Origin of the sequence: Pontibacter liquoris, from assembly GCF_022758235.1 — a bacterium.
Classification (GTDB): Bacteria; Bacteroidota; Bacteroidia; order Cytophagales; family Hymenobacteraceae; genus Pontibacter; species Pontibacter liquoris.
The window spans coordinates 1,900,830-1,958,500 of sequence record NZ_JALEBG010000001.1; the positions used below are offsets into that span (position 1 = coordinate 1,900,830).

Consider the following 57,671-nt stretch of genomic DNA (forward strand, 5'->3'; position numbering starts at 1 on the left):
AAGCGGCTTGCTCTGGGGCCTTTTTACGGAGCTGCCCGAGATATATGCTGGTTTAGTTAAGGCAGGTATGCATCAGCCAACTTATGCGACGGGTTTTCCGCTGGCTGTGCCCGATATGCAGAAAGGCTGGACAGACCTGCTACGTCATCCTGACCGGGATGCCTACCAGGTAGCTGTGGCCACGAGCGAGGGGGGAAGTTATACCCTGGAACTCATAAAAGTGGATGGTGCCCTGGCAGAAATCATCTGGGACAAGCAGGTGCAGCCAAATGGCTTGCAGCAGGTGGAGTTTGGCAAAGAAGTAATACCGGGCAAGTATAAACTGGTGCTAAGCACGGCTGCTGTTGCAAAAGAACTTGTGGTTTACCTGCACTAGTATGGCTGTAAATACGTAATTTTTAAATTGATCCTGTAACTTCATTTTAATCTGGTAACTAGTGATTTACAAGCCTGTACGCTGGCTATACTTTAAAGAAGCTCGAACTATGAGAAAACCGTTATACTTACTCCTCTCACTGCCTCTGTGGCTGTATAGCTGTCATAACAAGAGTGCTGATACTTCAGCCACAGCAACCACTGATATAGTTGCAAGCGATACAACCACATCAGCACCTGACACCGCCAGGCTCAGCGACGAAGAACTCCTCACCAAAGTGCAGCAAAACACTTTTCAGTACTTCTGGGATGGTGCCGAGCCAAACTCCGGCGCTGCCCCTGAGCGCATTCACCTCGACAATGAGTACCCGCAGAACGATCAACGTGTGGTGGCTATCGGGGCAACAGGCTTTGGCATGATGGGCATTCTGGTAGGTATAGAGCGCGGCTTCATTACCCGTGAGCAGGGTTTCCGGCGCCTGCAGCAGATCACGAATTTCCTGGAGAAAGCTGACCGCTTTCATGGTGCCTGGCCGCATTGGTTGGAAGGAGAAACGGGCAAAGTAAAGCCTTTCAGTAAGAACGATGACGGTGGCGATCTGGTGGAAACAGCTTTTCTAGTCCAGGGCATGTTGTGTGTGCGGCAGTATTTTGCCCAGGGCAATGCCGAAGAGAAAGCGCTGGCAGCGCAGCTCGATAAGCTCTGGCGCGGGGTGGAATGGGACTGGTACCGTAATGGTCAAAATGTGCTCTACTGGCATTGGTCTCCGGATAAGGCCTGGGTGATGAATTTCCCCGTGAAGGGGTATAACGAGTGCCTTGTGATGTATGTGCTGGCAGCGGCCTCGCCTACGCACACCGTGCCTGCCGAAGTATACCACGAAGGCTGGGCCCGCAACGGCGCCATCCGCGCCAATGCTACCCCTTACGGCTATAAGATCGCGCTGGCACATAATGATCATCCCGGCAGTGTCGGGCCACTGTTCTGGGCGCATTATTCTTATCTTGGCCTCGATCCGCTAGGTCTCAAAGACCGCTATGCCGATTACTGGGAGCATAATAAGAATCATACCTTGGTGAATGTGGCTTATGCAAAAGACAACCCGAAACATTTTAAAGGGTATGGCGAAAATTGCTGGGGCCTCACCTCCAGCTACTCCGTAGATGGGTACGCCGGCCACAGTCCCACCAATGATCTGGGTGTGATTTCTCCGACGGCTGCCATTTCCTCTTATCCTTACACGCCCGGGGAGTCCATGAAAGTGATCCGGCATCTGTATGAAGACCTGGGAAAAAAAGTATGGGGCAAGTATGGCTTTTATGATGCCTTCAGCGAGGAAAAGAATTGGTTTCCGCAGCGCTACCTCGGCATCGACCAGGGACCGGAAGTGGTAATGCTGGAAAATGCCCGCAGCGGCCTGCTCTGGGATTTGTTTATGAGCTGCCCTGAAGTACAAACTGGCCTCCGGAAGCTGGATTTTGAAAGCCCAAAATTAAAGTGATAAATTAATTCCTATGAAGAAACAGCTTTACCTTTTATACTTTGTTTTTGCTTTTTGGCCTGTTGTAAGCGCCTTCGGGCAGGCACCGCCACAGCAGATGCGTACGTATTGCAATCCGCTGAACATAGATTATACATACGCTATTTATAATTCGAATCAGGATATCTCATACCGTTCGGGTGCTGATCCTGCCGTGGTGAAATTCCGGGACGAATATTACATGTTTGTTACCCGTTCCATGGGCTACTGGCATTCCACGGACCTGCTGCACTGGAACTTTATCACGCCCGAAAAATGGTATTTCCAGGGCTCCAACGCCCCAGCCGCGCATAACTACAAAGATTCCGTGCTGTATGTGGCCGGTGACCCATCAGGTTCCATGAGCATTCTGTATACGGATAATCCGAAAAAAGGCGACTGGAAAGGCGTGCCTTCCATCCTGAACGATCTGCAGGACCCTGACCTGTTTATAGATGATGACGGGCAGGCGTATATGTACTGGGGATCATCCAATGTTTTCCCGATCCGGGCTAAGACGCTGGAGCGAAACCACCGTTTCCGGCCTTCTGAGAAAACTTATGAACTGTTTAAGCTTGATCCCGCCAAACATGGTTGGGATCGGTTCGGCGAAAACCACGCCGATACGGCCCGCGGCTACATCGAAGGCCCCTGGATGACAAAGCACAATGGCAAATACTACCTGCAGTATGCAGCGCCGGGCACGGAATTTAACGTGTATGGCGATGGCGTATACATCAGCGAGCATCCGCTGGGGCCTTTTACCTACGCACCCAACAACCCGATATCCTATAAGCCGGGCGGCTTTGCCAACGGGGCAGGCCACGGCAGCACGGTGGTAGGTCCGAACGGCCATTATTGGCATTTCGCTTCTGCCTCCATCTCGGTTAATGTGAACTGGGAGCGGCGCATCAACATGTTCCCGGCGTATTTCGATAAAGACGATCTGATGTACGTCAACACCTATTTTGGCGACTACCCGCATTTTGCGCCGGATGCATCGGAAAAGCCGGGGCAGTTTGCGGGCTGGATGGTGCTCTCTTATAACAAACCGGTTAAAGTGTCGTCTACCCTTGAAAAATTCGGAGCCGAAAACCTGGTGGACGAGAACATCCGAACTTTCTGGGTAGCCGAAAAGAACGATGACCAGCAGTGGATAGAGATCGATCTGCAGAAACCTGCTAAAGTATACGCCGTGCAGGTAAACTACCATGACTATAAATCGGATATCTATGGTAAAGTGCCCGGGCTGTATCACCAGTATGTAATCGAAGGGTCCAAAGACGGCAAAAGCTGGATAACGTTGGTGGACCGGAAAGAAAACAAAAAAGATGTACCCAATGATTATGTGGAGCTGCCAACCCCAGCCACAGTAAGGTATGTACGCTACCGAAATCGCAATGTTCCTACTCCTAATCTGGCTATTTCGGGCCTACGCGTGTTTGGTATCGGGCAAGGCAAAGTGCCTTCGCAGGTAAAAAAGTTCGCCGTTAAGCGGGAACAGGACCGCCGTAATGCGCGCATCTCCTGGGAAAAACAACCCGGCAGCCAAGGCTATAACGTGCTCTGGGGCATTGCGCCGGACAAACTCTATAGCTCCTGGATGGTGTATGGCGACAATTCACTCTACCTGCGAAGCCTGAACGTAGAGCAGCAGTATTATTTTGCTGTGGAGTCATTTAATGAGAATGGCGTGTCCAAAAGAACGAAAGTGATGAAGGTAGAATAGGTTCGTTCTCCTGGTGTATAGGAAGCGTTTCCCTTAGAAGTGGTTGCCTACAGATAAAGACGGAAGTGTTTTGAGGGCGTGCAATCTCGTAAGCGGTTATACTTCGGGCGGTTACCCCAATCGAATTATACATCCGACTGGATACGTAAGACACGGGTTACAAACCCGCGTCAGCAAATCAGGAGCTATTTAAAAGGGCAGGAGTGAAGCTGTTGGAAAGCAGTTACGCTACTGGCTTAGGCAAAATAAACTTTAGCACGCATTACAGCTATATGGCTTCACAACGTATGAAGTATACCGCATTTGTAATTTTGGCCCTCTGTTTGCGGCTGCCGGCACTGGCGCAGGAAACGCCTTATACCCGGGTTTTTTTTGATAACAGCCTGATGCCGGAGAATTACTTTTACTCCTCAGCCAGCTATACTTCGCCCAGTTGGGTGAAGAACAGCACCGGCAAACTGCCCGTTTCAGAAGACCTGTTTTTTACCCCTGGCAATGCCCTGGAACTGCAGTACACCTCGGCAAAAGGCGGCAAATGGCAGGCGCAGGTGCTCTACCATCCGCTGCGTGGCGTGGACTTTTTCAGGCCGCAGGAAAAGCTCGTGTTTTACCTTTTGGTGAAGTCGCAAACGGTTGTGTCGGAATTGCCTGCTATTGCTATAGGTATGCGGGAAGCTAAAAAGCTGTCGGAAGCCGTGTCGTTGCAACCCTACATCAGCAAGTATAAAACAGGGGAGTGGCTGCGGGTAGAGGTGCCACTCAGCGCGTTTAAAGGGCTCTCGTTCGGGAAGCCGGACGAGGTGGATGTGGTAGCTTATCAGCAACAATCCGATGATGGCAAACACCATGAATTATACCTGGATCAGCTGGAATTGCAGCCGCAGCATCCGGAAACAAGTATTAAAGCAATTCCAAAATTACTGCAGGCAAAAGGGTATGAAAAGCACGTGGATCTGGCTTGGGAAAAGATCTCCGATCCGGCCGTGCGCTACGTGCAGGTATACTGCTCTTCGGATAACAAAACATTTAAGCCTGTAGCCATGCAGCTGCCCCTGTACCAGCGCTATGCCGATTATGTGGACACCGTGGGGCAAACGTTTTACTACCGGATCAGCTTATTAGATGATACTTTTGCGGCCACCAAGCCCTCCGAAAGTATAAAAGCTTCCACCCGGCCCATGACCAACGAGGAACTGCTGGCAATGGTGCAGGAAGCAAATTTTCGTTATTATTGGGAAGGCGCAGAACCCAACAGCGGACTGGCGCTCGAGAACATTCCGGGCCGGCGCACCATGATCGCTTCCGGCGCTTCAGGGTTTGGTTTGATGGCCATCCTGGTTGGCATGGAGCGGGGCTGGATCACGCGGGAGCAAGGCGTGGCCAGGTTTAGCCAGATTGTGCAGTTCCTGGACAAAGCAGAAAAATTCCACGGTGCCTTTTCGCACTTTATCAGCGGTGAGACAGGCAAAGTGGTGCCTTTCTTCGGACCAAAAGACAATGGCGCCGACCTGGTGGAAACCGCTTTCCTGATGCAGGGGTTGCTGGCCGCAAAAGCCTACTTTTCTCATAATGATCCGCAGGAGAAAGCGATCCGCGATACGATAACTAAACTATGGCGTGGCGTGGAATGGGACTGGTTCCGGAAAAAGCCTGAAACTGATTACCTGACCTGGCATTGGTCGCCGGACCAGGCCTGGGTGCTGAGCCACCAGCTGATCGGCTGGAACGAAACGATGATCGTGTACCTGCTTGCCATCGCTTCGCCCACGCACAGCGTCCCGGCCAGTATGTACTACAGCGGATGGGCCAGCCAGAGCCCAAAAGCGCAGCAGTACCGCACCGACTGGGGCCAGACGAAGGAAGGAGCCATGTATACGAACGGCAATACGTATTTTGGTGTGAAATTACCGGTAGGTGTATCCAACGGCGGCCCGCTCTTTTTTGTGCACTACTCGTTTATGGGCGCAGACCCGCACCAGCTTACCGACAAGTATACCAACTACTTTGAGAACAACCGCGCCATTGCCCGCATAAATTATAGATACTGTATTGAGAACCCGGCACATCACCAGGGCTACGGCGAAAACAGCTGGGGCTTAACGGCCAGTGATGGTCCCTGGGGTTATGCTGCCAACGAGCCCGTGCCACATGCCGATTCGGGCAAAATGACGCCCACTGGCGCCCTGGCTTCCTTTCCGTATACTCCAGAAGAGTCGAGGCAGGCACTTGCGCATTATTACCGTAATTATGGTAAATTTCTGTGGGGCAGCTATGGCTTTCGCGACGCTTTTAATTTGGACGAGAACTGGGTGTCGCCCTTGTTCATGGGCCTGAACCAGGCGCCTGTAACGGTCATGATCGAAAATTACCGCAGCGGGCTGATTTGGAAGCTTTTTATGAGTAATCCCGAAATAACAAAAGCAGTAAATAAAATAAAAAAAGGAAAATAGATGACACGAAAATTACTTTTACACCTGGTGTGGCTCTTGGTAGCCGGCTTTATACTTCCTCAGGCAAATGCGCAGGAGCAAAAACCGGCCTATTGGGACGAGATACAGGCTTTTAAGCAGCAGGACAGCCTGCAGATGCCCCCGCAGCAAGCCATACTTTTTACAGGCAGCTCCTCCATCCGGATGTGGCAGGACATGCAGCAGATGCTGCCGGACTATACGGTGATTAACCGGGGTTTTGGCGGCTCCACCCTGGCCGACCTGCAGCGCTACCTGCCCGATATCGTGTTCCCCTATAAGCCAAAACAGATCGTGATGTACTCCGGCGAGAACGACATTGCAACCGACGCTATTAAAGCCCCGGAGGTGCTGGCGCGTTTTAAACAGGTGTTTACCGGCATACGCAAGCAACTGCCGCAAGTGCCCATTGTGTATATTTCGATCAAGCCAAGCCCCTCGCGCATGGCGTTTAAACCGGAGGTGCTAGAAGCGAACAAGCTGATCCGGCAGTACCTGGCCCGGCAAACCAACGCCCGGTTTGTGGATGTCTACACGCCTATGCTGAACAAGAACGGAAAGCCCAAACCCGAGATCTTCCTGGAAGACAGTCTGCACATGAACAACAAAGGCTACCAAATCTGGAAAAAAGCTTTGACGCCATACTTACTTAAATAATTGCCATACCTATGAAGCGAACCATACTTACAGCTTTCGTTTTGGCCTACTGCCTGGCAAGTTGCCAGACGCAGAAAGAAGCCCCGGAGCAGACACAAGCACAAACGCAAAACCAGACGCCGCAGCAAGCCCAGCAACAGCCTACGTCCGCTGATCCTGAAATGACACGGTTTATAGATGAGCTGATGTCCAAAATGACGCTGGACGAGAAGATCGGGCAGCTGAACCTGCTGGCAGTTGGCTTTGATGTAACAGGACCGGTTGTAAGCCAAAACGTGGATGAGAACATCCGCAAGGGCAACGTGGGCGGGGTATTTAATACCTATACGCCAGTGGCTGCCCGTAAACTGCAGGAGTTTGCAGTAAACAACACGCGCCTTAAAATTCCGCTTATTTTCGGCTACGACGTCATTCACGGGCACCGCACCATATTCCCGATCCCTTTGGGGCTATCCACCAGCTGGGATATGGCCGCGGTGGAGAGCAGTGCCCGCATTGCCGCCGAAGAAGCGAGCGCCGATGGTCTGAACTGGGTCTACTCGCCTATGGTGGATATAGCCCGGGATCCGCGTTGGGGCCGCATTGCCGAAGGCGCCGGGGAAGATCCTTACCTGGGTTCGGAAGTGGCCAAAGCGATGGTGCATGGCTACCAGGGCCAGGACCTGGCTGCCAGCAATACAGTGATGGCCTGCGTGAAACACTTTGCCCTGTATGGTGCGGGCGAAGCCGGTCGTGATTACAACAGCGTGGACATGAGCCTTAACCGCATGTTCAACGAGTACCTGCCTCCTTACAAAGCGGCCATCGATGCCGGCGTGGGCAGTGTGATGTCTTCGTTTAACGACATAAACGGCGTACCGGCTACGGCAAACAAATGGCTGATGACGGACCTGCTGCGCGGCAAGTGGGGCTTCGATGGGTTTGTGGTAACAGATTATACGGCGATAAATGAGCTGATGGCCCACGGCCTGGGAGATGAAGCGACCGTAGGCGCGCTTGCCCTGAAAGCCGGCATCGACATGGACATGGTAGGCGAGGTGTTCCTCAAGCATTTGCCGCAGCTCATTCAAGAAGGCAAGGTTACGGAGGAGGATGTAAACAAAGCCTGCCGCCGCATTCTGGAGGCCAAGTATAAACTGGGCTTGTTTGAAGATCCGTACCGGTATACGGATGAGAACCGCGCCAAAGCAACCCTGATGAAGCCCGAGTACCGGCAGGCAGCCCGCCAGATCGCTGCTAAAGGTATGGTCCTGCTCAAAAACGAAAAGCAGACACTGCCGCTCAAAAAGTCCGGAACCATTGCCCTGATTGGCCCGCTGGCAAAAAACCAGCGCGATATGATCGGTAACTGGAGTGGCGCCGGCGACTGGAAACAGGCCGTGTCGCTGGAGCAGGGTATCCGGAATGTGGCAGGCAATAATGTCAAGATTGTGTATGCCAAAGGCGCTAATTTTACAGATGATCAGCAAATGATCGCGCGCCTGAATGCCCATGGCGGTGAACTCGACATCGACAAGCGATCTGCCACAGCCATGATCGATGAAGCTGTGAAAGCCGCTCAAAAAGCCGATGTGATCGTAGCAGCAGTAGGAGAGTCGCAGGGCATGACGGGAGAAGCAGCCAGCCGCTCTGATATTGGTCTGCCGGGCCAGCAACTGGCCCTGCTCAAAGCGCTGAAGAAAACAGGGAAGCCGCTTGTGATCGTGCTCATGAACGGCCGCCCGCTCACACTTACCTGGGAAGATCAGAATGCCAGCGCCATGCTGGAAACCTGGTTTGCCGGTACCGAAGCAGGCAATGCCATTGCCGACGTGCTGTTTGGCAACTACAATCCTTCGGGCAAGCTTACTACAACATTCCCGCAGGTGGTGGGGCAGATACCACTCTTTTACAACCACAAAAGCACAGGCCGCCCCTTTGCCGGCGACCCGCTCGACAAGTATAAATCCCGCTACATGGATGTGTCCAATGATCCGCTATATCCCTTTGGCTATGGGCTGAGCTATACTTCCTTCAGTTATGCTGCGCCCCAACTCAGCAAAACTGCCATTAACCCTTCCGAAACGCTGCAGGTGAGTGTGGTCGTGAGGAACACCGGTAACTACGATGGCGAAGAAGTGGTGCAGCTGTATGTGCAGGATGTGGTAGGCTCCATCACACGCCCGGTTAAAGAACTGAAAGGCTTTCAGAAGATCGCACTAAAGAAAGGGGAAACCAAAACCATTACGTTCAATATCTCGCCGGATGATCTGAAGTTCTATAACAATGACTTAGAGTATGTGCTGGAGCCCGGCGATTTTAAAGTGTTTGTAGGCACCAACTCCCGCGATGTAAAGGAAGCCGCCTTTAAAGTAGTGGAGTAAGAATAACAGCTAAAAACAATTCTGGCAAGTATAAAACACGGTTTGACCATTGCAAGTTGTTGTGCGGTTTCAAAAAAGCGAAGACAAGTATAGCCTACCTGTCTTCGCTTTTTTATGTTAAATAAACAATATCTACTGCTTTGAATAAATTGCACCATATTTCACCTTACGCATGGATTTGGCACTATAGTTGAACTTAATGCTACCACCGATGTTTATGCAAAAGATACTACCGGCATAACGGCTAACCAGTATGAAAAACAACCGAAACATGAAAAAACGATCCACTTTTCTTTCCCTGCTGATGGGAGTATTGCTGTTAACTTTTAGCAACACCTACGCTGCCGGCACCGGCGACGAGGCACCTGCCACCTGGACGCATACGTATGCCGAGGCATCTAAACTGTCTAAAGAAACGCACAAGCCAATTATGATGGTGTTTGCTGGTTCAGACTGGTGCAAGCCCTGCATTATGCTCCGGAAAGAAGTATGGGATACGGAAGCCTTTAAGGCCTATGCCAAAGATAACCTGGTGTTGCTGGAGCTCGATTTTCCGCGATTCAAGAAAAACCAATTGCCGGCAGAGCAGATGAAGCAGAACGAAGAACTGGCGGCCAAATACGATAAGGAAGGTATTTTTCCGCTGGTGGTATTAACCGATGCTGATGGTAAGGTACTGGCTAAAACCGGCTACCAGCCAGGCGGCGCTGAAAAGTATGTTACGCACCTGCAGTCGCTTTTGAAGTAAGTAGTTTATAGCATATTTTAAAACGGAAGCCCATGTTGCAACTATTGCAGCATGGGCTTCGTGTTTATACTATATTTACGCTCAAATGCTCAAAAGATATTTCCTCTTTCTCCTTTGCCTTTTTCTCCTGACCAATTTTGCGCAGGCACAGCGTCTGCCCACCAAAACGCCACAGCAATATAAAAAGGTTTTATTGCTGATGGGGACCCGTTTTGAACTTGCTGCGGTTACCACCGACGAGCAGCTGGCTTGGGAAGCCATCGCTGCCGGCGTGAAAGAGATACAGCGCATCGAAGCGCTTATTTCCGAATGGCAACCCACTTCCCAGACCAGCGAAATCAACCGCAACGCCGGCATTAAACCGGTAGTGGTCGACGAGGAACTCTACGAGCTAATCAGTCGCAGCAATCGCATCTCCCGCATCACGGGCGGCGCATTCGATATTTCGTTTGCAGCCATCGACAAAGTATGGCACTTTGACGGAAGTATGACAAAGCTTCCGAGCTCGGAAGAAGTGGCCGCCTCCGTTAAAAAGATCGGTTATCAAAACATCATCCTCAACCCTGCGGACCACAGCGTATTTCTCAAAAATAAAGGCATGAAGATCGGATTTGGTGCCATCGGCAAAGGCTATGCGGCCAACCGCGCCCGCGATGTGATGCGCGAAATGGGCATACCCGGCGGCGTGGTAAATGCGGCCGGCGATCTGACCACCTGGGGCCGGCAGGCTACCGGCGAATCGTGGTATGTGGGCATTGCCGACCCGGCCGAAAAAGACAAGGTCTTCTCATGGCTGACAGCTGATGACATTGCCGTGGTGACCTCGGGCAATTATGAAAAGTATGTGGAGCTGGCTGGTAAAAGATATTCCCACATCATCGACCCGCGCACAGGCTATCCCGTATCAGGACTCAAGAGTGTGACCGTGGTTTGCGCCAATGCCGAGCTGGCCGACGCGCTTGCCACTGCTGTATCGGTGCTGGGCGCCGATGAAGGGTTGCGGCTGGTAAACCAACTCAAGGGAGTGGAGTGCCTGTTGATCACAGAAAATAACGAACTGCTGACCTCTGAGAACCTGCAGCTCCATTACTATAAAAACAAACCGTTAACGAGCGGAGCAGTCCGTGAAGAAAACACCCAAAACAGATGAAGCGATCTTATCCACCTTTAAAATGTCTACTCGGCAGCCTCTGCCTGCTAGGGCTGATGAGCAGTTGCGAAGCGGTCAAACCTTTCCAGAAAGCCTACCTCAACGAAGAGGAAATGCAACTGAGCATGCACAAGTCCGAATCTTTTGAAGTGAATTTTGAATCATACCGCGAGGGAGGCTCCGGCGCCAATGGCGGCAAAGTAGGAGGAGGGTGCGGATGCAACTAAAGTATGCAGTGCTGCTGCTGGCCTGTGGCATAGCAACAGCAGCAAGAGCGCAAAGCGCAAAAGACCAACGCGTGCAGCAGTTGCCACCGGCCGACGTGAACATTTTAGCCAGTTATTACACCCAGGACGGCAACCACTCGCCGGTGACGGGCGGTGTGGGTACCGAAGAGCTGACCGACGTTACGCCTACCATCATCGTCAATGTGCCACTGGATACGGTCACGAATCTGAACGTAAATTTCGGGATGGACTTTTACTCATCCGCCTCCACCGATAAAATAGATCCTTACACGGTTTCGTCGGCTTCCAGTTCCGATACCCGCACGCACATAAATATCGGCTTTAGCCGGAACAACAGCCTGCACCGGGTGATCAAAAGTATTCATGTGGGCGCATCAAAAGAGTATGATTATACTTCTTTCTCGCTGGGTGCGGGTTGGTCGAAAGGCTCATTGGATGGCAACCGGGAACTGAGTTTAGGAGCTGAGGTTTTCTTTGATACCTGGAAAATTATTTACCCCATTGAGCTACGCGGCCAGGGCGACCTGGTGCCGACTAAAAACCGGCAATCCTATAATTTCTCGGGGACGCTCTCGCAGGTCATTAACCGCCGCTTGCAGGCCTCCGTTTCCACGGACCTGGTATACCAGGCTGGTTTGCTTTCAACGCCGTTTCACCGGGTATACTTCCGCGATGATGCTGCCCATACGGTGGAGCAGCTGCCAGATAGCCGCTTTAAGTTTCCGGTGGGCATCCGCCTGAACTACTTTGCCAGCGATTATGTGACCACCCGCCTGTTTTACCGGTTTTATAATGATGATTGGGGCATTGTATCGCATACCTTGGAAGTGGAAGCACCAGTTAAAATCGGGCCGTTCTTTTCTTTTTACCCCTTCTATCGCTTTTACACGCAAACCGCCGCCGATTATTTTGCTCCCTATGCCGAACACAGTATAGCTGACGCCTTTTATACATCGGACTATGACCTGTCTGACTTTCAAAGTAACAAGTTAGGGATGGGGGTGCGGTATTCGCCGCTTTTTGGAATATCAAAATTCAACCTGCCATTCTCGGGCAACAACTCCCTGTTTAAAAGCATCGAGTTGCGCGCTGCCCAGTACTGGCGCAGCGATGGCCTGCACGCCTTTATCATCAGCACCGATTTGGGCTTTACCATCCCGGCCGCACAGTAAAACAACAAAGCCGCTCCAATTATAGAGCGGCTTTGTTGTTTTAATAAGTATGGCAAGTGATTTATAAGTATAACACTTGAAGTATATTATGCCTCTTTTGCCGGAATATGCTTGAGGGTTTCGAGCAGGAAACCCCAGTATTTCTGCACAGAGCTGATCTGCACTTTCTCATCAGGCGAGTGCGCTCCGCGAATATTAGGGCCGAAAGAGATCATTTCCATGTCGGGGTAGTTGGCGCCAAGTATGCCGCATTCCAGGCCGGCATGGCAGGCGTTCACGTCGGGCTCGCTTTGGAACATGTCGCGGTATAGCTTGGTCATGATCTGCACAATAGCTGCCTCCGGCCGAGGCGTCCAGCCCGGGTATGAACCCGTCAGCTTTACCTCAGCACCGGCCAATTCCAGCGCACTCCGGATCGCAGTAGCCAGGTCCAGCTTCTCTGAATTTACAGCACTTCGTGTCAGGCACATGATGGTATAGCCGCCTTCCTGCACCAGCACCCGTGCCAGATTATTGCTGGTCTGTACCAGGTTCTCGATGTCGGGGCTGAGGCGGTAAATACCATTTGGGCAGGTATACAGCACGCGCAGCAACTTGTGCTGAAAGTCGGCCGGTAATACCATTGCGGGAACGGTTGTTGGTTCCAGCACCACTTCCAGTGCAGGGTCTGTGGTGGCGTATTCGGCCTTCAGCACCTGGGTTTGCTGCACTATCAAATTTTTAAATGCTTCTTCCTGGCCGGCAGCAACCGCTAGTATGGCAAAAGACTCCCGCGGAATAGCGTTGCGTAAGCCACCGCCATCCAGGGCGCTCACCTTTACAGCTGTTTCTTCGGTAGCCTGAAATAGCAACCGGTTCATGAGCTTGTTAGCATTGCCACGTCCCAGGTGAATGTCCATGCCGGAGTGGCCACCGGTTAAGCCTCTAACTGTTAGTTTGTAGCCTTTGCTGCCCGCCGGAGCCTGCTCGGGCGTATAGTGGCCGGTTGCGGTTACATCTATACCGCCGGCACACCCAATGGTCAACTCCCGGTCGTCTTCAGTGTCCAGGTTCAGCATAATGGGAGCGTCCAGCAAGCCGCCCTTCAGGTTCATGGCCCCGGTCATACCTGTTTCCTCATCTATGGTAAACAAGGCCTCCAGCGCAGGATGTGGGATATCGGTAGAAGAGAGCAAAGCCATAATGCTGGCCACCCCAATGCCATTATCGGCACCCAGGGTGGTGCCATCTGCTTTTACCCAATCACCGTCCACATACATGCGGATGCCTTCGGTATTGAAATCAAAGGTGGTGCTTGCATTTTTCTGGTGCACCATATCCAGGTGGCTTTGCAGCGCTACCGTCTGGCGGTCTTCCATACCGGGTGTTGCCGGTTTTTTGATGATCACATTCCCCGTTTCATCAACCAATGTGGGCAGGCCCAACTGCTCGCCAAAGTTTCTGATGAACTGGATCACACGCTCTTCTTTCTTTGATGGCCTGGGAACGGCATTCAGGTCAGCAAAATGATTCCACATAGCCTTTGGTTCCAGGCTTCGTATGTCAGTGCTCATAGTTTGATGTTATGTTAGCAAGTATAAATTAGAGTATCTATGGCCGAGAAGAGACAAAACAGGCACTTTCTCCGCCTAAATACAGGGCTTAAAGTTACGGATTTATATGGCTTTTAGCGCACTGCAGATTCTTATTCCAGGTTAATAGGGATTCCATTTGCGAGCTGGCTGGCCGGTAAACTCGGGTGTAACAGTCAAAATCTGCCTGAGTGGCTATCTTTCGGATGCGGGCTTTCGTAAGTACGTTGAAAAACTTTATGCAGCAGATTTATAGCTGGCTCGAAGAAACAACAGGGATCAGCATCGCTTTTCAGGAACAGGTACTGCTCACGGCCCTCGTCCTGCTGGCGCTTTGGCTGCTGAGCAGGGCGCTGCTGCGCTTCATCTACAAGCGCCAGCCCGATCTCCGAAAACAATACCAATGGCGCAAAACCACAAATTACATTACTACGGCAGTAGGCATTATGCTGCTGGCTAATATCTGGTTTAACGGGTTCCGCTCTATTGCTACTTTCCTGGGTTTGCTTTCCGCCGGCCTGGTAGTAGCCCTGCGCGAGCCCTTACTTAGTATGGCGGGCTGGTTATACCTGATCTGGAAACGCCCGTTTCACATCGGGGACCGCATCCAAATAGGAGACCATGTGGGGGATGTGATCGATATCCGGTTGTTCCAGTTTACGCTGAACGAAGTACGGGAATGGGTACAGGGAGATCAGCCGACCGGCCGGGTGGTTCATATACCTAACGGGCGCCTTTTTCTGGTAGCGCAGTCCAACTACAACTATGGCTTCCCTTATATCTGGCATGAAGTGCCCGTGCATCTGACCTTTGAAAGTAACTGGCAGAAGGCAAAAGGCATTTTGCTTGAATCCGCTGCCCGCAACTGTGAGAAGCTCTCGGAACAAACGATGTTGCAGGTGAAGAGGCGCTCTCAGCGGCACCTGATCTTTTTTGATGACCTGGACCCGAAGATCTATACTAAGGTAATAGATAACGGCATTCAGCTTACGGTGCGCTACCTGAGCAGAATTGCCGGCAGAAGGAAAAGCGAGCACCAGATCTGGGAAGAAGTGCTGCCGCAGTTTTTAGCAGCACCGGATATACAGTTTGCCTATCCTACCACCCGTTTTTACCAGACGCCGCCCGGCACCCAATCGCCCATGTACCCGCAGGTTGGGGATTGAAGTCCGGCAAACGAATGCCATCTCTTAACTCCTGCCCCGGTTATCACTTGTCATGAAACAGGTATTATACCTGGTCTTGATAGCGGGTAAAGTTGGAATTACATTCAGCAAGTATGGCCCTTAAAAGGGGTAACCAATGGCAATATTCAGCGTCATGCCGGTTTCCCCCTTAAACGAAGGAGTGAAGTCGCTGAGCACGTTGCGTTCTCCTTTGGGTAAGTAGGGGACCTGCACCGGTATGCCCAGGTCAAATCGGATCACAAAGAATTCGATGTCCACGCGTACGCCAAAACCGGTTCCGATCGCCAGCTGATCCATTAAATTGCTGGCCTTGAAAGCAGCGCCAGGCTTCTCGGCTGTCTCACGGAGCAGCCAGATATTACCGGCATCCACAAACAGGGCTCCTTTAAAAAAGCCCGTGATAGGGAAGCGGTATTCCACGTTTGCTTCGAGCCGGATATCACCGGTTTGGTCAAAATAGGATGTCTGGATGCTATCCGGAACATTGTATGATCCAGGCCCGATACTGCGGGGCTGAAAGGCCCGGATGCTGTTGGGGCCGCCAATGGTAAACTGCTTGACATAGGGCATGGTGTTCGAATTGCCATACGCGAAACCCACTCCAGCTAAAAGGCGTGTAACAAGTTGGCTTTCTTTTCCGAAGTTGAAGTAGTACCTGAAATCGTTTTCAACCCGCGTGTACTGCGAATAAGCCTTGCCAAAGAGCGTGCGACCTACCGAATCGGTTGGGCTGGACTGCCCGGTCAGGCTTTGCAAAGCATTGATGGCATTTCCTGATAGATCGATATTGACATTGTTAAAGAACTGATGCGTGCGCTGCTCATAGATCTGCGTATTCCAGGTTAGGTTATACATGGTTCCGATGATGAATTGCTCCTCGAAGCTGCGCTGTAAAAACTCACTTGAATCGAGCAGCGCTTTAAATTTGTCGGACGTATTAGCCAGCTGCACAAACTGCAGGTTAATCGGCGTTACTTCGTGCGTGATTGTTGGCCTTGGACGCCAGTTGTAGCCATAGGTGGCATGAAAGGAATTTAACTGAAAAAAGTTAACCCTGTTCTGGTAATCGAACCCCAGGGTCATGGTGGTATGCGGTGCAAACTGCGAGCGAAGGTTATGAATCTTGAAGGGCGCCACAAACCGCGGAAAGGTCAGGGCGGCTTCGGCACCAAGCTCCACTGAGTTCAGGCTGGTACCCGAATTTCCGCCAGACAAAAAGCTGCCCGTCAGGCTGAGGGTTAGCAATTCTGAACCTTTCAGGGCATTCCGGTTCCGGAACGAGGCCGTGATACCCGGGCCGGCAAAGCCGTTTGTCTTGGATACGCCCTGTGCTTCGGCCTGCAGCGATTTCTTAAACGATTGTGTCAGGTATATATGGGCATCAAGCTTATCGGGGTTGAGCGTATCCACATCGTAATCAATGTTGGCATACTTGAAAGCACTCAGGCCCATCAGGCGCTGCAGCGAAAGCAACTGCTCCTGCCGCGAATAGAGGCTGTCTTTTTCAAGAAAGATATTCGGCATCAGCCGCTTGGCCTTGATGTAATTCTCATTCGGGATATAATCGTAGCCTTTAAAATGGATGGTGTCGTTTGCATACAGGCTGTCGGCCAGCGAATAACCCGTAAACACATAAATATCATCCATGGTATAAGGATGTAAAGCCGCGGCGGGAGCGGTCTTTTTCAGGCGCAGCAGCACGTCCAGCTGATGGTTACCCACCGTAGAATCTACCTGGAAGATCATCAGGTCGGGGCTGAAGTTAAAATAACCTTTGTTTTTGAGGAGGTCATCAATGCGCTCGCGCTCAGCCGTTAAGGTCTGCAGGTTATAAATATCGCCAACTTTCAGCAGGGAGCCGTCTTGTGTTTTCCGGATCGCTGTCGCTGCCTGCACAGAGTCTGTGGCAGGAAACTCGATGCGCCGGATGCGGTAAGGCTCTCCGACATTGACATGCCAGTTCACGGCCATTTTCTTCGTCGCCACGGTATCGAAGGTACTCGCTACCGCTTTGTTAAAGTATCCATTATTGTCCAGTCTCCCCCGCATGATGCTGTTGACGGTACCGGTATCGAGTTGCGAGAGCAGCACCGGCGGCTCGCCCATTTTGGTCTGTACCCAATGCTTGATCCCTTTTTCTTTTTCTGTATAAAAGGCGTTATATATCCATAATTTAAACGGAATACCCAGCAGCTTCGCATTCGGTTTTGGCCGCACCACCCCGTCAAGGTCGGTGCTTAATTTGCTAATTTCATCTTTCGACGTATTGCCGTCCACCTTCACCTCATACTTCCAGAATAGGGCCTCGCCTTCGGGTACATGTTTGGTACTGCTGCAGGCGCTGAGCAGCCCCAGCAGGCAAAGCAAGAAGAGCGCGTGGCGTAACGGGAAGTGGCGCACGTGTATGAATTTCATAGTTCTAGATTAGTTGGTGCCTGCGGGGCTGTTCTTTTTCTGCTTTTCCTCCGCCTTGGCCAGGTTCTTTTCTGCGCTGCTAAACAGCTCGGAGAAATTATTGTAATCGCGCACAAAGATCAGGGCGACACCAGTGGTGAGCACGTCGCCGCCATCCAGTATGCCGCCATACTCATTCTGGCGGAAAGCTTTTACGCGCAGTTTGCCGGATGGCGTAATACTATACTCCACGGATATATCGTTGCCAAAACCGCCTAAAGAACTTTGCTGGCTGTTATTCCCTTCCAGGCCTATATCCCCTCCAACCCGGATCGTCAGGCGGTCGTTAAGGAACTGGTGACGCAAGGCCACGTTCAGGTCTGTTTGCCCCTGGGCCGTGCCTGAAGAGTAATCTTCGTAGGAATTAACGCCCAGTTCCAGGCCTATGCCGCCCAGGTATTTGCCCGTGAGATTATTCAGCTGATCCGACATCACCTGGCTGAGGCTGTTTCGGGCAGTAGCCTGTAAACCGCCACCAGAGCTTTGCAGCGGGTCTGGCGCCATAAACCGGCCTAATACCAGCAAGGCAAACACCTGCTTGTTCATGTCCGATTCGTTTTGCCGCAGGTTATCCAGCTGGGGTTCTATCTGGCTGCGCAAGGCACCGCCAGCGTCTTCATCCAACCGGATATCAAAGCTGATAGTGGGCTTCATGAGTTGGCCGCTCAGGTTCACCAGCACCTCGAATGGCTGTTGGTTTCGGAATACATCCGGAATGGGGCCGGCAGTTTCGTTTGCGATTAGCTCACGTGGGGCCGTTTTAATGTTGTAAACGGCTGTTATCTGCATGTCGGCCTGGAAAGGATCGCCCGACCAGGCAATGTAGCTGCCCTTGGTTAACTGCAGTTCGCGTTGTGCCAGGTCATAGAACGACATATCGTATTTACCCTCTGTCACTTCGTAGCGGCCCGACAGGTTGATCTCGCCGGTAGGCGTGATGCCGGTAACAATGGTGCCGTTTCCTTTCACATTCAGATGGTCGCCGGTGAGCGGGTCGATCACGATCGTCACAGGGGTCGCATCCGTCACCGTGATCGTTGCCTCCACATCCATACCGGTCAGCGAGTTCGTGTCAGCTGAATCTAGCCGGGCCATGGCGGTAGTATCGCTCAGGTCCACAAATTCGACTATGCCTTCGCGGCTGGTGGCAGTCGCCTGATCGGCCGGAATCACCGAGGTGATATCAGAGCCATCCAGTACCGTTACATTAGCGCGCACCACCGGCAAGTCTATATTGCCTTTGATGGTGGCATCGGAATCTATCCAAAGCGTGCCATAGTATAGCGCATTGTCGTTGGCATCCGAGTTCATGGCCAGGAAGCGGTCAGTATTAGCTTTCAGGTCAAACTGGTAATCTACGTAATCTTTCGTCAGCACATTGCCATTGATCACCAGGTCATTGCCGGTTGAGTCGGTGAGGGTGAAGTCAGGGAAGTTGATACCTTGCTCGTTAAAAACCAGTCGTTCGTTTTCCAGTGTAAACAAGGAGTTAAGCATACTGACATTAAACTGAGCACGATCAAAGTTTAACTCGCCCAGTATAGTAGGATCATCGAGCGTACCGGTTATATGCAACCTGCCCTTGGCACTACCCGCCATGTCTTCTACCATACCCTGCGTAAAGCCCTGCAGCGAAGCCATGTTCAGGTTCGGTATGGTCGCATCGAAATTGAGGAGGCTGGCGTTGGGCTGCGCCTCATAAAAGCCATTCACCAGGACCTGGTTGCCGTTGCCCGTCAGGGAAGCATCCACGTTGTAGCGGTTGGTACCCTGGCTCTGGGCTTTCAGGGCAATATCACCTACTGGCACTCCCTGGAAAGCAAATTTGCTCACGCTAATATCAGATACAAAGCTCATGGTGCCTGCCATCAGGTTGTTGATGGTAGCGGAGCCGTTAATAGTGCCCGCCACCAGGCTATCATTCCGCTGGAAAGACTCCATCAGGTAGCCGATCTCGAAGTTATTGAATTTAACATTCAGCGGGGCATTAGGCGCTACAGGTCCTGTGCTGTTGAGGGCTATGTAACTGTTGCCCATCTGCAGCTGAATATTATGCGCATACAAGAAATCAGTATTAAACTGCAGGTAGTTGTCCGGCGAGACAGTCCACTTGTCATAATTGACCACCAACTGCTCCGGGTTAAAGGAGAAGCGGTAGCCACGGCCTAAACTATTGAGCAAGCCACCCACCACAAAGCGTTCTTTCCCGTCTTTCTCGGCTATGGCCAGTTTAGTGGTCAGGTCATTGTCGCGGGCTGCGCCAGTCAAGAATACATTATTCACGTTCAGGGAAGACGATAAAAGCTGCGCCAGCGTGATGTTATAATTCAGCGCATTGCGGTCGCCGCGTACCTGCAGGCCCAGGTCCTTTAAAGTATAACCGGTATAAGCAATAGTATTCACTGTGCCATCCAGCTGCAGCGTCTGGTTATCGCCGTTATAGCTCGCCGTGATCGGGTTTGCAGCCGACAGTTTTTCCAGGCCCGGCACAAAGGCCAGCAGCAGATCGGTTTTTTTGAGTTGCAGCTGCACTTTAAAATCATCCAGGCTCAGGTCGGCCGGATAGGGGGGATCAGGTTGCAGGTCCAGGTAATTTGAAAAATGCTTTTGCAGGGCAGTCGGGAGGGTTGCCAGCGTATTGGCAAACTGCATATCGGCATCCATCAAATCCGATTGCAGTTTGATCGTGGCTTCCCTGCCATTCTGCTGCAAGGTCATATCCAGCGAATCCAGCGGGTATACTTTCTTATTATGCGTTACCACCAGTTGCTGCGCCAGCAGCCTGCCGCTGATGGTACTGGCCTCGGCTCCGGTAAAGCGCCCCTGCATTTGGCCCTGTATACTGAGCGGCTCTGTGTAGAGGTTCAGCGCCATCAAGTTGGCTTTGTCCAGGTCCAGGTCAAAGTTATAGGCGGGCTGCTTGCTGTTGCGCATGTTAAAGTCGCCTTTCAGGTCAAGTGCCAGGTTCTGGTCTTTGGCAGTGGCTGCTACGGTATACAGGTTGCGGTTGATGGTGGCATTTACAGCCAGGTTGTTGTAAGTATACTTGTTATACTCCAATTTATTAACAGCGGCGTTTACCTGTGCCTGCATGGATTCCGGAGTCAGGCCGGTACCTTTGGCCGTGGCATCCAGGGCAATCACCCCAACGCCTAGGCTGTCAGTCAAGAGCTGGCTCATGTTAAAGCCATCGGTGCTGAGATGGGCTGTAAACGGCTCGGCACCTGCCGGGCCTGTTGCCATATCAATCACGGCCTTTGCATTGCCAAATGAGCTTTTCAGGTTGGCATTGGCGTCAAAGTTGGTGAGGCTGCCTTTGTAAGTGCCGGTCATACTTACCTGGTTTGGTATCCGGATATTGGACGGGATTGTGCCTGCCGGCGCTAGGGCTTTGATATCGGTGCGCGTCGTAGCAAAGCGGTTAATGCGCAAATTCATGTACAAGTGATCCGGGTCCATCACGTTCTGCAGGTTGCCAGTTACATCTACCCGGGTGCCGTTCAGGCCTGAAAGCTGAAACTTACTTACCTGCAGGTCATTCAGGCTGCCATCCACTTTGCCATCCAGCTGCAGCGTAGCCCCGGCTATACTTTTAAAGGATGGGTTCTGCGCCAGGTCCGGTGCCAGATACTGCACATCTTTCATGCCGATGCGGCTGTTCTGGATATCCAAATCTACCTTTATCAATTCAGGATTGTCCGTCAGGGCATCAAGCGAGGGGTAGCGCATGGCCAGATGGCGCTGCAGGTGGCTGTTGCCGGTTTGCAGGTCCAGGTTGGCTAGTTCGGTATGGGTAGTGTCGAAGGTGATCTCTGATTTGAAATTCTTTACCTCGAACCCACTTTTTTCCTGCAGTGCCAGCTGGTTCAGGTTCAGGGTTGTGCGGCCCAGGCTATAGTAGAGGTCCTCGGCATCGAGCACAACGTTTTTAAACAGCAGGTGATCGTAGTCCATGCCACGTGAAAGGGCAGGAGCATTAAAGTTATCGAATTTAACATCCAGGCCCGTCACATCCACGCCATTGAGCGTGAGCACCCAATTCATGGGCTGGCTACTCGTTTTCTGGACAGCCGAATCGATTTCCTGTACAGTTTTTACAGGATTTACGGCAAGCGAATCGGTATCTTTATACTTGTCCTGCACATATACCACATCGGCGTTGTGCAGCTCGAACTTATCGAGGTCGATGCGGGCGTTCTTCAGATCTATTTTTTTAGCCAGCAACTCCGACTTGCCCACGGCCAGTTTGATGCTCTGTTCTGCCGGGCGGCTGTTATAGTTGAGTTTTACATTTTCCAGGGCAACCCGGTTCAGGCCGAAGTCCATTTCCAGCGGCTCCGTTCCGGCTGTATCAGGAGGGGGAAGCTTGGTCTGGATGTAGGTGAAGGCCGTGTTCTTCAGTTCCACTTCATCTACCAGGTACTTCTGCGCATCCAGGTCCAGCTCTTCCATGGTTGTAAGCAGGTGCCCTACGCGCCCTTTGATCCAGTTGCCGCCCGCTTCGTCACGGAAATTGACATACACATCATCCAGGTTGATTCTGTCCAGGTTGAAGCTCATAGACGAAGCCGTATCCGCTGGCTGCGCTTCCGTGGTATCGGTGGCGAACGCCTCCATGATAAAATCATAATTCGTCGAGCTGTCAGGTTTAATGTGCAGGTTCAGGGTGGCATGCTCAAGCGATACCTTGGCAATATCTACGTTTCCTTTGATGAGGCCCAGGATCTTCATGTCCACGCCCAGGCGCTGGCTGTACCAGAGGGTGTCCTGCTGCTGATCTTCGACATACACGTTTTTAAGCACAAGCGCATTGCGCCAGTCCGTGGTAAAGCCGCCGATCTCGACTTTGGTTTTCAGGGTGTCCGAGAGGTAGGAAGCTCCTTTTTGTGCAACAAAATTTTGCACCGGCTGGAACTGCAGGGCTACTACTACCAGTACCACCAGGCATACCAGAAACAGTATGATCCCGAGCAGGATTTTAAGTAAAATCTTTCCTATATGTTTAGCTGAAGCGATAATTCTTAGATTTAAGTGCTGTATTGCCTTACGTATTTATAAATAGAAGGATTGAGCAGCAAGGCCAAATAGTAGCTACTTTTTACAAAATTTCTCTGCTTCAGCGCCTTAAAGAGAAAGAGAGACCCTGCTTCTACTTTAAATTGTGCTATTTTATTGGCGTATTTCGCTTCCTTTATAAGTATAAACCATTAAGTATAAACTTCACTGTGGGCCGATATCTGAAGACTTTGATACATAAGCTTCAGGTAAGCAGCTATAACGTGACAACCTATTTTGCTGCAGAAAAGCTAGTATGTTCCCAATGGAGCGCTCCTTTTATATAAGTTATACTTACAGCATCAGGTTTTTAATATCTGCTTGGCAATACCTTAAGCAAATGGGCTTGTAAGTATGTGAATGTAGTAACCTGGCCCATCAGACTGCTGATACTGCTGTGCTTAAGATGCGCTGTTTTGTAACCGGATAATGTAGCCTTCGTCTCCACCCATACTTACGGTATTGCTCACAACGGTGCCCTCCAGCTCCGGAGAGGTAGCCAGCTCGATCTTGCCGCTAAAGGAATAGTGCGCAGGCCGGAAGTAGCAGGGCCGGTGCGTGAGGTTGAGCAGAATAAGAAAGCAGGTATCGCCATGATTGCGGGTATAAGCAAGCATCTGCTGATCGGAATATACCGGTGCATAGGTACCTACATTCAAAGCGGGTTCCTGCTGGCGCAAGGCTATCAGCCTGCGGTAGAGCGAGAGCATCGAATAGGGCTTCTGCCGTTGTGCTTCCACGTTTACCCGCCTATACGCGGCGGGTAGCCGGAGCCAGGGTTTTCCGGTTGTAAATCCCGCGCCCGCGGCGCTGCTCCATTGCATGGGCGTTCGTTCCGGGTCGCGGCTCAGGTTCAGGTCAGGCATATTGAGGCCCTGCGGGTCCTGTACTTCATCCGGCGGAATGGGCACATCGCGCATCCCGATTTCATCGCCATAGTATACAGTTGGTGTGCCCCGTAGTGTCAGCAGCAGCAGGGCGGCCACCCGCGCCTGCGATTTGCCAACGCGGCTGGTGATGCGAGGTTGGTCGTGGTTACCCAGCACCCAGTTCGGCCAGCCATCGGGCGGCAGTGCACCTTCATACTGGTCGATGGCCGCTGCGATCTCCCGCGCATCCCAGCGGCTCTGGAGCAGCAGAAAGTTGAACGGGAGGTGGGCGCCTTTCCCATCGGTGCCATAATAGGTCATCAGCTTCTGGATGGGCAGGTAAATTTCCCCGATCATCATCCGTTCCTCATAGCTATCCATGACTTTGCGCATCATCTGCACAATAGTATGTACCTCCGGCTGGTCGGTAGAGAAAGCAGGAATAAGCTTTTCGTAGGTGGCCATGTGGGGTTGGTAGTTGGGGTTTTCCGGGTTGTTGCGCAGCTGCTTGTCCTTGATCATGTGCCACATCACATCGATCCGGAAGCCATCTACGCCTTTTTCGAGCCAGAAACGCATCACCTGTAGCATGGCTTCCTGCACTTCGGGGTTGCGCCAGTTCAGGTCGGGTTGCTCTTTAAGGAAGGCGTGGTAATAATACTGCTGTGTTTTCTCATCCCACTCCCAGCCGCTGCCTCCGAACATGCTCAGCCAGTTGTTAGGCTCTTTGCCGTTTGATCCCGGGTTTTCCCAGATATACCAGTCGCGTTTGGGGTTGTCGCGGGAGGAGCGGGACGCCAGAAACCAGGGGTGCTGGTCGGAAGTATGGTTTGGTACCAGATCAAGTATAAGTTTCATGTCGCGTTGGTGCACTTCCTGCAGCAGCAGGTCGAAGTCGGCCATGGAGCCGAAAAGCGAATGGATGCCGCAATAATCAGAAATGTCGTATCCAAAATCCGCCATGGGAGAAGGAAAGATAGGAGAGACCCAGATAGCATTGATGCCCAGCCATTGCAGGTAATCGAGGCGTTGGCGAATACCGGTTAAGTCGCCAATGCCATCACCGGTGCTGTCCTGAAACGAGCGAGGGTATATTTGATAGATAATGCCTTTCTGCCACCACAGGTACTTCTGATTCTCCTTGCTCATAACAATGCGCTTTATACTTGGTAAAATGTTTCTTTGTACGGGATGAAGCAAGGGAGGATATTTCAGGGGATCATTTCACAAGGAGTGCTTTCGTGTAATGCAGCAAAAGTATGGAAAGGGAGGCAGGATGGGCAAGTGCTGCCGCCGGATGATATTTTCTGATAAAGTTGCGTTAAAGGAAGGCAGAACCAGTTATTTTAACAAAAATTTATACCTGAAAACCAGGAAGGTAGCAAAGGAGTATGATTTATTTAGGTGCGTGGGTTTGCAGAAATAAAAACAGCCACTATATTTGCATCACCAAACAGTAGCACGGTCCGTTCGTCTAGGGGTTAGGACTCCAGATTTTCATTCTGGCAACAGGGGTTCGATTCCCCTACGGACTACTAAAAAGCCCTTCAGTTAATTCTGAAGGGCTTTTTTATTGTTAGTGTATACTACAGATTTACCTCCCATCATTCGCTTCCGACATTTTGATCATTAGCCTAGCAATCGCTTTTATACTTCAGTTTCGAATCTTTACAACTAAACAACAGCAATGCTCAAATTATCTTCAAAAGTTTTTTTCTTGAATTAAGGCAGCTAGGAGAGGGAAGTGCTACTACCAGAGCAATCCAGTACGCAACTGTCAGATGCACCAAGTTAGAATCTACGTTGCCTTATTACCGGACTAGGTTGATCTCAATCAAATTCCGACTTCAAAAAGTCATGCCTCGTTTTCCCTAACAACTTTAAACATTCTTGCCTGAAAGATGTAGTACTACCATCATTCTGACCAATTTTGTTCATGAGATTTCTACTTCTTATTGCTTTTCTGCTCCCCGTAGTCTCGTTTGCGCAGACGGGAATCATTACAGGAACTGTGCGCGACCGCAATACGCAGGAGCCGTTAATAGGCGTGTCGGTGCAGGTAACAGGTAGCCAGTTGGGTACTATAACCAATGAACAAGGCTCCTTTAAGCTCGAGAATATACCGGTGGGCAGCTATACGGTTCAAAGTGCTTATATAGGGTATCAGCCGCAAACCCGGTTTAATGTGAATGTAACAGCCGGAAATATACAGATACTGAACTTTGAGCTGGCACCCACCTCCAATGAGTTGCAACAGGTAGAAGTGGTGGCAAACCGTAGGCAAAGTGCCGCTGTGGCCGACCTGGTTACACCGCTATCAGTGCAGAGTTTATCGGCAGAGGAGATGCGAAGCAATCCCGGCGGAAATTTTGACATTTCGAAAGTGGTGCAGGTACTCCCGGGTGTTGCCTCTAACGGCACGGGCGGCGGCAGTCGAAACGACCTGATCATACGCGGTGGCGCTCCCAATGAGAATGTCTATTACCTCGATGGTATCGAGATACCGCTTATCAACCACTTCACGACGCAAGGCAGCGCCGGCGGAGCTACCGGCATCCTGAACGTTTCGTTTATAGAAGATCTGAAAGTAAGCTCTTCGGCTTTCGATGCACGCTACAACAATGCGCTGTCGGCTGTGTTTGAATTCAAAGAGCGGTACGGCAATCCTGAACGGTTTTCCGGGAATGTACGGTTAAGCGGCTCTGAATTTGCGACAACCTTAGAAGGACCCGTAGGTGCCAAAACCACCTACCTGGTTTCAGCAAGAAGGTCTTACCTGCAGTTTCTTTTCAAGCTACTCGACCTGCCTATCCGCCCAAACTACTGGGACTTCCAGTACAAAATAGACCACAAGTTAAACGAGAAGACTTCGATCTCCTATATAGGCGTAGGGGCTATAGATGACTTCTCCTTTGGGGTGCCCCGCGAAAGCACACCGGAAAATGAATACATTCTGCGTTCTACGCCCTACATCAACCAGTGGAACTACACCACCGGAATTGCGGTGAAAAGACTGGTGCAGGATGGGTACGTGAACCTGGCCCTGAGCCGTAATGCCTTCGACAATAGCCTGTACAAGTATGAAGCTGCGGAAGAAGGCGAGAACCGTTCCTTTACCCTGAACACCAATTCCAGCGAAACAGAAAATAAACTGCGCCTGGATATAAATAAGTATAAAAATGGCTGGCGCTATGCCTATGGGGTGTCAGGGCAGTATGTGCAGTTTAAAAACGAAATCTTCAGCGTGATCAGGAAAGAGCTGCGCGATGAGCAGAATAACGTGGTGCAGCCCGGCGTAACGCTGAATTATATTACTGATCTGGACTTTCTGCGTTATGGCGCTTTCGGGCAGGTGTCTAAAACAGTGCTGAATGAAAAGCTGGGTTTATCACTCGGTATCCGTACCGATATGAATTCCTTTACCGAAGAGGGCAATAACCCACTTAAAACCCTCTCACCACGCCTGGCTGTTACTTACCTGTTAAACAAAAAATGGACGCTCAATGCGTCATCCGGTATTTACTACAAACTGCCAGTTTATACGGTGCTGGGATATAAACAAGACGGTCTATTTCTCAACAAACAGGCAGACTATACCCGGTCAGTGCATTACGTAATCGGCACCGAGTTTCTGCCGCGCCTGGATCTGCGCTTTACCCTGGAAGGCTTTTACAAGAAATACAGCAACTACCCGGTATCTGTAAGAGATGGTATTTCGCTGGCAAACCAAGGCGGCGAATTTGGGGCTATCGGCAACGAAGCCATCGGGACAAATGGCAAAGGCAGAGCCTACGGCGCAGAGTTTTACCTGCAGAAAAAACTGACAAATACCGTATTCGGGGTGCTGTCTTATACCTATGTGGTGAGCAAGTTTGCCGGGTTAGATGAGAAGTATATTTCCAGCGCCTGGGATAACCGCCACCTGGTATCAGGCTTGCTCGGCAAAAAGTTGCCGCGCAACTGGGAGCTTGGAATCAAGTACCGGTATGCTGGTGGTGCGCCTTCTACGCCGTTTGACCTGGAAGCTTCCCGCCGAAACTATGCTTCGCTGGGAGTGGGCATTCTGGATTACACTAGGTTAAACTCCGAGCGCCTGGATCCGTTCAGCCAGCTCGACGTGCGAATAGATAAGAAGTGGAATTTCAACCAGGTTACGCTGGATCTGTTCCTGGATGTGGCCAATGTGCTTGCCAGCAACACCCCGGGCTTCGCGCGCTACACGTTTCAGCGTAACGAAGACAACACCGGATTTGCCACTTCGGACGGCAGCCCGCTGCAACCGGATGGCAGCAACGCCCTACCTGTGATCCTGGAAAACAATGACGGGAATTTGGTGCCTACGATCGGGTTCATTGTAGAATTCTAGCCTTTTGCCTAACGAGCACTTTTCCTGAAAACCCCTGTCCGATGAAAAATGTGAAGACGCTGTCCATACTCAATGCCATTTGTTTCCTGTTGCACCTGGTGCCCTCACAGCTCACGCAACTCAAGCTGATCAATAACCAAACGATAGGCGAGGTATCAGATAAGTACCCGGCGCTTTTCACTCCTGCCGGTATTACTTTCGCGATTTGGGGAGTGATTTATCTCGCCCTAACTGCTTTCTGCCTCTATCACCTGGTAAAAGCCTACAAAGCGTCGGCAGTGCATGAAGCCAATGTCGATCTGCAGCGGCTGGGCTATCTGTTCATGGCAAACAACATCGCCACCGGCCTCTGGACCATCGCCTGGGTAAGCGAATGGCTGATCGTTTCGGTAGTGCTCATATTAGTACAACTTGTAACGCTGCTGGCTATTCATCTTCGTTTGGGTATTTTTGATACAACCCGCTCCGCAGCCTCCAAATGGTTTACGCAGGTGCCCCTCAGCTTATACTTTGGCTGGATCATCATCGCCACAGTGGCCAACATCAGCGCTGCCCTGGTGGGCTTAGGCTGGAATGGTTTCGGACTAAATGAAGGCGTCTGGACCATCACCATGATCATCGCAGCCTCGCTCATTGTATTGTTCATCGTCTATAGCAGGTCAAATCCTTTTGTGGGCCTGGTAGGCGTGTGGGCATTCTATGGTATCATACTAAAGCACCGGGACATCAACGTGGAATCAAGCCCGCAGATCATCTTAGCCGCCTGGATTAGTCTGGCAGCAGTAGCGTTATTAACGATAGCCATATTTTATAGAATAGCAGCAAGAGGGCAGCAAGCGAAACAAGTATAATATCACACTGTTTTCTATTATACATTCCAACGCTATTCAGACGCTCCTGTTACTTTCCAGCAAGTATAAAACAAGTATAGGTGCCATTTGAAGCGAAACGGCACCTATGTTGCATTCAGCACTAGGACTTACTTATATATCCTCCTGCTGGTATATCCACCTGCTGGGCTTTATAAGCTCTTCGAATGCTGCAGCTTCCACATGGCGCCGTTCTTTGTCGAGATTTTTTCCAGCTTCCCTTTATCAGAAAGCTCATTTAGCAATTGCTCGCTTTCTACTCTATGTAGTCCTGCCAGTTCGGAAAACTCTTTAGCCGTAAGCGACCGATACTTTGAAAACAGCGTTTCCCAGTTTTTGCTGTAGTGACTCTTTGTGGCCGAAGGATTTAATTTTAAAACAGCTGTTTCATAGAAAGGATAGGCTTTTGTACCGTACACCACTTCTCTGTTCCCTTGTTTGTCCAGAAAGAACAAAATAGGAAACCCTCTTACACCAAACTCTCGGGCAAGCTTTAAATCTTCCTCAAACAAGTGCTTTGCCTTGGTTTCATAATCGGTTTTTAGTTGCGCAACATATAAGCCAGCCTGTTCAGCTGCTGCTGCTAAATGCTCCCACCTGGTGATATTTTTCTTATCTAAGAAAAGCAGTTCCCGCATCTCTCTGAGAAACAAAACGGCTTTTTCTTTATCCTGCATTTGTGCAGCCTTGAAGGCAATGGATGGGGGATAGGAGGAATGCAGCGGATCCTCCAGCCAAACGTCTCCGTCGATGGGCATATCATAATACTGGCTTACTTCATCCCAATGGTGGCCTACGTCAGCCGGCTTGCTGATGCCGCCACTGTTGTAACTCCAGTCAGGCAATAAGCCGCCCATGCGGTAATCGATTTCGATGCTGTGGCCATACTCTAATTTCAGTTTTCTGAGCTGTGGTTCAATTCCCCAGCAGGAAGAACAAATAGGGTCTGTGAAATAAACGATTTTGAGTGGCTTTGTTCCTGCCGAAGCAATCTCTACGGGAGCGGAAGCTGTTGAACCTGGCATTTCACATATGCCGGTTTCGATATCACATAAAAGCGGATTCTGGTTTTTATTTTCCATTGTGTTGGAGTTAACTGTAGCCTTGCACCGACTTGCTTATAAAGTAAGCAGGAGTAAAGCTTTTTATTTTTTTTCTATAGCAAATTTATAGTTAAGCTGGTTTATAATTGCTATCCGTTTCCTTTTAGAAACTAGTTTCCTTTAGGAAACTAATCACCTGGTTTTTACCTTTAGTTATTAGTACCTATAAAAGTAGAAGATGAAGAAAGCACGGGTAGTGAATAACAATATGATCTGCAAAGTCAGGATGCTTGCCATTAAAGATGCGATGGAGTTACTTTCCGGAAAATGGAAGTTTCATATACTAGGCACCCTGCTGCAAGGGGAAAAGCTACGGTTTATGGATTTGCTGAGAGAGGTGGAGGGTATTGGCGCTAAAATGCTATCTAAGGAACTGCAGGACATGGAAAGCAATCACCTGATCACCAGAACAGTGCAGGATACGAAGCCTGTGACGGTAGAATACGCTGTGACTGAATTCGGCAGAACGCTTGAACCGATCATAGATGAGATTGCCAAGTGGGGAACGGCGTACCGTAGTGCGCTTTATGCCAAATCGTAGTGAGTTTCATCTTAGTTAGCAGAAATAACCTGCCTGGATTTTGGTTAATAAAAGCCATTTAACCAATTCTCTCCGCCTTCAACTCAAATAATAGTATGGTTAATCCTTTAAAAGAGGGTATATACTTACGTCCACCAGTACTTGCACGGTACCCATACGTATAATGCCCTAGTAAAAGTAGTTTAATGGAGGGAACTAAAGCTAACGTTCTTGCGCAGCATGTACCGTCTGCGGAAGTGTTAAAGCGAAATAAACCACGTATAAAGGTGTAAACGACACATAAAACGAATTGAACCTCGTGCTGCTGCCTGACATCGGATTGCAAAAGATGGGTGGTACTTGTCAGGTAAAATGGATTACCTGTTGACCGGAAAGAAGTAGAGGAATATAGCCGGATACGTCGGGTTTTATAGCCTCTTCCGATTTGGTGAACCGGTTTATTTTACTTCTGAACCAGCGTTTGTAGCCCTGCATGTAAAATTTATTTAAGGAGAAACCATGAAACAGACCAGAGATAAAGTATTGTATTCTGATAAAGCCAATGATCCCAAAGCAGAAAGCCAGGTGCACAAAGATCGCTTTCTGGGCGCCTTGAAGCAGAATAGTGAGGGTCTCAATAAAGATGAGCTGGGCCAGAAGATCGGTTTCAGTAAAAGTTATACCGGTAAGATCATCCAGGAGTTAGTATCGGAAGGGAAGATCACCCCTGATGATGCCAGCCCCTGCGGGTATAAGCCAAAAGAAGAGACTAAGTAAAAACCTGGGGTAAGTAGGATGCAACGCAGCTTATTTACAGGATAAGGAATTTAAGTAAAAACAAAAGACAGAGGTCCGCTTTATGCTGGCCTCTGTCTTTTGTTTAAGCACCTTCCACTACTTCGGCAATGCGCTCACATACTCCCGTTCCTTTACCTGCCCCTGTTATAACTCTCCCAGGTCACCATTCTGTTTACTGCTGTTGTGCGCCATACCTTGTGGCTGTGGCGGGTATAAGAGACGGCGTACTTCTTCCAGATGCTTCAGACTGCCATTGGGCCAGTTACTCAGCACAATTAAAGCACTATGGTCTTTGGGGTTGCGCAACAGGTAGGTTGTATAGCCGTGCCATAAGCCGCCATGGTATACCACGGTATCGCCGTTCTCTACGGGCTTAATCCGCCAGCCAAAGCCATAATCTTCGTCTTTCTTTGCTTTCTGATGCGTGCCGGTAAAGGCTTCTTCCAGAGTCTGGTGGGTTACAAGTTTTTGGGTGTACAGCGCCTGATCCCATTTATAAAGATCCTCCACAGTAGAGAAGATCCCTTTGTCGCCAAGCACGGTGTCTAAATAATCAGAGGTTCTTTTTTGCCTGCCGCCCGTGTGCCCGGTTGCTACTTTGCCTGTCATCGTGATCAGGTCTTCGCTATACATAAAGGTATGCGTCATCTGTAGCGGTCCGAATATGCGCTTATGCATAAAGGTGGCAAAGGGCATGTCCGATGCCTTGGCTACAATGGCAGCAAGCAAACTATACCCGGTATTGCTGTAGTCGAAGTGCGTGTTGGGCTTGTAATAAACGGGGGGCTTGTAAGCATTCATCAAATTCACCACGTCCTCGTTATTCATCGGTTTTCTGCGGTCGGGCCATAGTTTATCGCTGAAATAAGTATAGTTCGGTAAGCCGGACCGGTGCGTGAGCAGTTGCCTAATGGTAATACCCTTGTAAGGGAAGGCCGGAAAATACTGTTGTACGCTATCTTCGTAGCGCAGCTTGCCCTGCTCTTTCAGCATCATAATAGCCATGGCCGTAAACTGTTTGGACACCGAGCCCAGCTGAAAAGCAGTTTGTGTAGTCAGGGAATCTTTCCGGTAAAAATCGGCATACCCAAAGGCCTTTTCAAACACCACCTTGTCATACTTGGTTACTAGTACGGTGCCGTTAAACCCTCTTCGTTTATGTAAATAACTGAATAGAGAATCGAGCTCATAGCCCATTTTTTTTGCGCTGGCTTCAGTAAACGATGCCGGAACCGTCACCAGCTGCCTGTCTTCTTCTTCCGGGGAAAAACCAGAAACGTTGTTTTCATTGTGAGGTCCCGGACATGCCGTCAGGGACACACAGAAAAGGGATGCTGTTACACAGCGAAGCAATTGAACTCGTACTTTACGAAAAACCATACCTGAAGCTACCAACACGATAATATGCCATAAATATAAAGCAAGTTTCTGAGTTAAGCAGGCTAAGTTCCGAAAGTATTTTTTTACTGCCATGAGCAATAAATTAGTAGCCCGCCAGGGTGGCACTACAAACAAAAGAGGCTTATACTTTACATATAAGCTTCTTTTATAAAGTTCCTCTTAGCCTAACTGATTTTCTGGGCTTTTACCATAGCTAAGGGCAAGCTGGTTCTGAGTGAATAAAAAGGCAGGTATAAATATATTAGTAATATTATATATTTAAATCCGATGGCGTAAGTATAGCAAGGTATAAAATGTATCGGCAGGCGCCGCACTGCAGTAACGGCATTAGCCGCAGGTATCGGCAGAAGGATGGAAGCCCGTTTTAATTAGTCCAGGAACGATTCGTTGGCCTCTTTCAGGTAACAGGTAAAGGTTGTGCCGGCGCCTGGTGTACTTTTAACCTCTATTTTGCCGCCATTGCGTTCCAGTATGCTTTTAACAATATTTAAGCCCATCCCTTTACCATCCTGTTCGCCATCGATCTGGTAAAAGGGCTTAAAAACCTGCTCTTCATGTTTCTCCAGGTTAAAGCCCTGCCCGTTATCCTGAAAAGTAAGCACCACATATTCCTCCTGCGGCTTGGCGGTAATTTGCAGCTGCGGCTTACGATCCGTAGCACGGTATTTAATGGCATTGCTGATCATGTTCCGGAATAAACTTTCCAGGTAAGGCTTGCTATAGTATAGCGTGGGGCATTTACCAAAATCTGCGGCTATACTTGTGTCGGTTTGCTGCAACTGGTATTCAAATTCGGCCAGTACATCCTGCAAAACAGTAGCCAAGGTTATTTTTTCTACCTGTTCCTGTTTGCTTTTCAATTCTAATATTTCAGTCAACTCAGAAAGCACATCACTCAGCCGCCGGGTTGATTTTTCCAGCCGCTGAGTTAAAACAGGCAGGGGCATTTGCACACCCTCCTTCATGAGTTCGATCAGGCTCTGGATGTTGCTCAAAGGGCCGCGCAGGTCATGCGAAACCGTAAAGAAGAATGTATCCAAGTCTGCGTTCAGATGAATCAGTTCCAGGTTCTGCTTCCGCAGGTTTTTTTCGGCATTTTGTAAGTCGATTTCATTTTGCTTCAAATGGGTGATGTCGCGCGAAAAGGCCCAAACCGACTTCACGCAGTTTTCCTGTCCTGGCTGGTTGCTAAACTCCGGGATCAGCTTTGTGAAATAAAAGCGAGTTTGGTCCGCGAAGGCATGCTGGGTATAGTTTACCACCGGCTTGCCAGTTTCGAAAACCGATCTGATCTTTTCTTCCAGCGCATCCAGCAAGGCAGGATTCCCGGGGATATTCAGCTCCCGGTTTGTTTTCCCGATTATGTCTGAAACAGGCACACCAATTTCATTTTCAATGGCCTGGTTTGCATACAGATGCTTGAGATTTTGATCATAACAAGCAACTGAATCTGGGAACCTGTTAATGAAGTTCTTCCAGTCTAGGTGAGATAGTGGCATTGGCAATAATCAATTTTTTCTGAAGAATGTTGCTTTATAAGTATGGTGAAATGGTATGTTAGCCCGTCAGGGCCCAAGTATATTTAATTTTGCTTTCCGTGTTTGCCCGTTTTCTATTTTAAAATCTGATTTAAGATATCCTGTGTTAGGGGCTTGGTAATGAATCCGGCGATCGGATAAAGCCCGGCTGTTTCCTTATCTTTCGCATTAACAGAACTACTGCAGATATAAATCTGGGTATGGCTTAGATCCAACTCAGCAGCGTTAACCAACTCGTCTAAAAACTCAAAGCCATTCATAACTGGCATCTTTATGTCCAGGAAGATGAGTTCGGGTAGCTGCTGGCCATCGGCAACCCTTTGCCGCAACACCGCCAGCGCTTTGAGACCATTATTGGCTGTAATGATCTGCTTTCCGATACCGGCTTTCTGCAGGATAATCTTAGAAATAAAGCACCAGTTATCATCATCATCTACCAGGAAAACAGTGTTTATCTGCTGCCGCCTGTCTGTATTGGTATTGACTGTGTTTAGTTCCGCCACTTTTTAGACCTGTTATAATTGTATAGTCAAAATTAAATCAAAAGTAAAAGACAGCCTACTATCACATAACGGCTTTCAAATATATTTTAAAGGTGGTGCCTTTCCCATCTTCGCTCTCCACTTTGATCTTACCGCCGGCGTTATCAATGATCCGCTTCACCATATAAAGCCCAATGCCGGTGCCCTCCACATGGTCGTGGAAGCGCTTGAACATGGTAAACAGCTGCTCGCGTTGCCGCTCGGTTATGCCTAATCCATTATCATTTACACATAACAATACATAAGGTTCCTGCAGGCGGGTTTGTATTTTTAAAATGCAGTCCCGTTCAGGCGACTGGTACTTAATCGCATTGCTAATGAGGTTGTATAAAATACTTCTGAAGTTTTTACGGGAAAACTGCAGCTGATGCACCTGAAAGTCTGTCTGAATAAAGCAGATCTTATGGCGGGTGGGGTAGTCCATGTCGGCTAAGATCTCGTCATATACTTCGCTGATGTTGATGATTTCTTCAGTCCGGCTCTCATCAAGATCATTCTGCAGGCGGCTGATTTCGGTCAGATCATCAATGGTTTGTTTAAAACGGCTTATAGATGACAATATCCGTTGAAAAATTTCATCTGTATGGGTGTTCAGGCAAGCAGACTCCTGGAGTTCCTCTGTCAGCAAACTGATCAGCGCTTCGATATTGGTGATAGGCGAGCGCAGGTCATGCGATGCAGTATAAATAAAGTTATCCAGGTCCAGGTTTATCTTTTGCAGCTCGTTGTTTTTATGTTCCAGGGCATGCTGCTGGCGTTCGGCTAGTTTATCCTGCAGCTCCTTCTGTTTGGTTATGTCGCCGGTAATTTTGGTATAACCTATATGTTCGCCATTCTCACCGAATATAGCCGTCAGAGTGATAGAAGCCCAGAAAAGGGAACCATCCTTTTTTTTACGCCAGTCTTCGGTTTCGTAAACACCATTTTCCAATGCCAGGGCCAATTCTCTTTCCGGTAAGCCGGCCTGCTGGTACTCGTCAGGTGATAAAACGCCGTAGAACTGCCCCACGATCTCTTCTGCTTTGTAGCCTTTCAGCCGCTCTGCGCCAATGTTCCAGGCTACAATATAGCCCCTGGTATCCGTTGGAAAGATGGCATAATCCTTAATCTGATTAATAAAATAACTGTTAAGGCTTTCTGCCGATCGAAGTGGATCCATGTGGTAACATTATCAATTTGTATCTTTTACTAATAAAGTGAATCGAGGGTTTAGCTTTGTTTTTACCAGTTCCTGCCATACTACGCTGTAAACAGCCTTTTGAGATGCTTTTTAGAAGTAAAGTATTGCATTATCGTTTAACTAAATGTAGAATAAACCGGGCCAAAACAATGCAGAACGCCAACATGCCAACCGTGCCCAGCAGCCCGGCAAAAGGCTTATTTCAAAAGGTTGATAATCAACTTTAAACATAGAAATAGAATCATACTAAATGCCGGCACCTGTCTGACCGAGGGGAGCCTACCGGAAGACGATTCTGCATGGGGGGTTAATTATTCCATGTAAAATTGGTTTTCAGTTGAAACTCTCCTGCGTTATTCCGTATACGGAGCATGCATAAAATTACCAGCACGTTGCTTATAGATGATGATTCTACCACAAACTTTGTTAATCGCATCTTATTAGAGAAGTTAGAGGTAACCGATGCCGTATTTGTAGCGCGTAACGGCCAGGAAGCACTCCAACTCATTCAGACCCTTTGTGAGGAAGGAAACTGCCCGCAATTGATCCTGCTCGACATCAACATGCCTGTTATGAATGGGTTTGATTTTTTAGAAGCCTTTAACCAGCTCGAATTTGAGCAAAAAGAGTCGATTGTAATCGTTATGCTGACCACGTCGCTTCACCCGCGTGATGTGGAACCGCTTCAGGAAATGCCCATCCATAGTTATCTGAACAAGCCGCTTACCAAAGAAAAAGTGCATGGCCTGCTTCGTACGCATTTTAACTTTGAGTTTCCTGTGCTGGAGTAATTCCTGGGCATTTATACTTGTAGTTTCATGTTTATCGCTTTTTATAGAAGTATAACTTTACCTCACTGGCTCCTGCCTTCTCGCTTAAAGTAAAGTAGCCCTCGTTATGTAAGGCAATCGTGACAGCCTCGCCCTGGGGTTCTACGATGTAGGGAAGGGTAGTATAGCTTTTCTGCAATACCTGCGCAATAGATTCCTTTACGGCACGAGTGTAGTAAAAGAGGTTGAGGTATGTTTTAATGATAATGCCCATGCCATCGACTGAGATCGCTGCACTTACTACCGGGCCGTAGGGTAAAACCCCAGCCAATTCAGCAATATTGTTATTTTGATGGTATGGGTAAGCCAATTTATAGATTTTGGCCGGAACATCGCTTTTGGTAAAGATATAAATATCCCTGCTTTCCGGATCAATCAGAAAGGCTTCTGCATTATGCACGCCATCGGCATACCTGAAGTGAATTTCTTCTATGTTACGAACTGTATCTTGAGAAGCCGGTGGCTCCGGAAATTTATAAAATGTATAGCTTGTAAAAGCTTTATTATTATCCCCGATATCAGCCAGGTAGAGGTCATTACCCGAAAGCGCGATATCTTCCCAATCCTGGTTTGTAATTCCCTTCAACGAAATGGTCCGGACTGTTTTCCCATCATGAGCCAGTAAGTATAACTGCGTCGGGTTATTCTGATCTTCCTGTACCCAGAGAAATCCGGGGTTAATTTTACTTTCTGCTATACCCGAAGCTTCTATTATGGCTGCAGGAACAGGTGTAATAAGGGGGCTTTCGTGAAAGGTTTGCAAAGGAGCCTCCGAATCCTTTTTGCTGCAGGAAAGTAAAAACAAGCACATACAGCCAACCACAAACTTTCCAAGCTTCTTCATTGATATAGTACGATTGAATAGTAAACTATATTTACGGCAGGCAAATAAACAGCATGGGGTTTATTAATTAATTTAGTTAAATAGTTATAAAAGCGTGTGTGATGATTTAGAAGAGAGGTAGGATTCTACAGAAATCAAGTGGCGCATACCTGACCAGCAAGTATGGACGATTCTTAATTGAGCAAAAAAAATATCAATTGGTTGCGCCTTTGTTGTTCCCTCCTTAGGTCTGTGACCTTGCTGGCTGCGAGATGATGGCATTTGCCTGCCTGCTATGTAGCCTTTTGCGCCATTTCACCGCTTCATACCAGATCACTGACAGAAAACCGATCAGCAAACTGGTACTTAGTTGCGACAAGGGTAATGCCACAAATCCGAAGAAATTCGCAAGTGGTCTTACATATACCAGTAAGCCTGTAATAGCGATGGTTAAGCTGATAATAAGCGGTACGAGGTTATTTTTATATTTCAGTGAGGTGAGTACAGAGTAGTAAAAGGAGCGGTTCACGAGCGTAAGAAAAATGTTCGCTGTGATCAGCGCTGTGAATACCATGGTGCGGGTCAGCGACTCGCCAAAGCCTTGCTGTACGGCATATTGGTAAATTGTGAGCGTTCCGGCCGTGATCATCAACCCCTGCACTATACTTGTTGTCAGCTCCTTCCAGTTAAAAAAGGTGGTGGTAAATGGCCGCGGTTTCTGAAGCATGATGTTCTTCTCCATCGGTTCGTTTTCATAGATGATGGAGCAAGTCGGGCCCATGATCAGCTCCAGAAAAATAATATGAATAGGCGAGAAGAGGTTAGGATACACCCAGCCCAGAGCCAGCGGCAGAAAGACCGTCAGGATAATGGGAATATGGATGGAGATAATATATTGAATGGCTTTTTTTAGATTGGTGTAGATGCGCCTGCCCATAGCCACGGCTTCCACCATTTTGGACAGGTCGTCTTCCATCAATACTAGCGAAGCGGCTTGTTTGGCCAGCTCTGTTCCTTTCTTGCCCATGGCTATACCGATATGGGCCGCTTTCAGTGCCGGTCCATCGTTTACGCCGTCTCCCGTCATAGCCACGATCTGTTGATCGGCTTTCAGGGCATTAATGATCTTTAGTTTGGCATCCGGAAACATGCGGGTAAACACATTTACCTCCATCACCCTTTGCTGTAATTCCGGTTCGGGTAAGCGCATCAGCTCCTCTCCCGTAATGCTTTTCTCATATCCCCGGAAACCGATCTGGCGGGCAATGGCCATCGTCGTTGCTGCATTATCGCCGGTTACTATTTTTACGATGATTCCTGCTGTATAAAAATTTTCTAACACCGCATGGATGTTCTTTTTTGGCGGATCATAAAAAGCCACTAGCCCTTTAAATGAAAACGGCAGTTGCTGCTGCTGTTCCGGAAAGTCGTTGCTAGTAAAAGCTGCTTCTCCCACACCTAAAACTCGGAAGCCTTCCGTAGCCAGCGCCAGCAGGGCCGCCTCTGTCTGTTGTTTTTCGGCAGGCGTAAGTTCACAGATCTGCAGTAAAGTCTCAGGTGCGCCTTTAGCCGCTATAATGCGGTGGCTTGCTTCATCTTCGAACACATGTGTCATCATGGGAGGCTTACCTCCCAGCGGGTATTCGTGTACCATTTTATAGTATGGCCTTTCATCCGCGCTTTGCAGGTTGGCATAAGCCTGGTGCAGGGCCACTTCCATGGGGTCGAAAGGCACGGGCTCGCTGGCCCACATAGCCAACCGGACCAATTCATGTTCCGCTTCATTCCATGCTTCTTCCGGCGATGTGATCCTTTGAGAGGCGAGTGCAAAAAGCCGGGCCAGGCTCATTTTGTTTTCCGTGATGGTACCGGTCTTATCGGTGCAGATCACCGTAGCGCTGCCCAGGGTCTCTACCGTTTTCATCTGTTTTACAATGATGCCCATTTTCATCAGGCGCCACGCTCCAAGCGCCATAAAGGTGGTAAACGCCACTGGAATTTCTTCCGGAAGGATGCTCATCGCCAGGGTCAGGGCCTTAAGTAAACTATCCAGCAAGTGGTAGGACATTACATAATTGATGCCCCATACGATAAAGAAGATGACTGCGCCTGCCACCACCATTTTCTTCACAAAGTTGGTGATCTGCTGCTCCAGCGGTGTTTTTTCTTCCGTTATACTTTCCAGGCTTTTGCCGATCTTCCCTAATCTGGTTTCATTTCCTACAGCCAAAACCGTGGCAAGGGCCAGTCCGCTGGCTACGGTGGTGCCCTGGTAAATATAATGATCTTCTGTTGTCGCATCTTTGGAAACGGCCAGGGATTCCCCTGTGAGGATAGCCTCGTTCACGGAAAAGTCATTGGAGTGCACAATTGTACCGTCGGCGGCAATCAAGGTGCCTTCCTCCACCATCAAACTATCACCAACAACCAACTCCGCGCTTTTGATCTCAGTTACCTGGCCATCCCGAATCACATGACAGGTAGGTTGGGTAAAAGCTTTCAGCTTTTCTAATGCGTGCCGGCTTTTCGTATCCTGGTACAGCGAAATAGCGGCTACCAGCACTATAGCTGCCGCCAGAAAAAGGGCATCGCCGGGTTTGCCGCTGAGGTAATAAATAAAAGCCGCTACAAATAATAGGAGCACCATCGGCTCCTTGATCAGGCTTTTGAGAGCATCCAGAAAGCCACTTTCTTTTTTATAAGTTAATGTATTGGGGCCATACTTTTCCCTTGCTGCCGCCACCTGCGCCTGACTTAAACCCCGTATATTAAAATTGTTTGCAGACATAGTTGGTAACGTTTGAAAAAGGGAATTCCTAAACAGCCAGGTTCTTAACAGGTATCCTGATTTTTTCTGTTACATATGCGCCCTGGCTTCAGGCAGGCTCACCAGACGCTTTAACTTACTTTAAGCTGCAGGTTTTTAAGCGGATATACCTTGTTTATACTTAAAAGTTTATAACTTAATGCTATGTGTGCAGGCCTAAACTGTGTAGATGGTCAGCTTATCCGGCTTTAACTTGAAGTCATAGTATGAAGAATGAAACAGACACGCTGGAAGTAGTTAAGTCTTCGGGCGAGAAAGCGGTTTTTTCTGTCAGGAAGCTTACAAACTCCTTGCGCCGCTCCGGTGCCGATCCTGCTTTGATAGACACTGTATTGCAGCAACTTGAACCCACATTATATGAGGGTATCACCACCAAAGAGATTTACAGGAAGGCATTCAGCATACTTAAAAAACTATCCAGAGCCACTGCCGCCCGGTATAGCCTGAAAGAAGGTATCATGCAGCTGGGCCCCACCGGATTCCCGTTCGAAAAATTTGTAGCGGAGATCCTCAAAACCCAGGGGTACCACACCCGCATCGGTGTGTTTATAGACGGGCATTGCGTGCGGCACGAGATAGACATCATTGCCCAAAAAGAAGGCATCACGCACATGATCGAGTGCAAGTTTCATAACCAGAGCGGCACTAAAAGCGATGTCAAGATCCCGATGTATATTCATTCCAGGTTTAAAGATGTGGAGAACGAGCAAGTAGCTGAAAATACCTTTGAAGTACGCTTCCATCAAGGGTGGGTGGTAACCAATACCCGTTTTACCGATGATGCCGTAAAGTATGGCACCTGCATGAACATGCACCTGATGGGATGGGATTTTCCGGCAAAGGGCAGCCTGAAAGATTATGTGAATTCCTTCGAATTATACCCGCTCACCTGCCTTACCTCGCTTACGCATGCTGAAAAACAACTGCTGCTGGCTCATAAACTAGTGCTTTGCAAAGAACTGCTGCACAACAGGCAGGTACTGCTCCAAGCTGGCCTAAAACCACACCTGCTGGAGAACGTCCTGAAAGAGGTGAAAAGCCTCTGTGGCCACCTTCCTGCTTAGCTTAAATGTCTTTTTGGTTTCAAACTGATCAGAAAACTAACTAACATTTAAACATTTAGCGTACATGCTCTTAAACATCCCGGTATGGCAGAGCAGCACAGCAACATCCTTCTTCTCCGCAAATTAGGTATTGATACGCACACGGAAAACATGATCTTTGTGCGGGCCGATTCGCAGGTGTGCCGTTCGGAGGGCTTTACCGCCAGCACCCGCGTGACGATTCATTTCGGGACACGGAGCATTGTCGCTACCCTGATCGTGATCACCTCCAGACTGCTTTCAGAAGGCGAAGCTTCTCTCTCGGAGAATGCATTTGAAAGCCTGCAAGTGCAGGAGGGGGATCGGGTAACAGTGGAGCACCTGCGGCCAATCGTATCCTTCCGCGACGTACGTGCCAAAATGTTCGATAAAAAATTTAACGCGCAGGCGCTGCAAGGCATCATCGCTGATATCACCAACGGGTATTATTCCCATATTGAGATTGCAGCGTTTGTTACGGCCTGCTCCGGCGACAACCTGGCCCTGGATGAGGTGATCTACCTTACCAAAGCCATGATCGACTCCGGATCACGCCTGAGTTGGCACAAACCCATGATCATAGACAAACACTGTGTGGGCGGTTTGCCAGGTAACCGTACCACGCCCATTATTGTCCCGATTATAGCCGCTGCCGGGCTCACCATCCCCAAGACCTCCTCCAGGGCCATTACTTCGCCCGCAGGGACAGCCGATGTGGTTGAAACGATGACGCCCGTTAACCTGACGCTGGCACAGATCAGGCACGTGATCCGAAAAGAAGGCGGGTGCATGGTTTGGGGAGGCGCCGTAAAGTTAAGCCCGGCCGATGATCTTATTATTTATGTAGAGAAAGCGCTGGATGTGGACAGTGCCGGCCAGATGATCGCCTCGGTATTATCGAAAAAAGCGGCAGCAGGTTCTACACATACCATCATTGACATTCCGGTAGGAGACACCGCAAAAGTGCGCTCCAAAGAAGAAGCTTTTCTGTTGGAGTATTACTTCCGGGCCGTGGGTCTTTCCATTGGCCTGGAGGTGGAGGTGCTGATTACGGATGGTTCTCAACCAGTAGGGCGGGGCATAGGCCCGGTGTTGGAAGCCAAAGATGTGCTGTCTGTCCTGCGCAACGAACCTGAAGCGCCCGCCGACCTAAAAGAACGATCTTTGAAACTGGCCGGTTTGATGCTGGAAACAGCTGGCGTAACGGATAAAGGCAAGGGATTAGCCCATGCCCGGCAACTGCTGGTGAGCGGGGCCGCTTTAGACAAGTTTTATAAGATATGCGAGGCGCAGGGCGGATTTCACGAACCGGTTACTGCTGCTCTTAGCCATGATGTGCTGGCCGGCGAGCAGGGCACTATAACACGGATCGATAACCGAAAGTTGGCGAAGGTTGCCAAACTAGCCGGTGCCCCTAAATCACCGGGAGCAGGGCTTCACTTTAAAGCGCCTTTAGGTACCCGGGTGCAGAAGGGGCAGCCGCTTTTTACTATCTATTCCGAATCGGAGGGCGAGCTTGCCTATGCGCTGAATTACCTGCATAATACCAACCACGTGCTGAAAATTGATCCTAAAAGATGAAACCCGTTCTTTTCGCTTTGCCCGGCAACGAAGCTTTAACGCAGTCGCTGGCTGTTATACTTGGCGCAGAAGTAGGCGAAGTTATGATCAGGCATTTTCCGGATGGTGAAACCTACGTGCGCGTACTCTCCCCTGTAAAAGCAAAAAAGGTAGTGCTGGTCTGCACCCTGCACCCGCCCGATGATAAACTCTTGCCCTTATACTTTCTGTCGGCGCTGTTGCGTGAGCTTGGAGCTGCCAGCATTTGCTTGGTGGCGCCTTACCTGGCGTATATGCGGCAGGACAAGCAATTTCAACCGGGCGAGGCCTTAACTTCCCGCTACTTTGCCGGCCTGCTGGCAAGTATAACCAACAGCCTCATCACCATCGATCCGCACCTGCACCGTTTCCATAACATGGAGGCGCTTTATACCATACCTGCGCTGGCCCTTCATGCAGCCCCGGCATTAGCCCGGTGGGTAAAACATGAAGTTGCACACCCTATACTTATCGGGCCGGATGAAGAAAGTATGCAATGGGTGAAAGAAGTTGCTTCGTTAGCCGGCGCACCTTACCTGGTGCTGCAGAAAACCCGTTTAAGCGACGAGAAAGTAGCGGTAACACAGCCGCAGCTGGCCGCATATCCACAGCATACTCCGGTACTGGTAGATGATATTATCTCGACGGGCCATACGATGATGGAGACGGTGCAGCACCTCAAACCTTTATCGGCGCAAAAGCCTATTTGCGTGGGCGTGCATGCTGTTTTTGCCGCAGGCGCTTACGAGGCGCTGCTGCAGGCGGGCGCTGCAAGGGTGGTTACCAGCAACACCATCCCGCATATTTCCAATGCCATCCCGATCGACAGCTTACTGGCGGAAGCCATTGCGAAATGGGCTATTTAAAGATACACGTTAATGCCCCGGTAGAAGCGAAACCAAGTTCGGGTAAAGTAGCCTGTTATCCGGCTAACAGTTGAACATGCGGCAAACGATATCGCAAAAATAAGGCGCAACAATCCTGTGCGCCTTGTAAGATGCCTTGCTTTGGGGGTGTGTACAAGGTTAAGCGAGATGGCAAACCACCATTACATCCAGTAATGATCGAAATGTTTACGACTTGGCTTCTGTTTGCCATACATATAGTAAAGCAGGTAGCCTAGGGCGTAAAATGCCAGAACCAGGGTTATGATTATAATTTCCATAGCTCCTTATACGGAAGAAGCAAAGAAAATATAGCTTTACACAGGAAAGAGGCGCCATTTTCTTTTCCTTTTAGTGCTCCGACTTATACTTAACAAAAATTTTAAGGGTACTTTTATGAAGTTTGGTTTTCTGCTGATACCCTGATAGTTGCGATATCCGGCGGTATACGTTCCAAAAAGCAAGCTCCCGTGCTACTTTAATTTACCTTCAGAATTATACTTCGAATGAGACAAGAAGAAAACCAACGCCTATCCATATTACGGGCACGGTTGAAACTTTAAACCAACTTCCTTGCGCTGGTGGCTGGTAAAAATTACTGTCAGGCCGCAACAGGTATACGCTTGTTTTGCCAGCATTCGCCCTGTCAGTCTTCAAGGCCTTCATAAGTTTATTACCCGGTTCTTTCCGCATACTTCCTGTAGTCATGTTAAAAACTGATCTTTATCATCGCTATAATGCTTTAAAAATAAGATTTTTACCACCTGGTAATACATCTTTCCTCGTCTTGCAAAGCATCCGGTAAATGCGCAAGAATATATGAAGTAGCGCTGAAATTACTTTAAATGACATGAAGGAAGCGCTCACATAACCTGGCAAAGGATTATCTTTGGCTCAAGAGTTCTATTACCTCCTTGTATAGGGGAGGCTATAGCGGATACAGCGGACATCTTTTTCGTTCGGTAGCGAGCGGCATATATAAAGAAAAGCATTATGCTGAATAGGATCATTTCCTTCTCCATACAGAATAAGCTCATCATCGGGCTTTTTGTATTTGCCTTGATCATAGTTGGTGTGTACAACGTTTACCGGCTGCCCATCGATGCCGTACCTGATATAACTAATAACCAGGTACAGGTGATCACCGTGGCGCCTTCGCTGGGCGCCCCCGATATTGAGCGGCTGGTAACATTTCCGGTTGAGCAGGCCAACAGCAATATTCCGGGACTTAAAGAAATACGCAGCTTTTCCCGTTTCGGGCTTTCCCTGGTTACCATTGTTTTTGAGGATGGGGTGGAAGTATACTGGGCCCGACAACAAGTGGCTGAGCGCCTCCAAACCGTAGCTAACCAGATACCGCAGGGCGTGGGTACGCCAGAGCTCGGGCCTGTTACATCGGGCCTTGGCGAGATCTACCAATATGTGGTGCGCCCCAAAAAAGGCTACGAAGGCAAGTATGACGCCATGGAACTGCGCACGATTCAGGACTGGATTGTGCGGCGGCAATTGCTGGGCGTGCCGGGTGTAGCTGATGTGAGTAGTTTTGGCGGTTATCTGAAACAATACGAGATCGCTGTTGATCCTGCCCGCCTGAAGTCCTATGGCCTCTCGATCGCGGATGTATTCACCGCACTTGAAAAAAACAACCAGAACACAGGCGGCTCCTACATCGACAAAGGCGATGCCGTGCTTTTCATCCGCAGTGAAGGCTTGCTGGGCTCCCTGGAAGACATCCGAAGTATAGCGGTCCGGACTACAGAAAACGGCACGCCGCTGTATCTGCGCGATGTGGCGGAAGTAGGCTTTGGCCATGCGACCCGTTTCGGAACTATGACCTACAACGATCAGGGCGAAGTGTCCGGTGCTGTGGTTATGATGCTGAAAGGGGCTAACAGCAACCAGGTGATCAAAGACGTTAAAATGCGTATTGCCCAGATTCAGGAAACCCTGCCGGAGGGCGTGGTGATCGAAGCGTTCCTGGATCGCACAAAAATGGTGAACAATGCTATCAGTACGGTAGAGAAAAACCTACTGGAAGGGGCGCTAATCGTGGTATTTGTGCTGGTACTGTTCCTGGGCAACCTACGCGCCGGCCTGATCGTCGCCTCTGTCATTCCGCTGGCCATGTTATTTGCTATAACCATGATGAACACCTTTGGTGTGAGCGGAAACCTGATGAGCCTGGGCGCTCTGGACTTTGGCCTGATCGTGGACGGAGCCGTGATCATAGTGGAGGCGGTGCTGCACACGTTCCACTTTAACAAGCGCTTTGCCACCACCAACCGCATCGACCAGGCACAAATGGACGAGACGGTGCAGCAATCGGCCAGCCGCATGATGAACAGCGCCATCTTCGGGCAGATCATCATCTTGATCGTATACCTTCCCATACTTTCGTTGCAGGGAATAGAAGGCAAAATGTTCCGACCGATGGCGCAAACCGTAACCTTTGCCCTGGTTGGCGCTGCCATACTTTCGCTTACGTATGTGCCGATGATGAGCGCGCTGTTCCTGAGCAAAAAGATCAGCCATAAAGCCACTTTCTCGGACCGGATGATGGCTCGGATGGAGAAATTTTACCAGAAATACCTGCGCCGCGTGATCGCCTTTCCCAGAACCGTTCTTGCCACTGCGCTGGCGTTGTTTGCGGGAGCAGTTATGGTGTTGATGACTTTAGGAGGTGAGTTCATACCCAGCCTGGAGGAAGGCGACTTTGCGGTGGATACCCGCGTGCTGACGGGCAGCAACCTGAATACCACCATTAAGGCTACCCAACAGGCCGCTGGCATCCTGCTCGAGCGCTTCCCTGAGGTGGAGAAAGTAGTGACCAAGATCGGCTCCGGCGAGATCCCCACCGATCCAATGCCCATTGAGGCCAGCGATATGATGGTGATCCTGAAGCCGAAGAAAAGCTGGACTTCCGCAACCTCCTTTGATGAGCTAGCCACAAAAATGGGGATCGCGATACAGGAGGTGCCCGGCATTACGGCCGGATTTCAGTACCCGGTGCAGATGCGCTTTAATGAGCTGATGACGGGTGCCCGCCAGGATGTGGTTTGCAAGATTTTCGGCGAAGACCTGGATACGCTGGCCACTTACGCCAAGCAACTGGGGGCGCTGGCAGGGACGGTAGAAGGAGCAACCGACCTCTATATCGAAACGGTTACAGGCATGCCGCAAATCGTGATCAGGTATAATCATGGCGCCATTGCCCAGTACGGCTCCAATATTGCTGAAATCAACCGCACGGTAAATGCTGCCTTTGCAGGTGTTAGCAGTGGCCTTGTATTTGAAGGCGAACGGCGCTTTGATCTTGTTGTGCGCTTGCAGGGCGAACTCCGTAAGAACCTGACCGATGTGCAGAACCTGCTCATTCCTACCCAGGGAGGGCAGCAGGTGCCGCTTTACCTGCTGGCGGATGTGCAGCTGCAGGAAGGCCCTTACCAGATACAACGCGAAGATGCCAAACGGCGCATCATGGTGGGCTTTAACGTTCGCGGCCGCGATGTACAAAGTATAGTAAGCGAACTGCAGCAAAAGGTACAACAAAAACTAAAGCTACCCTCGGGCTATTACGTGGTGTATGGCGGCGCTTTTGAAAACCTGGAGGCTGCCCGCAAGCGCCTTAGCGTGGCAGTACCGGTTGCGCTGGGGCTTATATTCCTGCTCTTATACTTCGCTTTCCGGTCGGTACGCTACGGCCTGCTGATCTATTCTGCCATTCCTTTGTCGGCTATTGGTGGTATTTTTGCCCTGTGGCTGCGCCAGATGCCCTTCAGTATTTCGGCCGGGGTCGGATTTATTGCCCTGTTCGGCGTGGCCGTACTCAATGGCATCGTAATGATTGCCGAATTTAACCGGCTGCGGCTGGCGGGTGGTATGAGCCTGCAGGAGATTGTGCTGGAAGGCACCAGGTCCAGGTTGCGCCCGGTGCTGATGACGGCCAGCGTAGCCAGCCTGGGATTTCTACCCATGGCGCTTAGCTCCGGCGCAGGTGCCGAAGTACAACGCCCCCTGGCAACCGTTGTGATCGGAGGACTGATAGTTGCCACCCTGCTAACCTTATTCGTATTGCCTTCATTGTATATCCTCTTCGAAAAAGCAGCGCATCATGACAAAAAAAGTCAAAAGCCGGTGGCTGCTCTGGGGGTGATCCTGCTTCTGATGCTACTACCCAACGGGGTTTCGGCACAAGAAACGATTACCTTGGACAAAGCCATTGCCCGGGCACTTGCTCAAAACATGTCTTTAGCAAACGCGCGGCTGCAGGCAGCTTCGCAGCAAAAGCTGCAGGGCACCGCCTGGGATATTCCGCAAACTGTGGTTGCAGGCGAATACGGGCAGATTAACAGCGCTTATAACGACACCCGCTTCAGCATTTCGCAGAGCATCAAATTTCCGACTGCATATTCCAAACAGAAACAGTTGCTCCAGCACGAGTGGCAGCAGGCTTTGCGCCATTCGGAGCTCAGCGCCTTTGAGCTGCAATGGCAGGTTACCCAGCTATACTATGAGCTGCTGTATACCCATGAAAAACAAAAACTGCTCCTTCGCACGGATAGCCTGTATGCCAGCTTTCTGACGAATGCTGAGCTGCGCTTTGCCAAAGGGGCCAGCAACATCCTGGAGAAGAACACCGCCCAGGCCCAACGGGGACAAGTAAGCCTGCAGCTAAACCAGCTGCAGCAGGAAATTGCCGGGCTGCAGCAGCAGTTTCAGTTGCTGCTGAGCACGGATACGGCCTATGTGCCCGCTGCCCAATCGCTTAAAATGCCCTTGCCAACGCCTGCTGATACTACAGCCCTGGCGGCACATCCCTACTTAAAGCTCTTGCAGCAACAGCAGGAGGTAAGCCGTTCGAAGACACGGGCGGAACAGGCCGGTTTCCTGCCCGAGCTCCACCTGGCCTACAACAACCAAAGTATAAAAGGACGGCAGAACATCGATGGCGTGGAACGAAATTATACCACCTCAGACCGGTTTTCGGCGGTCCAGCTGGGTGTAGGAGTGCCCTTGTTCTTTGGTGCCCAGCGAGCCCGGGTGCAGGCAGCCAGGGTGCAGGAGCAGGTTGCCCGTAACAATTACCAGGGCGGGAAGCTTTCGCTTGAAACGCAGCTTTCCAAAGCGCTGGAGCAATTCCGGCTGGCTACCCAAACCCTTTCCTATTTTGAGCAAACGGCCTTGCCTGGTGCGGCTTCCATCATTAAAACAGCCGATGAACAGTTCCGCAGCGGCGAGATCGATTACCTGGAGTGGGTACTGCTCACCAATCAGGCCATCACCTTGCAGACCAACTACCTGGATGCTGTACGAAGCTACAACCTAAGCTTGCTGGAGATCAGCGCCTTAACAGGAAAAAAATAACGTCATGAAAACCGCTATTTATACCCGCTTTATACTTATTGCCGCCCTCACAGGCCACCTGGCTGCCTGCAGCACCGAGCAACCCGCTGAAACAGCCGTGGCCGAAAAACCGCAGGAAACGAATCTGGTACAGCTTACACCCGCGCAACTGAAAAATGCTGGCCTGCAAACCGGCAAACCACAGCAGAAAACAATTGCCACTGCCCTGCAAGTGAACGGGATAATGGAAGCACCGCCACAAAGCATGATCTCGGTGAGCGTGCCGTTAGGGGGTTACCTGAAAAAAACTAATCTGCTGGCGGGTATGCACCTCAAAAAAGGGCAGTTGATGGCTGAACTGGAAGACCAAGGCTACATCCAGTTACAACAGGATTACCTGACCGCCAAAGCGCGGCTTGCTTACCTGGAGCAGGAGTATAACCGGCAGCGGGAACTGAACCAGAGCAAAGCCAGCAGCGACAAAGTGTATCAGCAAACGCAGGCTGATTTTAAAAGCCAGCGCGTCTTGCTGCAGGCCTTGGGCGAAAAACTGCGAATGGTAGGAACTAACCCCAATAAGCTGACGGAAAATAACCTGACCCGTACCATGCGCCTGTATTCTCCAATTGATGGCTACGTGACGAAGGTAAACGTGAACATAGGGAAGTATGTGGTACCGACAGATGTATTATTTGAGTTGGTAGATCCACGCGACCTGCACCTGATGCTCACCGTTTTCGAAAAAGACCTGGATAAGCTGGCCATTGGGCAGGAGGTTGTGGCCTACCGGGCTAATCAGCCGGAAAAGCAGTACCCGGGCAAGATCGTGTATATTGGCAAAGAAGTAGCCGGCGACAGGGGCGTGGAAGTGCATTGCCACCTGGAAAAGGAAGATCCGGCGCTGGTGCCCGGCATGTTCATGAATGCGGAGGTTGAATTACAGAGCCAGCAGGCGTACACCCTGCCCGAAGAAGCCATCGTTCGTTTTGGAAACAAACAGTATGTTTTTGCCGCGCGCGACAGCGGCATATTTGAAATGCTGGAAGCACAGACCGGCAACTCAGAGCACGGCTTTACCGCTCTGCTCCCTAGCCCATTAGTTCATCCTGAGAACCAGATTTTCGTAACAAAAGGCGCTTATTCGCTTCTGATGAAACTTAAAAACAAGGAAGAGGAATAAATCTCAGGTTAAACGGGTCTAAGAACGGATGCAGGCTTTAGATTTCCAGCTTCCAGTTATTTACCTGGTCAGCAGCAGCTTTTTGCGTGTCGTACCAGTCGTGGAAACTGCTTCCAGCAAGTATAAACCGTTAGCCATACTCTCCGGTAGGATCATCATGGACTCTGAGGTCCCCATTAGATTAGTTTGAAGGTGAAGTCTCCGGATTACGCGGCCAGTCACATCCTGAAGGAACAGGTCTACTGGCTGGCCGGCTTTATAGCCCTGTAGCTTTACAGCTACCCGCCCCGTTATACTTGGGTTCGGCCACACCTGCAGGGTGCAACAGGTGTTAGAGCCTGCCAGCGGTGGAGGTGTCCCCAGGGCCGTAGCGGAGTCCGGACCCGCTACTTCAATAGCAGAAATAAGTGCATTGCCCGAAAGGGAGGTAAACCGGATCGAGAGCACGCTATCATTCACCGCAATATCCTTGAAAGACTCCACCACGGCACGGTGATAACCCGCTTGGGCATAAATATCATAGTTGCTGAGCACCTGCTGTCCTTCCATCGCCACAGCAAACCTGCGGGCCCCAGCTTCTTTAAAAGTGGGCTCCACAAAGTATAACTTTACTGCATACTTGCCGGCACCCGGTACCGGTATGTTATAGTCAAAGGCGCTGTCAGTTGGCGCATAACGGTACTGCTGGTAAAGGGAGTCGTCCGGGGTGCCGGCCACTTCAAAGAAATCTGCAGCCGGTTTGCCACCTTCAAAATAGGTATCTGCTCTCCAGAAATGGCCTGCACTATTTGTATAGCCTGCGCCACCTGCATTTATACGTATATTATTCTCCTTGCTTTCAGCGGCAGTAATGGTCAGGTTCACACAGAAGCTTGCTTCTTCAAAGTCCGGCCCATCACCCTGGCCTTGTGCAGTTACAGTGGCTGCATAGGTGCCGGGCGCCAGACCAGCGGCATCAATCGTAGCTTCGATGTCTACGGCTGTCGGCAGCGCCTTACCGTTGGGTTTTTTTGTTATTCGGAGCCAGTCAGCGTCCGAGGTGAGGGTGTAAGCTTTTTCGCCTTCTAGGGTATAAAGCAGGTTTTTGAGAACCGCGTGCGTACCGGATTTCATATTTTTTGTAAAGCAGCCTGCCCCAAAACCAAGTTTATAAGGAATATGGCGATCAATAGGTGCCGTATACGTCTCTTTCCGGGGATCTACATCACCGATCTTGCCGCCGGATAACACAAACGTGCTGCCCACTACCTTGGCAGAAACGCCGATATAAGGATTAGGTAAATCATACTTGTCAGCATTGGCCCAGGAGCCAAGCCCCTTGTTTGCCCCCGGTGTAAGAATGGTTACTTTGGAGGTGGCCCCATCGCCCCCGGCAAAATAGATGCTACCATCCAGCGGAAAAATGGACGCCTCGCAATGCGAGCGCACCGTAGGAAGATCCGTTAGCCGGGTCCAGGTATCGGTGAGCGGGTCGTAACGATGGGAGTATATCTGGTCTTCTCCGCCGCCACAGTCGTGCCCGAACTGGCCGCCGATTACATAGAGTTTACCCGCCAGCACGGTCGTGCTGATATGGTTGCGCTTGATGGGCATAGGTTTGCGCGTATTCTGCCACGTAGTATGTGCCGGGTCGACCAGCCAATCATCTACATTTAAGGTCAGGTGGTATTTGTCCTGGTCATTATCGCAGGCTGTCGCAACAAAACCTCCAACCACATGGATGGTGCGGCCCAGCAGCCCGGCGCCCCCGCCGCCCCAAAGGAGGCGTTTGCCCGTGGCCGGGTCTTTTAACGCAGGTCCCCGCGACCAGGAATCCTGGCTGATGTTGTAGATCCATACTTCATTCGTTAACGGTCCATGGCTATCGGTCAGTCTGCCGCCGATCAGCCAGACGGTATTATCTACCAGTACAAACCCTTCGTGCGTTACGGCTTTGCCCTCGGGCATGGGCGCGATATAGGTCCAGGTATCGGTTTGTGGGTCATATACTTCATTCGTGGGCTCTACATTCGGCCAGGTGCTGAACCCGCCAAAAGAGTAGATCTTCTCCTGGTACACCACTGTTGCCATCTCGCCCCGGTCGTTGTGGGCATTGCGCACGCGCTTCCACTGCGCAGCAGCCTCCTGCGCCTGTAGTAAAAGCAGCAGGACTAAGATCAGCAGGAACCTGCTCCTTACGAGCCTTGGTTCCTTGCGCAGGAGGTACAATTGCTTCCAGCTTGCAGCCATCGTATATGCTTGTTTGCCAGTAGATGATATTCTTTTATACTTTAAACCTACCTATATGAGAAGTTAAGAGTTGAAGGATAAAGACCTATGTTCAGCGACATGAATTAAATCGGTATAAGCGTATTAAAAAGCAACATCGCTATGCCGCTGCTGCCTTTGTAGGCTCGCCTTTGGCATCATACTTTGGGAACCAAATATCAAGGTAAAAGGGTGAAAGTGCAGGCTTAACCCCCACGAAGACTACTGATTCAGCAGCTTTTGGTTGATCGTATAAATGCGCAAAAAATGAATGTAATTCCTATCTGTATACTTCCTGCTTTTAAGTTTGTTGTTCCTGGCAGTTTAAGTTGATGTTCTTGCTCTAAACCTTACATGTTGTTCCGCAGGGTTTTATTAATATAAGAAGCAGGAGTAAGGCTGCGTTTATACCTTAAACAGCAATGTTGCCAATCTGTTTTTAATACTGTTCATGTTACATCTATCATAATGCTGGAAAGGAATTACGATACGCTGCTTCGTTTGAATCAAAACATGATCTCTGTTTTCTAAAAACAAAAATTCGTACTTACATTGGGCGCTGAAAAATTGTATGGGTGGAAGCGGAAAATCGCATCTTTACCTGTACCGTTAAAGTGCCTGTTTAGGATGGGCTGATGAAAAATATAACCTGTAGTATACTTACGCTCATGACGCTTCTGGCAACCCAGTGCCAACGGAAACCGACCACCTATGTGGCAACCCAGGCCTTTGAAATGCACGAATCCTATAAAGAACCGGCTTTCCAATCCCGCCGCTTTAAGCACCAGGACATGGTGCCGCTGCTGGAGGAGCTAAAGGAGAACCCGTTGTTTGAAGTACAAAAGGTGGGGGAGTCGGTAGAAAAACGAGCTATTTACCTGGTTAAAGCTGGCACCGGAAAAACAAACGTGTTGCTCTGGTCGCAGATGCATGGCGATGAGTCAACGGCTACCATGGCCTTGTTTGATTTGTTCAACTTCCTGCAGCAGTCCGATGACCTGGACCCGGTGCGCAAACAGATACTGGAAAATATCACCTTGTATGTGGTGCCGATGCTGAACCCGGATGGCGCCGAGCAGTTCAAGCGGCGTAATGCCTTGGAGATTGATCTCAACCGCGATGCCCTGCAACTCCAGAGCCCTGAAGCCCGCCTGCTAAAAAGCCTGCGCGACAGCCTGAACCCTGTTTTTGGTTTTAACCTGCACGACCAGAGCCGCTATTATGCTGTGAGCACCACTTCGAAACCGGCTACCATTTCCTTTCTGGCCCCAGCTTATGATACTGCCCAGACAGTGAATAAGGTACGGGGCCGCGCCATGCGTACTATTGTTGGGATGAATGAGGCCCTGCAGCACCTGATTCCGGGGCAGGTAGCCAAGTATGCAGATGAACACGAGCCGCGTGCTTTTGGCGATAACATACAAAAGTGGGGCACTAGCGTAATCCTGATTGAATCGGGCGGGTATAACGGCGATCCGGAAAAACAGATGATCCGGCGCCTGAATTTTGCTTCTATGATTTCTGCACTGCAGCTCATTGCGGCCGAAGGGTACCAGAATTATACCTTGGAAGATTATTATGAGATACCGGAAAACGCGCGCACCCTCTTTGATGTGGTGATCCGGAACGTGCGTTACCAGGAGAACGGCCGCGACACGCTGCTGGACGTAGGCGTGATGCGCGACGAGGTGGAAGTGGCAACCGCCCGCGGATTTTACACCCAAAGCAGCGTACAGGAGATAGGAGACATGCGCGTTTTTTATGGCTACGAAGAGGTGGATGGTACAGGCCTGATCCTGGTGCCTGGCAAAGTATACGGCACTGCTTTCGAAGACCTCGCAGCACTAACGCCTCAGCGCAGCCTGCAGCTTTTACGGGAGGGGTATACCACCGTCCGGCTGCACACCCTACCGGATACTGCTGCAGATCCGCTCCAGCTACCCCTTAATATTACCAGCGCCTCGGGTAAAGTAAGCCATACGTTAAGTATAAACGGCGGCGCAGATTTTGTATTGAAACAGGCCGACGGGCAGGTAAGATACGTGATCGTGAACGGCTTTGTCTATGATCTGCAAGGCGAAAAGCCCGCTCTTTTTCATGGCCTTATACTCTAAAGCAGGTTGTAGCCTTGCCGGCAGGAGTCTCTATCCGGAAAAATAGCTCTTAAAATATAGCGTCTAATCCGCCGGCCGTGCTCAGCAGACCGGCGGTTTTTTAAAACGGTTTTGTATCTTTCGGGCTCATTCCTCACCAACCTAGCCTTTTTACATGGTTTTAAATTATCTGTGGGCCTTCTTTTTTCTGATCGCTTTCGCTATAGCCCTTTTTAAGCTCCTTGTCTTTCAGGATACAACAATTTTCCAGACCCTGGTTTCCAGTACTTTCGATAATGCCAAGCTGGGTTTTGAGATATCGCTGGGCCTGACGGGCGTGATGACCCTGTGGCTGGGCTTGATGAAAGTAGGGGAGCGCGGGGGCATTATCAATATTTTTGCCCGCCTGGTAGGCCCTTTCTTTAGCCGGCTGTTCCCGCAGTTGCCCAAAAATCACCCTGTTTTCGGGTCCATTCTTATGAATTTCTCGGCCAACATGCTGGGTCTGGACAATGCCGCCACCCCACTGGGGCTCAAAGCCATGAAAGAGATGCAGGAGCTGAACCCCGACAAGGACACGGCCTCTAATGCGCAGATCATGTTCCTGGTTCTCAATACCTCGGGCCTGACCATCATCCCGATCAGTATCATGGTTTTCCGGGCGCAGCTCGGAGCAGCCGACCCATCCGATATTTTCATTCCCATTCTGCTGGCAACATTTTTTTCTACCATAGTAGGGCTCATCAGCGTGGCGCTTTACCAGCGCATCAACCTGTTCGACAAAGTGATTCTGGCTTACCTGGGTACGCTGGTGCTGCTGATCAGCGCCCTTATCTATTATTTCAGCACCATTCCACAGGAGCAGATCAGCACTATTTCCACTGTGGCTAGTAACGTGATACTGTTTTCCATTATCATTTCTTTTATCGGCCTGGCGCTTGTCAGAGGCGTGAATGTGTATGAAGCTTTTATTGAAGGCGCAAAGGAAGGTTTCTCAGTGGCCATCACCATCATCCCGTACCTGGTGGCTATACTGGTCGCCATCGGCGTTTTCCGGGCTTCCGGAGCACTCGATTTGCTGGTAGCTGGTTTAGGTAATGTCTTTGGATTGCTGGGGATGAATACAGACTTTGTGCCGGCGCTTCCGGTAGCCTTTATGAAACCCTTGAGTGGTAGCGGAGCACGTGGCATGATGGTGGAAGCCATGACAACGTACGGCGTGGACTCGTTTGTTGGCAGAGTAGCCTCTACGATACAGGGGTCTACCGAAACTACCTTCTATATCCTGGCTGTTTATTTTGGCTCTGTAGGTATCCGGAATACGCGTTATGCCTTGGTGTGCGGGTTACTGGCCGATCTGGCCGGCGTGATCGCCGCTATACTCATCGCCTATCTTTTCTTCCATTAAGGCAGGGTTATTACCTCCTCCAAGTATGTGCAAGCGGCCTTCTAAGCTATAGAAGGCCGCTTGCATTATATCCCTACTTGGCAGAGTTTATTTTATCTCAGATTTATATATCAACAAGGCGTTTTATACTTTGGGATGATTCCCTCAGGTCTTTCTTTTCCTTTCTGCAGGGAAGCAAGTATCATCTCATAGGTACTTTCCCATACTACCACTCATAAGAAATCACCATTAAACTAGTATAACTACGTATAGTATCAACTGCACCTTTTATACCTGTTTCCCTATGATTGAAGACCTTTGGTACAAGAATGCGATCATCTACAGCCTGGACCTGGAGACGTTTATGGATGTCAACAAAGATGGCGTGGGTGATTTTGAAGGACTCAAACGTCGCCTTGATTATTTGCAGGCGATGGGAGTAGATACGATCTGGCTGGCTCCCTTCCAACCTACACCCAACAAGGACAATGGCTACGATATCGAGGATTATTATGGCGTGGACCGGCGGCATGGCTCCAGCGGCGACTTTGTAGAATTCATGCACCAGGCTAACAGGCGGGGCCTGAAAGTGATCATCGACCTGGTGGTAAATCATACTTCCGACCAGCACCCCTGGTTTCAGCAAGCCCGCAGCGACAGGAATTCCAAATACCGCAGCTGGTATGTATGGTCAGAAGAGAAACCTTCGGACTGGAACCAGGGCATGGTTTTTCCTGGGGTGCAGGAAGCCACCTGGACCTACGACAAGAAAGCCGGGGCATATTATTTTCACCGCTTCTACGATTTCCAGCCGGACCTGAACATGGAAAATCCGGAGGTGCGGGCAGAGATCAACCGGATCATGGGGTATTGGCTGGAGCTTGGCGTAGCCGGTTTCCGCGTAGATGCGGTGCCCTTTTTAATCGAAACGGCGGCACCAGGCAAATCCAAACCCGTTCTCCGGTTCGAGTACCTGAAAGAAATGCGCCGTTTTCTGCAGTGGCGCCGCGGGAATGCTGTTTTGCTTGGCGAGGCAAATGTATTGCCGGAGGAAAACCAGAAGTACTTTGGCGAAGAAGGGGATGGCATCCACCTGATGTTTAATTTTTACGTGAACCAGCATGTGTTTTATACCCTGGCAACAGCCGATGTAGAACCGCTTTGCAAGGCACTGGAAGCCACACGCGACCTTTTTCCTACTGCGCAATGGGCCCAGTTTCTACGCAATCACGATGAACTGGACCTGGGCCGCTTGACCGAGGCACAACGGCAACAGGTCTTTGCCCGCTTTGGCCCGGATGAAAGTATGCAGCTCTACCAGCGGGGCATTCGGCGGCGGCTTTCCCCGATGCTGGGCAACCGGGCCCAAACCGAGCTGGCGTATAGCCTAATATTCTCGCTGCCAGGCACGCCGGTGCTCCGCTATGGCGACGAGATTGGGATGGGCGACGATCTGGGTTTGAAGGAGCGCGACGCTGTGCGAACGCCCATGC

Annotated in this window: 36 protein-coding genes and 1 tRNA gene (2 of these 37 cut by a window edge); 25 read left to right on the top strand and 12 right to left on the bottom strand. The window is 50.0% G+C overall.

From position 1 onward, the window contains the following. The 10 genes from LWL52_RS07880 to LWL52_RS07925 all read left to right on the top strand — a co-directional run. On the top strand, positions 1-376 hold the 3' portion of the coding sequence (locus LWL52_RS07880) for a glucoamylase family protein (RefSeq protein WP_242918594.1). Its footprint begins 1,124 nt before the window's first position; only the last 376 of its 1,500 coding nucleotides appear in the window; the start codon falls outside the window, past its left edge; it ends in the stop codon at positions 374-376. Between the two features lie 109 nt (positions 377-485). Beyond that, positions 486-1,877, top strand: coding sequence for a glucoamylase family protein (locus LWL52_RS07885; protein ID WP_242918596.1), 1,392 nt, complete (start codon positions 486-488; stop codon positions 1,875-1,877). 13 nt (positions 1,878-1,890) lie between these two features. After that, positions 1,891-3,624: a family 43 glycosylhydrolase gene (locus LWL52_RS07890; protein WP_242918598.1), complete on the top strand. Its 1,734-nt coding sequence runs from the start codon at positions 1,891-1,893 to the stop codon at positions 3,622-3,624. 272 nt (positions 3,625-3,896) lie between these two features. Next, positions 3,897-6,074, top strand: a complete 2,178-nt coding sequence (locus LWL52_RS07895; protein ID WP_242918600.1) for a glucoamylase family protein — start codon at positions 3,897-3,899, stop codon at positions 6,072-6,074. Then, positions 6,075-6,749: an SGNH/GDSL hydrolase family protein gene (locus tag LWL52_RS07900; RefSeq protein WP_242918602.1), complete on the top strand. Its 675-nt coding sequence runs from the start codon at positions 6,075-6,077 to the stop codon at positions 6,747-6,749. Positions 6,750-6,760: 11 nt separating this feature from the next. Next, positions 6,761-9,112 carry a beta-glucosidase BglX gene (gene bglX / locus LWL52_RS07905; RefSeq protein ID WP_242918604.1) on the top strand — a complete coding sequence of 784 codons (2,352 nt, stop codon included), beginning with the start codon at positions 6,761-6,763 and terminating at the stop codon, positions 9,110-9,112. A 253-nt stretch (positions 9,113-9,365) separates the two neighbouring features. Continuing rightward, a complete protein-coding gene (locus tag LWL52_RS07910; protein ID WP_242918606.1) occupies positions 9,366-9,860 on the top strand; it encodes a thioredoxin family protein in 495 nt (164 codons plus the stop codon). Between the two features lie 85 nt (positions 9,861-9,945). Continuing rightward, a complete protein-coding gene (locus tag LWL52_RS07915; protein WP_242918608.1) occupies positions 9,946-11,010 on the top strand; it encodes an FAD:protein FMN transferase in 1,065 nt (354 codons plus the stop codon). A gap of 56 nt (positions 11,011-11,066) precedes the next feature. After that, a complete protein-coding gene (locus LWL52_RS07920; protein ID WP_437179352.1) occupies positions 11,067-11,237 on the top strand; it encodes a DUF4266 domain-containing protein in 171 nt (56 codons plus the stop codon). Then, complete coding sequence (locus tag LWL52_RS07925; protein ID WP_242918612.1) at positions 11,228-12,430, top strand: DUF3570 domain-containing protein; 1,203 nt, start codon at positions 11,228-11,230, stop codon at positions 12,428-12,430. Before LWL52_RS07920 ends, LWL52_RS07925 begins: the two co-directional genes overlap by 10 nt. 86 nt (positions 12,431-12,516) lie before the next feature. Here the strand turns inward: LWL52_RS07925 and LWL52_RS07930 are convergent, their stop codons facing one another. Continuing rightward, the gene (locus tag LWL52_RS07930; RefSeq protein WP_242918614.1) at positions 12,517-13,983 is read right to left on the bottom strand and encodes an aminoacyl-histidine dipeptidase; all 1,467 of its coding nucleotides are present in this window, start codon (positions 13,981-13,983) and stop codon (positions 12,517-12,519) included. 257 nt (positions 13,984-14,240) lie between these two features. Between LWL52_RS07930 and LWL52_RS07935 the strand changes: the two genes are divergently transcribed. After that, positions 14,241-15,167: a mechanosensitive ion channel family protein gene (locus tag LWL52_RS07935; protein ID WP_242918616.1), complete on the top strand. Its 927-nt coding sequence runs from the start codon at positions 14,241-14,243 to the stop codon at positions 15,165-15,167. Between the two features lie 120 nt (positions 15,168-15,287). Here the strand turns inward: LWL52_RS07935 and tamL are convergent, their stop codons facing one another. From tamL to LWL52_RS07950, 3 genes are all read right to left on the bottom strand, one after another. Then, entirely contained in the window at positions 15,288-17,603 is a 2,316-nt protein-coding gene (gene tamL, locus LWL52_RS07940; RefSeq protein WP_242918618.1) for a translocation and assembly module lipoprotein TamL, read from the bottom strand. 9 nt (positions 17,604-17,612) lie between these two features. Next, positions 17,613-22,583: a translocation/assembly module TamB domain-containing protein gene (locus LWL52_RS07945; protein WP_242918620.1), complete on the bottom strand. Its 4,971-nt coding sequence runs from the start codon at positions 22,581-22,583 to the stop codon at positions 17,613-17,615. Between the two features lie 515 nt (positions 22,584-23,098). Beyond that, positions 23,099-24,715: an alpha-amylase family glycosyl hydrolase gene (locus tag LWL52_RS07950; RefSeq protein ID WP_242918622.1), complete on the bottom strand. Its 1,617-nt coding sequence runs from the start codon at positions 24,713-24,715 to the stop codon at positions 23,099-23,101. A gap of 314 nt (positions 24,716-25,029) precedes the next feature. Here LWL52_RS07950 and LWL52_RS07955 point away from each other — a divergent pair. From LWL52_RS07955 to LWL52_RS07965, 3 genes are all read left to right on the top strand, one after another. Then, positions 25,030-25,101, top strand: a tRNA-Glu gene (locus LWL52_RS07955). A gap of 401 nt (positions 25,102-25,502) precedes the next feature. Continuing rightward, a complete protein-coding gene (locus tag LWL52_RS07960; RefSeq protein ID WP_242918624.1) occupies positions 25,503-27,932 on the top strand; it encodes a TonB-dependent receptor in 2,430 nt (809 codons plus the stop codon). A gap of 41 nt (positions 27,933-27,973) precedes the next feature. Continuing rightward, positions 27,974-28,783, top strand: a complete 810-nt coding sequence (locus LWL52_RS07965; protein WP_242918626.1) for a TspO-related membrane protein — start codon at positions 27,974-27,976, stop codon at positions 28,781-28,783. Between the two features lie 170 nt (positions 28,784-28,953). On the opposite strand, the gene LWL52_RS07970 is transcribed toward LWL52_RS07965, so the two are convergent. Continuing rightward, positions 28,954-29,883, bottom strand: coding sequence for a ClpXP adapter SpxH family protein (locus tag LWL52_RS07970; protein WP_242918628.1), 930 nt, complete (start codon positions 29,881-29,883; stop codon positions 28,954-28,956). A gap of 199 nt (positions 29,884-30,082) precedes the next feature. Between LWL52_RS07970 and LWL52_RS07975 the strand changes: the two genes are divergently transcribed. Both LWL52_RS07975 and LWL52_RS07980 read left to right on the top strand, forming a co-directional pair. Beyond that, on the top strand, positions 30,083-30,445 hold the full coding sequence (locus LWL52_RS07975) for a winged helix-turn-helix transcriptional regulator (RefSeq protein ID WP_242918631.1): 363 nt from the start codon (positions 30,083-30,085) through the stop codon (positions 30,443-30,445). 498 nt (positions 30,446-30,943) lie between these two features. Next, positions 30,944-31,201, top strand: coding sequence for a hypothetical protein (locus LWL52_RS07980; protein ID WP_242918633.1), 258 nt, complete (start codon positions 30,944-30,946; stop codon positions 31,199-31,201). Positions 31,202-31,366: 165 nt separating this feature from the next. On the opposite strand, the gene LWL52_RS07985 is transcribed toward LWL52_RS07980, so the two are convergent. From LWL52_RS07985 to LWL52_RS08000, 4 genes are all read right to left on the bottom strand, one after another. After that, positions 31,367-32,542, bottom strand: coding sequence for a serine hydrolase domain-containing protein (locus LWL52_RS07985; RefSeq protein ID WP_242918635.1), 1,176 nt, complete (start codon positions 32,540-32,542; stop codon positions 31,367-31,369). A gap of 449 nt (positions 32,543-32,991) precedes the next feature. Further along, complete coding sequence (locus LWL52_RS07990) at positions 32,992-34,122, bottom strand: PAS domain-containing sensor histidine kinase (RefSeq protein WP_242918637.1); 1,131 nt, start codon at positions 34,120-34,122, stop codon at positions 32,992-32,994. Positions 34,123-34,235: 113 nt separating this feature from the next. Continuing rightward, complete coding sequence (locus tag LWL52_RS07995; RefSeq protein WP_242918639.1) at positions 34,236-34,664, bottom strand: response regulator; 429 nt, start codon at positions 34,662-34,664, stop codon at positions 34,236-34,238. Between the two features lie 61 nt (positions 34,665-34,725). Beyond that, complete coding sequence (locus LWL52_RS08000) at positions 34,726-35,862, bottom strand: sensor histidine kinase (RefSeq protein WP_242918641.1); 1,137 nt, start codon at positions 35,860-35,862, stop codon at positions 34,726-34,728. Positions 35,863-36,254: 392 nt separating this feature from the next. On the opposite strand from LWL52_RS08000, the gene LWL52_RS08005 reads away from it, so the two are divergent. Next, positions 36,255-36,674: a response regulator gene (locus tag LWL52_RS08005; protein WP_242918643.1), complete on the top strand. Its 420-nt coding sequence runs from the start codon at positions 36,255-36,257 to the stop codon at positions 36,672-36,674. A gap of 31 nt (positions 36,675-36,705) precedes the next feature. On the opposite strand, the gene LWL52_RS08010 is transcribed toward LWL52_RS08005, so the two are convergent. Next, positions 36,706-37,557, bottom strand: coding sequence for an SdiA-regulated/phytase-like domain-containing protein (locus tag LWL52_RS08010; protein ID WP_242918645.1), 852 nt, complete (start codon positions 37,555-37,557; stop codon positions 36,706-36,708). 223 nt (positions 37,558-37,780) lie between these two features. Continuing rightward, the gene (locus LWL52_RS08015; RefSeq protein WP_242918647.1) at positions 37,781-40,324 is read right to left on the bottom strand and encodes a cation-translocating P-type ATPase; all 2,544 of its coding nucleotides are present in this window, start codon (positions 40,322-40,324) and stop codon (positions 37,781-37,783) included. Between the two features lie 245 nt (positions 40,325-40,569). Here LWL52_RS08015 and LWL52_RS08020 point away from each other — a divergent pair, with 245 nt between their 5' ends. The 5 genes from LWL52_RS08020 (at position 40,570) to LWL52_RS08040 (ending at position 50,451) form a co-directional block, all read left to right on the top strand. Continuing rightward, complete coding sequence (locus LWL52_RS08020) at positions 40,570-41,427, top strand: restriction endonuclease (RefSeq protein WP_242918648.1); 858 nt, start codon at positions 40,570-40,572, stop codon at positions 41,425-41,427. An 84-nt stretch (positions 41,428-41,511) separates the two neighbouring features. Further along, positions 41,512-43,026: a thymidine phosphorylase family protein gene (locus LWL52_RS08025; RefSeq protein ID WP_242918649.1), complete on the top strand. Its 1,515-nt coding sequence runs from the start codon at positions 41,512-41,514 to the stop codon at positions 43,024-43,026. Next, entirely contained in the window at positions 43,023-43,910 is an 888-nt protein-coding gene (locus LWL52_RS08030; RefSeq protein WP_242918650.1) for a ribose-phosphate pyrophosphokinase, read from the top strand. The genes LWL52_RS08025 and LWL52_RS08030 overlap by 4 nt, the downstream gene beginning before the upstream one ends. Positions 43,911-44,921: 1,011 nt before the next feature. Beyond that, the gene (locus LWL52_RS08035; RefSeq protein WP_242918651.1) at positions 44,922-49,292 is read left to right on the top strand and encodes a CusA/CzcA family heavy metal efflux RND transporter; all 4,371 of its coding nucleotides are present in this window, start codon (positions 44,922-44,924) and stop codon (positions 49,290-49,292) included. A gap of 4 nt (positions 49,293-49,296) precedes the next feature. After that, positions 49,297-50,451 carry an efflux RND transporter periplasmic adaptor subunit gene (locus tag LWL52_RS08040; RefSeq protein ID WP_242918652.1) on the top strand — a complete coding sequence of 385 codons (1,155 nt, stop codon included), beginning with the start codon at positions 49,297-49,299 and terminating at the stop codon, positions 50,449-50,451. 60 nt (positions 50,452-50,511) lie between these two features. Here LWL52_RS08040 and LWL52_RS08045 read toward each other — a convergent pair whose 3' ends face one another. Further along, a complete protein-coding gene (locus LWL52_RS08045) occupies positions 50,512-52,680 on the bottom strand; it encodes a malectin domain-containing carbohydrate-binding protein (protein WP_242918653.1) in 2,169 nt (722 codons plus the stop codon). 653 nt (positions 52,681-53,333) lie between these two features. On the opposite strand from LWL52_RS08045, the gene LWL52_RS08050 reads away from it, so the two are divergent. From LWL52_RS08050 to LWL52_RS08060, 3 genes are all read left to right on the top strand, one after another. Further along, positions 53,334-54,812, top strand: coding sequence for a M14 family zinc carboxypeptidase (locus LWL52_RS08050; RefSeq protein ID WP_242918655.1), 1,479 nt, complete (start codon positions 53,334-53,336; stop codon positions 54,810-54,812). 154 nt (positions 54,813-54,966) lie between these two features. Then, a complete protein-coding gene (locus tag LWL52_RS08055; protein ID WP_242918657.1) occupies positions 54,967-56,199 on the top strand; it encodes a nucleoside recognition domain-containing protein in 1,233 nt (410 codons plus the stop codon). A gap of 283 nt (positions 56,200-56,482) precedes the next feature. Then, positions 56,483-57,671: the 5' portion of an alpha-amylase family protein gene (locus LWL52_RS08060; protein WP_242918659.1), read on the top strand. It continues 467 nt past the right edge of the window; the window shows 1,189 of its 1,656 coding nt (coding positions 1-1,189); the start codon lies at positions 56,483-56,485; the stop codon falls past the right edge of the window.

Bases quoted from the DNA above. Each gene is read 5' to 3' on its own strand.
- LWL52_RS07990 (WP_242918637.1), bottom strand. From the start codon at position 34,122: ATGCCACTATCTCACCTAGACTGGAAGAACTTCATTAACAGGTTCCCA.
- LWL52_RS08020 (WP_242918648.1), top strand. From the start codon at position 40,570: ATGAAGAATGAAACAGACACGCTGGAAGTAGTTAAGTCTTCGGGCGAG.
- LWL52_RS07970 (WP_242918628.1), bottom strand. From the start codon at position 29,883: ATGGAAAATAAAAACCAGAATCCGCTTTTATGTGATATCGAAACCGGC.
- LWL52_RS08055 (WP_242918657.1), top strand. From the start codon at position 54,967: ATGGTTTTAAATTATCTGTGGGCCTTCTTTTTTCTGATCGCTTTCGCT.
- bglX (WP_242918604.1), top strand. From the start codon at position 6,761: ATGAAGCGAACCATACTTACAGCTTTCGTTTTGGCCTACTGCCTGGCA.
- LWL52_RS07950 (WP_242918622.1), bottom strand. From the start codon at position 24,715: ATGAGCAAGGAGAATCAGAAGTACCTGTGGTGGCAGAAAGGCATTATC.
- LWL52_RS08025 (WP_242918649.1), top strand. From the start codon at position 41,512: ATGGCAGAGCAGCACAGCAACATCCTTCTTCTCCGCAAATTAGGTATT.
- LWL52_RS07885 (WP_242918596.1), top strand. From the start codon at position 486: ATGAGAAAACCGTTATACTTACTCCTCTCACTGCCTCTGTGGCTGTAT.
- LWL52_RS07980 (WP_242918633.1), top strand. From the start codon at position 30,944: ATGAAACAGACCAGAGATAAAGTATTGTATTCTGATAAAGCCAATGAT.
- LWL52_RS07925 (WP_242918612.1), top strand. From the start codon at position 11,228: ATGCAACTAAAGTATGCAGTGCTGCTGCTGGCCTGTGGCATAGCAACA.
- LWL52_RS07920 (WP_437179352.1), top strand. From the start codon at position 11,067: ATGAGCAGTTGCGAAGCGGTCAAACCTTTCCAGAAAGCCTACCTCAAC.
- LWL52_RS08030 (WP_242918650.1), top strand. From the start codon at position 43,023: ATGAAACCCGTTCTTTTCGCTTTGCCCGGCAACGAAGCTTTAACGCAG.
- LWL52_RS08050 (WP_242918655.1), top strand. From the start codon at position 53,334: ATGAAAAATATAACCTGTAGTATACTTACGCTCATGACGCTTCTGGCA.
- LWL52_RS07960 (WP_242918624.1), top strand. From the start codon at position 25,503: ATGAGATTTCTACTTCTTATTGCTTTTCTGCTCCCCGTAGTCTCGTTT.
- LWL52_RS07915 (WP_242918608.1), top strand. From the start codon at position 9,946: ATGCTCAAAAGATATTTCCTCTTTCTCCTTTGCCTTTTTCTCCTGACC.
- LWL52_RS08005 (WP_242918643.1), top strand. From the start codon at position 36,255: ATGCATAAAATTACCAGCACGTTGCTTATAGATGATGATTCTACCACA.
- LWL52_RS07930 (WP_242918614.1), bottom strand. From the start codon at position 13,983: ATGAGCACTGACATACGAAGCCTGGAACCAAAGGCTATGTGGAATCAT.
- LWL52_RS07890 (WP_242918598.1), top strand. From the start codon at position 1,891: ATGAAGAAACAGCTTTACCTTTTATACTTTGTTTTTGCTTTTTGGCCT.
- LWL52_RS08010 (WP_242918645.1), bottom strand. From the start codon at position 37,557: ATGAAGAAGCTTGGAAAGTTTGTGGTTGGCTGTATGTGCTTGTTTTTA.
- LWL52_RS08045 (WP_242918653.1), bottom strand. From the start codon at position 52,680: ATGGCTGCAAGCTGGAAGCAATTGTACCTCCTGCGCAAGGAACCAAGG.
- LWL52_RS08015 (WP_242918647.1), bottom strand. From the start codon at position 40,324: ATGTCTGCAAACAATTTTAATATACGGGGTTTAAGTCAGGCGCAGGTG.
- LWL52_RS07935 (WP_242918616.1), top strand. From the start codon at position 14,241: ATGCAGCAGATTTATAGCTGGCTCGAAGAAACAACAGGGATCAGCATC.
- LWL52_RS07900 (WP_242918602.1), top strand. From the start codon at position 6,075: ATGACACGAAAATTACTTTTACACCTGGTGTGGCTCTTGGTAGCCGGC.
- LWL52_RS07910 (WP_242918606.1), top strand. From the start codon at position 9,366: ATGAAAAACAACCGAAACATGAAAAAACGATCCACTTTTCTTTCCCTG.
- LWL52_RS07965 (WP_242918626.1), top strand. From the start codon at position 27,974: ATGAAAAATGTGAAGACGCTGTCCATACTCAATGCCATTTGTTTCCTG.
- LWL52_RS08000 (WP_242918641.1), bottom strand. From the start codon at position 35,862: ATGGATCCACTTCGATCGGCAGAAAGCCTTAACAGTTATTTTATTAAT.
- LWL52_RS08035 (WP_242918651.1), top strand. From the start codon at position 44,922: ATGCTGAATAGGATCATTTCCTTCTCCATACAGAATAAGCTCATCATC.
- LWL52_RS07895 (WP_242918600.1), top strand. From the start codon at position 3,897: ATGGCTTCACAACGTATGAAGTATACCGCATTTGTAATTTTGGCCCTC.
- LWL52_RS07975 (WP_242918631.1), top strand. From the start codon at position 30,083: ATGAAGAAAGCACGGGTAGTGAATAACAATATGATCTGCAAAGTCAGG.
- LWL52_RS08040 (WP_242918652.1), top strand. From the start codon at position 49,297: ATGAAAACCGCTATTTATACCCGCTTTATACTTATTGCCGCCCTCACA.
- tamL (WP_242918618.1), bottom strand. From the start codon at position 17,603: ATGAAATTCATACACGTGCGCCACTTCCCGTTACGCCACGCGCTCTTC.